Origin of the sequence: Caldivirga sp. MU80, assembly GCF_001663375.1 — an archaeon.
GTDB lineage: Archaea > Thermoproteota > Thermoprotei > Thermoproteales > Thermocladiaceae > Caldivirga.
The window spans coordinates 1-56,922 of the sequence record NZ_LCTF01000008.1; the positions used below are offsets into that span (position 1 = coordinate 1).

General features: G+C 48.6%; 62 protein-coding genes, 1 tRNA gene and 2 pseudogenes (1 of these 65 only partly in view). 33 read left to right on the top strand and 32 right to left on the bottom strand.

Going from position 1 to position 56,922, the window contains the following annotated elements:
- Window positions 1-182 precede the first annotated feature (182 nt).
- The 6 genes from AAX04_RS03430 to AAX04_RS03455 all read right to left on the bottom strand — a co-directional run bounded on the left by AAX04_RS03430 (window position 183) and on the right by AAX04_RS03455 (window position 2,940).
- A complete protein-coding gene (locus AAX04_RS03430) occupies window positions 183-461 on the bottom strand; it encodes a hypothetical protein (protein WP_066794052.1) in 279 nt (92 codons plus the stop codon).
- A gap of 13 nt (window positions 462-474) precedes the next feature.
- Window positions 475-732 carry an AAA family ATPase gene (locus tag AAX04_RS03435; protein ID WP_066794055.1) on the bottom strand — a complete coding sequence of 86 codons (258 nt, stop codon included), beginning with the start codon at window positions 730-732 and terminating at the stop codon, window positions 475-477.
- 134 nt (window positions 733-866) lie between these two features.
- The gene (locus tag AAX04_RS03440) at window positions 867-1,145 is read right to left on the bottom strand and encodes a winged helix-turn-helix domain-containing protein (protein WP_084761174.1); all 279 of its coding nucleotides are present in this window, start codon (window positions 1,143-1,145) and stop codon (window positions 867-869) included.
- On the bottom strand, window positions 1,120-1,791 hold the full coding sequence (locus AAX04_RS03445; protein WP_066794058.1) for a hypothetical protein: 672 nt from the start codon (window positions 1,789-1,791) through the stop codon (window positions 1,120-1,122). Before AAX04_RS03445 ends, AAX04_RS03440 begins: the two co-directional genes overlap by 26 nt.
- Entirely contained in the window at window positions 1,788-2,468 is a 681-nt protein-coding gene (locus tag AAX04_RS03450) for a hypothetical protein (RefSeq protein WP_066794061.1), read from the bottom strand. Before AAX04_RS03450 ends, AAX04_RS03445 begins: the two co-directional genes overlap by 4 nt.
- A 31-nt stretch (window positions 2,469-2,499) precedes the next feature.
- Window positions 2,500-2,940 (bottom strand): HIT family protein, encoded by a 441-nt coding sequence (locus AAX04_RS03455; protein ID WP_066794064.1) that lies wholly within the window; start codon window positions 2,938-2,940, stop codon window positions 2,500-2,502.
- Window positions 2,941-3,022: 82 nt separating this feature from the next.
- On the opposite strand from AAX04_RS03455, the gene pcn reads away from it, so the two are divergent.
- From pcn to agl3, 3 genes are read left to right on the top strand one after another with little or no spacing between them, the layout of a single operon-like run.
- Window positions 3,023-3,790 (top strand): proliferating cell nuclear antigen (pcna), encoded by a 768-nt coding sequence (gene pcn / locus AAX04_RS03460; RefSeq protein WP_066794067.1) that lies wholly within the window; start codon window positions 3,023-3,025, stop codon window positions 3,788-3,790.
- Window positions 3,790-4,839: a DNA primase small subunit domain-containing protein gene (locus AAX04_RS03465; protein WP_066794070.1), complete on the top strand. Its 1,050-nt coding sequence runs from the start codon at window positions 3,790-3,792 to the stop codon at window positions 4,837-4,839. The genes pcn and AAX04_RS03465 overlap by 1 nt, the downstream gene beginning before the upstream one ends.
- Window positions 4,840-4,888: 49 nt before the next feature.
- A complete protein-coding gene (gene agl3, locus AAX04_RS03470; protein WP_066794072.1) occupies window positions 4,889-6,055 on the top strand; it encodes a UDP-sulfoquinovose synthase in 1,167 nt (388 codons plus the stop codon).
- On the opposite strand, the gene AAX04_RS03475 is transcribed toward agl3, so the two are convergent.
- A complete protein-coding gene (locus AAX04_RS03475) occupies window positions 6,052-6,783 on the bottom strand; it encodes an MqnA/MqnD/SBP family protein (RefSeq protein WP_066794074.1) in 732 nt (243 codons plus the stop codon). The two genes, agl3 and AAX04_RS03475, sit on opposite strands and share 4 nt — an antisense overlap.
- Window positions 6,780-7,877, bottom strand: coding sequence for a CofH family radical SAM protein (locus AAX04_RS03480; RefSeq protein ID WP_066794077.1), 1,098 nt, complete (start codon window positions 7,875-7,877; stop codon window positions 6,780-6,782). Before AAX04_RS03480 ends, AAX04_RS03475 begins: the two co-directional genes overlap by 4 nt.
- A 102-nt stretch (window positions 7,878-7,979) precedes the next feature.
- On the opposite strand from AAX04_RS03480, the gene mqnC reads away from it, so the two are divergent.
- The 5 genes from mqnC (at window position 7,980) to AAX04_RS03505 (ending at window position 14,084) form a co-directional block, all read left to right on the top strand.
- Window positions 7,980-9,056 (top strand): cyclic dehypoxanthinyl futalosine synthase, encoded by a 1,077-nt coding sequence (gene mqnC, locus AAX04_RS03485; RefSeq protein WP_066794081.1) that lies wholly within the window; start codon window positions 7,980-7,982, stop codon window positions 9,054-9,056.
- Between the two features lie 41 nt (window positions 9,057-9,097).
- Window positions 9,098-9,937, top strand: a complete 840-nt coding sequence (dph5, locus tag AAX04_RS03490) for a diphthine synthase (RefSeq protein ID WP_066794085.1) — start codon at window positions 9,098-9,100, stop codon at window positions 9,935-9,937.
- Window positions 9,938-10,102: 165 nt separating this feature from the next.
- Window positions 10,103-10,450 (top strand): RNA polymerase Rpb4 family protein, encoded by a 348-nt coding sequence (locus AAX04_RS03495; RefSeq protein ID WP_066794088.1) that lies wholly within the window; start codon window positions 10,103-10,105, stop codon window positions 10,448-10,450.
- Window positions 10,451-10,457: 7 nt separating this feature from the next.
- Entirely contained in the window at window positions 10,458-11,033 is a 576-nt protein-coding gene (locus AAX04_RS03500; RefSeq protein WP_066794090.1) for a DUF655 domain-containing protein, read from the top strand.
- 57 nt (window positions 11,034-11,090) lie between these two features.
- A complete protein-coding gene (locus AAX04_RS03505) occupies window positions 11,091-14,084 on the top strand; it encodes a glycosyl hydrolase (protein WP_066794093.1) in 2,994 nt (997 codons plus the stop codon).
- Here the strand turns inward: AAX04_RS03505 and AAX04_RS03510 are convergent.
- Window positions 14,065-15,024, bottom strand: a complete 960-nt coding sequence (locus tag AAX04_RS03510; RefSeq protein ID WP_084761175.1) for a GNAT family N-acetyltransferase — start codon at window positions 15,022-15,024, stop codon at window positions 14,065-14,067. The two genes, AAX04_RS03505 and AAX04_RS03510, sit on opposite strands and share 20 nt — an antisense overlap.
- Window positions 15,025-15,111: 87 nt before the next feature.
- Window positions 15,112-15,642: a PaREP1 family protein gene (locus tag AAX04_RS03515; RefSeq protein WP_066794099.1), complete on the bottom strand. Its 531-nt coding sequence runs from the start codon at window positions 15,640-15,642 to the stop codon at window positions 15,112-15,114.
- Between the two features lie 169 nt (window positions 15,643-15,811).
- On the opposite strand from AAX04_RS03515, the gene AAX04_RS03520 reads away from it, so the two are divergent.
- From AAX04_RS03520 to AAX04_RS03530, 3 genes are all read left to right on the top strand, one after another.
- The gene (locus AAX04_RS03520; protein ID WP_066794102.1) at window positions 15,812-16,084 is read left to right on the top strand and encodes an AbrB/MazE/SpoVT family DNA-binding domain-containing protein; all 273 of its coding nucleotides are present in this window, start codon (window positions 15,812-15,814) and stop codon (window positions 16,082-16,084) included.
- On the top strand, window positions 16,062-16,457 hold the full coding sequence (locus AAX04_RS03525) for a PIN domain-containing protein (protein WP_066794105.1): 396 nt from the start codon (window positions 16,062-16,064) through the stop codon (window positions 16,455-16,457). The genes AAX04_RS03520 and AAX04_RS03525 overlap by 23 nt, the downstream gene beginning before the upstream one ends.
- A 128-nt stretch (window positions 16,458-16,585) precedes the next feature.
- The gene (locus AAX04_RS03530) at window positions 16,586-16,888 is read left to right on the top strand and encodes a hypothetical protein (protein ID WP_066794109.1); all 303 of its coding nucleotides are present in this window, start codon (window positions 16,586-16,588) and stop codon (window positions 16,886-16,888) included.
- A gap of 15 nt (window positions 16,889-16,903) precedes the next feature.
- On the opposite strand, the gene AAX04_RS03535 is transcribed toward AAX04_RS03530, so the two are convergent.
- The 11 genes and pseudogenes from AAX04_RS03535 to AAX04_RS03580 form a co-directional block, all read right to left on the bottom strand.
- Window positions 16,904-18,067, bottom strand: a complete 1,164-nt coding sequence (locus tag AAX04_RS03535; protein ID WP_066794112.1) for an FAD-binding oxidoreductase — start codon at window positions 18,065-18,067, stop codon at window positions 16,904-16,906.
- Window positions 18,064-19,791, bottom strand: coding sequence for an FAD-dependent oxidoreductase (locus AAX04_RS03540; protein ID WP_066794115.1), 1,728 nt, complete (start codon window positions 19,789-19,791; stop codon window positions 18,064-18,066). The genes AAX04_RS03535 and AAX04_RS03540 overlap by 4 nt, the downstream gene beginning before the upstream one ends.
- 163 nt (window positions 19,792-19,954) lie before the next feature.
- On the bottom strand, window positions 19,955-22,354 hold the full coding sequence (locus AAX04_RS03545) for an ABC transporter substrate-binding protein (protein ID WP_066794117.1): 2,400 nt from the start codon (window positions 22,352-22,354) through the stop codon (window positions 19,955-19,957).
- Window positions 22,355-22,545: 191 nt separating this feature from the next.
- Window positions 22,546-23,571, bottom strand: a complete 1,026-nt coding sequence (locus AAX04_RS03550) for a TrmB family transcriptional regulator sugar-binding domain-containing protein (RefSeq protein WP_066794119.1) — start codon at window positions 23,569-23,571, stop codon at window positions 22,546-22,548.
- A 141-nt stretch (window positions 23,572-23,712) separates the two neighbouring features.
- A pseudogene (locus tag AAX04_RS11610) lies at window positions 23,713-24,033 on the bottom strand (aldehyde dehydrogenase family protein).
- 105 nt (window positions 24,034-24,138) lie between these two features.
- On the bottom strand, window positions 24,139-25,551 hold the full coding sequence (locus AAX04_RS03555; protein ID WP_084761176.1) for a sulfatase: 1,413 nt from the start codon (window positions 25,549-25,551) through the stop codon (window positions 24,139-24,141).
- A gap of 49 nt (window positions 25,552-25,600) precedes the next feature.
- Window positions 25,601-26,107 (bottom strand): hypothetical protein, encoded by a 507-nt coding sequence (locus tag AAX04_RS03560; protein ID WP_156519676.1) that lies wholly within the window; start codon window positions 26,105-26,107, stop codon window positions 25,601-25,603.
- Window positions 26,108-26,392, bottom strand: coding sequence for a 50S ribosomal protein L44e (locus AAX04_RS03565; RefSeq protein ID WP_066794123.1), 285 nt, complete (start codon window positions 26,390-26,392; stop codon window positions 26,108-26,110).
- Window positions 26,393-26,418: 26 nt separating this feature from the next.
- On the bottom strand, window positions 26,419-26,649 hold the full coding sequence (locus tag AAX04_RS03570; protein WP_066794251.1) for an RNA-protein complex protein Nop10: 231 nt from the start codon (window positions 26,647-26,649) through the stop codon (window positions 26,419-26,421).
- Between the two features lie 9 nt (window positions 26,650-26,658).
- Window positions 26,659-27,501: a translation initiation factor IF-2 subunit alpha gene (locus AAX04_RS03575; RefSeq protein WP_066794124.1), complete on the bottom strand. Its 843-nt coding sequence runs from the start codon at window positions 27,499-27,501 to the stop codon at window positions 26,659-26,661.
- A 230-nt stretch (window positions 27,502-27,731) separates the two neighbouring features.
- On the bottom strand, window positions 27,732-28,220 hold the full coding sequence (locus AAX04_RS03580; RefSeq protein ID WP_066794126.1) for a hypothetical protein: 489 nt from the start codon (window positions 28,218-28,220) through the stop codon (window positions 27,732-27,734).
- A 430-nt stretch (window positions 28,221-28,650) separates the two neighbouring features.
- On the opposite strand from AAX04_RS03580, the gene AAX04_RS03585 reads away from it, so the two are divergent.
- From AAX04_RS03585 to AAX04_RS03590, 3 genes and pseudogenes are all read left to right on the top strand, one after another.
- A complete protein-coding gene (locus AAX04_RS03585; RefSeq protein WP_066794127.1) occupies window positions 28,651-29,094 on the top strand; it encodes a zinc ribbon domain-containing protein in 444 nt (147 codons plus the stop codon).
- A gap of 94 nt (window positions 29,095-29,188) precedes the next feature.
- A pseudogene (locus AAX04_RS12570) lies at window positions 29,189-29,502 on the top strand (RNA-guided endonuclease TnpB family protein); the annotation flags it as partial.
- 5 nt (window positions 29,503-29,507) lie between these two features.
- The gene (locus AAX04_RS03590; RefSeq protein WP_066794130.1) at window positions 29,508-29,828 is read left to right on the top strand and encodes a PaREP1 family protein; all 321 of its coding nucleotides are present in this window, start codon (window positions 29,508-29,510) and stop codon (window positions 29,826-29,828) included.
- Between the two features lie 72 nt (window positions 29,829-29,900).
- Here the strand turns inward: AAX04_RS03590 and thrC are convergent, their stop codons facing one another.
- Window positions 29,901-31,001, bottom strand: a complete 1,101-nt coding sequence (gene thrC, locus AAX04_RS03595; protein WP_238377785.1) for a threonine synthase — start codon at window positions 30,999-31,001, stop codon at window positions 29,901-29,903.
- 315 nt (window positions 31,002-31,316) lie between these two features.
- Between thrC and AAX04_RS03600 the strand changes: the two genes are divergently transcribed.
- The 3 genes from AAX04_RS03600 to AAX04_RS03610 all read left to right on the top strand — a co-directional run bounded on the left by AAX04_RS03600 (window position 31,317) and on the right by AAX04_RS03610 (window position 32,851).
- The gene (locus tag AAX04_RS03600) at window positions 31,317-32,051 is read left to right on the top strand and encodes a DEAD/DEAH box helicase (protein WP_238377786.1); all 735 of its coding nucleotides are present in this window, start codon (window positions 31,317-31,319) and stop codon (window positions 32,049-32,051) included.
- Window positions 32,052-32,315: 264 nt separating this feature from the next.
- Window positions 32,316-32,699 carry a C-terminal helicase domain-containing protein gene (locus tag AAX04_RS03605; protein WP_084761178.1) on the top strand — a complete coding sequence of 128 codons (384 nt, stop codon included), beginning with the start codon at window positions 32,316-32,318 and terminating at the stop codon, window positions 32,697-32,699.
- A gap of 73 nt (window positions 32,700-32,772) precedes the next feature.
- Window positions 32,773-32,851: transfer RNA gene (locus tag AAX04_RS03610), tRNA-Arg, on the top strand.
- A gap of 218 nt (window positions 32,852-33,069) precedes the next feature.
- Here the strand turns inward: AAX04_RS03610 and AAX04_RS03615 are convergent.
- Window positions 33,070-34,089 carry a hypothetical protein gene (locus AAX04_RS03615; protein ID WP_066794133.1) on the bottom strand — a complete coding sequence of 340 codons (1,020 nt, stop codon included), beginning with the start codon at window positions 34,087-34,089 and terminating at the stop codon, window positions 33,070-33,072.
- A gap of 244 nt (window positions 34,090-34,333) precedes the next feature.
- On the opposite strand from AAX04_RS03615, the gene AAX04_RS03620 reads away from it, so the two are divergent.
- The 3 genes from AAX04_RS03620 (at window position 34,334) to AAX04_RS03630 (ending at window position 36,623) form a co-directional block, all read left to right on the top strand.
- Complete coding sequence (locus tag AAX04_RS03620) at window positions 34,334-35,188, top strand: SDR family NAD(P)-dependent oxidoreductase (protein ID WP_066794137.1); 855 nt, start codon at window positions 34,334-34,336, stop codon at window positions 35,186-35,188.
- 278 nt (window positions 35,189-35,466) lie between these two features.
- Window positions 35,467-35,703 carry a hypothetical protein gene (locus AAX04_RS03625; RefSeq protein ID WP_066794141.1) on the top strand — a complete coding sequence of 79 codons (237 nt, stop codon included), beginning with the start codon at window positions 35,467-35,469 and terminating at the stop codon, window positions 35,701-35,703.
- A 128-nt stretch (window positions 35,704-35,831) separates the two neighbouring features.
- Window positions 35,832-36,623 carry a nucleotidyltransferase family protein gene (locus AAX04_RS03630; RefSeq protein ID WP_066794144.1) on the top strand — a complete coding sequence of 264 codons (792 nt, stop codon included), beginning with the start codon at window positions 35,832-35,834 and terminating at the stop codon, window positions 36,621-36,623.
- Here AAX04_RS03630 and AAX04_RS03635 read toward each other — a convergent pair.
- Window positions 36,616-37,605, bottom strand: coding sequence for a hypothetical protein (locus AAX04_RS03635; protein WP_066794147.1), 990 nt, complete (start codon window positions 37,603-37,605; stop codon window positions 36,616-36,618). The two genes, AAX04_RS03630 and AAX04_RS03635, sit on opposite strands and share 8 nt — an antisense overlap.
- A 136-nt stretch (window positions 37,606-37,741) precedes the next feature.
- On the opposite strand from AAX04_RS03635, the gene AAX04_RS03640 reads away from it, so the two are divergent.
- The 3 genes from AAX04_RS03640 (at window position 37,742) to AAX04_RS03650 (ending at window position 39,347) form a co-directional block, all read left to right on the top strand.
- Window positions 37,742-38,167, top strand: a complete 426-nt coding sequence (locus AAX04_RS03640) for a Fur family transcriptional regulator (RefSeq protein WP_066794150.1) — start codon at window positions 37,742-37,744, stop codon at window positions 38,165-38,167.
- A gap of 85 nt (window positions 38,168-38,252) precedes the next feature.
- The gene (locus tag AAX04_RS03645) at window positions 38,253-38,729 is read left to right on the top strand and encodes a rubrerythrin family protein (RefSeq protein ID WP_066794153.1); all 477 of its coding nucleotides are present in this window, start codon (window positions 38,253-38,255) and stop codon (window positions 38,727-38,729) included.
- A 15-nt stretch (window positions 38,730-38,744) separates the two neighbouring features.
- Complete coding sequence (locus AAX04_RS03650; RefSeq protein ID WP_066794156.1) at window positions 38,745-39,347, top strand: DUF3501 family protein; 603 nt, start codon at window positions 38,745-38,747, stop codon at window positions 39,345-39,347.
- A gap of 53 nt (window positions 39,348-39,400) precedes the next feature.
- Here the strand turns inward: AAX04_RS03650 and AAX04_RS03655 are convergent, their stop codons facing one another.
- The 7 genes from AAX04_RS03655 to AAX04_RS03685 form a co-directional block, all read right to left on the bottom strand.
- A complete protein-coding gene (locus tag AAX04_RS03655; protein WP_066794257.1) occupies window positions 39,401-40,009 on the bottom strand; it encodes a mechanosensitive ion channel domain-containing protein in 609 nt (202 codons plus the stop codon).
- 116 nt (window positions 40,010-40,125) lie between these two features.
- Window positions 40,126-40,743, bottom strand: coding sequence for a thiamine phosphate synthase (gene thiE / locus AAX04_RS03660; RefSeq protein WP_066794158.1), 618 nt, complete (start codon window positions 40,741-40,743; stop codon window positions 40,126-40,128).
- Window positions 40,740-41,540, bottom strand: coding sequence for a hydroxyethylthiazole kinase (gene thiM / locus AAX04_RS03665; RefSeq protein WP_066794160.1), 801 nt, complete (start codon window positions 41,538-41,540; stop codon window positions 40,740-40,742). Before thiM ends, thiE begins: the two co-directional genes overlap by 4 nt.
- A gap of 77 nt (window positions 41,541-41,617) precedes the next feature.
- Window positions 41,618-43,009, bottom strand: a complete 1,392-nt coding sequence (locus AAX04_RS03670; RefSeq protein WP_066794168.1) for a glutamate synthase-related protein — start codon at window positions 43,007-43,009, stop codon at window positions 41,618-41,620.
- Between the two features lie 9 nt (window positions 43,010-43,018).
- The gene (locus AAX04_RS03675) at window positions 43,019-44,065 is read right to left on the bottom strand and encodes an asparagine synthetase A (protein ID WP_156519677.1); all 1,047 of its coding nucleotides are present in this window, start codon (window positions 44,063-44,065) and stop codon (window positions 43,019-43,021) included.
- Window positions 44,066-44,222: 157 nt separating this feature from the next.
- Entirely contained in the window at window positions 44,223-45,434 is a 1,212-nt protein-coding gene (locus tag AAX04_RS03680; protein ID WP_066794171.1) for a redox-regulated ATPase YchF, read from the bottom strand.
- 295 nt (window positions 45,435-45,729) lie between these two features.
- On the bottom strand, window positions 45,730-46,065 hold the full coding sequence (locus AAX04_RS03685; RefSeq protein WP_066794173.1) for a hypothetical protein: 336 nt from the start codon (window positions 46,063-46,065) through the stop codon (window positions 45,730-45,732).
- 82 nt (window positions 46,066-46,147) lie between these two features.
- Here AAX04_RS03685 and AAX04_RS03690 point away from each other — a divergent pair, with 82 nt between their 5' ends.
- From AAX04_RS03690 to AAX04_RS03735, 10 genes are all read left to right on the top strand, one after another.
- On the top strand, window positions 46,148-46,957 hold the full coding sequence (locus AAX04_RS03690; RefSeq protein WP_066794175.1) for an SPFH domain-containing protein: 810 nt from the start codon (window positions 46,148-46,150) through the stop codon (window positions 46,955-46,957).
- Window positions 46,958-47,016: 59 nt separating this feature from the next.
- Entirely contained in the window at window positions 47,017-48,357 is a 1,341-nt protein-coding gene (locus AAX04_RS03695) for a nodulation protein NfeD (RefSeq protein ID WP_066794182.1), read from the top strand.
- 66 nt (window positions 48,358-48,423) lie between these two features.
- Entirely contained in the window at window positions 48,424-49,506 is a 1,083-nt protein-coding gene (locus AAX04_RS03700) for an AAA family ATPase (protein ID WP_066794184.1), read from the top strand.
- A gap of 60 nt (window positions 49,507-49,566) precedes the next feature.
- On the top strand, window positions 49,567-50,466 hold the full coding sequence (locus AAX04_RS03705; protein WP_066794186.1) for a thioredoxin domain-containing protein: 900 nt from the start codon (window positions 49,567-49,569) through the stop codon (window positions 50,464-50,466).
- Window positions 50,467-50,590: 124 nt separating this feature from the next.
- Window positions 50,591-52,009 carry a VWA domain-containing protein gene (locus tag AAX04_RS03710; RefSeq protein ID WP_084761181.1) on the top strand — a complete coding sequence of 473 codons (1,419 nt, stop codon included), beginning with the start codon at window positions 50,591-50,593 and terminating at the stop codon, window positions 52,007-52,009.
- A gap of 98 nt (window positions 52,010-52,107) precedes the next feature.
- A complete protein-coding gene (locus AAX04_RS03715; RefSeq protein WP_066794197.1) occupies window positions 52,108-53,562 on the top strand; it encodes an ATP-binding protein in 1,455 nt (484 codons plus the stop codon).
- A 1-nt stretch (window position 53,563) separates the two neighbouring features.
- Window positions 53,564-54,751, top strand: a complete 1,188-nt coding sequence (locus AAX04_RS03720; protein ID WP_066794201.1) for a DNA double-strand break repair nuclease NurA — start codon at window positions 53,564-53,566, stop codon at window positions 54,749-54,751.
- Window positions 54,752-54,811: 60 nt separating this feature from the next.
- Window positions 54,812-55,246, top strand: a complete 435-nt coding sequence (locus tag AAX04_RS03725) for a hypothetical protein (protein WP_066794204.1) — start codon at window positions 54,812-54,814, stop codon at window positions 55,244-55,246.
- 69 nt (window positions 55,247-55,315) lie between these two features.
- A complete protein-coding gene (trxA, locus tag AAX04_RS03730; RefSeq protein WP_066794207.1) occupies window positions 55,316-55,723 on the top strand; it encodes a thioredoxin in 408 nt (135 codons plus the stop codon).
- Window positions 55,724-55,733: 10 nt separating this feature from the next.
- Complete coding sequence (locus tag AAX04_RS03735; RefSeq protein ID WP_066794210.1) at window positions 55,734-56,387, top strand: hypothetical protein; 654 nt, start codon at window positions 55,734-55,736, stop codon at window positions 56,385-56,387.
- 11 nt (window positions 56,388-56,398) lie between these two features.
- Here the strand turns inward: AAX04_RS03735 and AAX04_RS03740 are convergent, their stop codons facing one another.
- On the bottom strand, window positions 56,399-56,922 hold the 3' portion of the coding sequence (locus AAX04_RS03740; protein ID WP_066794264.1) for a DNA polymerase sliding clamp. It continues 391 nt past the right edge of the window; the window shows 524 of its 915 coding nt (coding positions 392-915); its start codon lies off the right edge, out of view — the gene reads right to left on this strand; it ends in the stop codon at window positions 56,399-56,401.

Below are 56,922 nucleotides of genomic sequence, written 5' to 3' on the forward strand. Positions count from 1 at the left end.
AGGTGAAGAGAAAACCAAGAGGTGTTGCCCACTGCCCAATGGGGCATAAGCTACACAGCGACCTAAACGGGGCATTAAACATAATGAGAAGAGCCATTGGAAAGATACCCCTAGTCATCAAAAAGCCCCTATCATTCATCGTAGGGCACAACCAAGTAGCACCCGCAAAAGGGGTGTAACCCTCAAGACCTCGGGGAACCCTCGCCCTTAAGGGCGGGGAAGAGGTCAGATGAAGTCGCTGAGTACATCATTGGAAACTTTTGATGACTGCCTCCAGTCCTTAGGAGGTCCCTAATGGCATTTGGGAATTCACCAGTCACCTCATACCTCTCCAGAAGATCATTTAGGATTGGGATGAATTGGTTGTATGCTTGGTAGTTCGACAGGGTGAAGCTTAAGTCACCCCTAGGTAAGTGAACGTTGAAGAGCTCCACATACCTAGGGAAGGGTAGGGGTAACATTAGCAGTGTTTTATCACCACCATCTCTCTGGAGGCGGTAGGTGTTTGTCGCATGAATAGTAGAATATTGCCTTTGGGTTAACTTCCTCATCCAGTAGTCTCTTAATGGCTAGGAGCAATGCCGTGGACTTACCCACCTGCCTAGGTCCGAAGAGGAAGTTTAGGGAGAAGGGTGTGAAACTGATCTTATCAATGGCGTCGGGGATCCACTTAACCTCAGCCTCCTCAAACCTCCTGTAAACCTCCAGTTCACTTATCCTATCCCTCGACATGGATTGTAATCCTCAATCACTGTGCACTGGCACTCCACAGGAACTTATAAAACTTGATTTACTCAGACTCCACAGAGGCTTATAAGCATGGTTAAGTTCAAGACTTAATGCATAGCTTAGGTTGGGCATAGGTGTTAGTACCTGCTTAACCTCAGGCTGCCGACGTACCTTATTATCCACTGGACCAACTCATCATAAGCCTTAGCCCCCTCCTCAGTTAGCCTAACGTAGCCGTCACCATCCATTGTGATTAAGCCCCTTTCACTCATCCAGTTTAGGTACCTCTGGAGCTTATCGTACGATAACCCCGATGCCTGGGCTAGGTTAGTCCTCCTCATGACTCCATTATCCATTAGAGTCTTGATTATCCTCGCCAGTACGTAGAGGTTAGGTTTGAAGCTTCCTGTACTCATGGTAAAGCCACCTAACCTCCCAGAGCAGTGAATCAAGACTCCACAGGGTCTTGAAGGTTTTAACCACCTCATTCCAGGTTACGGCCAGGGTTAGGGCTACTGCCAAAACCACTGAACTAGCCAGTGTAAAAACGTACAATGGGCCACTTGTTATGTTGAATAGGAGGTAATTCAGAAATGCGTAGGCAAACCCAACTATGAAGTAGAATAGCGCCGCCCACACGGCCTCATCTATGATGAGTAGGATTGGGTAGAGTGACCTAGCCCTATTCACCCTATACTCCACGTAATCCCAATCCAAACCCTCCAGTACAGCCAACACGCCCAGTGCCCCCTCCTTAAGCTTATCACCCCAATCCTGGTAAGGCCCCTTAACCTCACTGGCCTTGTCCAACCTGTGCGCCATGTAGTAAAGTGAGAAGAGGATTAACCCAAGGATGACTAGCATCCACAGGAAGCTTAATGAGGCGTAAACGGTCCCTAACATGAACCACAGGGTATCGTAGACCCCCAGTGTCGCCACGGTCACGGTTAATATGACTATGAATAACTTGGGTAATTCATTAAGCTTATTGTTAATGCCCTCCACGGTCTCTAACGCATCCCTAAGCCTAAGCACCTTGTCAACCACGTCACTCATACTCATACCTCAACCACCCTGTAGCCCCACGATAGGCCGACTATGGTTCCATTGGATAGGCCAACCACTATTAGAGCTGGGGTTAGGCTAATTGCATTGTCGCAGCTTACAACGTTAAGCACATTCACTATATATGTGGCATTACTTAGCGTTAAAGTTGAAAGTGGGCCTAGGTTGACTAGGGTTGCATTAATGGGCCTGCTTAGGAATACCGTAAAGGGTACCGCGATGACCTTAGGCGTGGCATTGCCCAGTATGAAGGAGCCTGGGTTAACTAAACTTCCATTAAGGTTAAACCATGCATAGTACCCACTGCACTGCGGGAAGGAGCCAATGTACCTTAAACCCCTAGTTAAGGTTAACCTAATCATAGGAGGTGGAGGCGTAGTACTCGCCGTGATCACGACTCTACTGCCGTTATCTAAAATAACCAGCGCTGAACCTCTAATAACCTGGAGCGTTACATCCACCCTATACTTAACGTTAGGCAGCGACTCAATGATCAATGCGTATGCATCACTCTTATTAAGCTGTACGTAGGCGGATCCAGGTAGGCTTAGGTTATTTGATACTTGGATGTTAATATACATGAAGATGGCCTCAAGTAGTAGTGCAAACACTAGCACTACTATGGTAGCCCTGATTAATACACCCCTCCACTTGGCGGTGTTGATCCTAACCATGGTTCATTAACTTGGCTGGTGTAAAAAATGCTTAACTCTCTCTGGGGGAGTGTGCATTGGGCCTAAGTTCCCTAAGTGCCTTAGTCACCTTGTTAACAACCTCAACAGCCTCCTCATGGCTAAGCTCCAGCCTGGGTAACCTAAACCCACCACCGTAGTAGGGTATTACGTGAACGTGGAAGTGGAAGACCACCTGCCCTGCTGATGAGCCGTTGTTCTGTATTAACCTAACTCCATCGGCATTGAGCCCCTTAACCACGGCTGCGGCTATGGTTTTAACAGTCTCCATTACCCTGCATAGGGTGTTGGGTGGTATCTCGAATATGTCCCTGTAGTGCCTCTTGGGCATGACTAGTATGTGGCCCTTGTTTATCGGGTACTTGTCAAGTATAGCAATAGTCTCCTCATCCTCGTAAACCACGTAACCAGGTTCCCTACCGTCTATTATCCTGCAGAAGACGCAATCATCCATTGGGAGCAGCTCAGGTTGCGGCTCCTTTATAAAACTATGGCTAATACCTGGGTTATGGGTCGTAAGCCTTATAAAATCTGAAATGGCTGTAGTGGGCGTGGGTAGCATTAAGTTGACTTACCCGGATGGCAAGGAGTGGTACCTAATAATGGACGCCGTAGCGGTGCTTGTTGAGGAGTCCACGCTAACCCTGACTAAGGATGGCGTTAAGTTGAGGGCCCTTGACCCATCCAGGACGGCCATGGTTGACTTGTACATGCCTAGGACCGCCTTCGACGAGTACCCTGACGTCGACCAGGACGTGAACATTGGCATAAACTTCGGCGAAATAAAGAAGATATTGAGGAGGGCTGGTAAGGGTAGTAGCGTTAGTTTTGAGGTTGAGGAGAACAGCCTCAAAATAAGGATGACGGGTAAGGTGACCAGGACCGTTAAGCTACCGCTGATAGATGTTCCCGTTGAACAGTTGCCAACACCCAAGGTTGTCTTCACCGTGACCGCTAAGTTAGCCAGCGATGCTCTTAGGCAGGCCGTGAAGGATGTTGAGGTTATTGCCGATGCCGCCAAGTTTGAGGGTAAGGAGGATGGCTTGTACATAAGGGCGTCCAGTGATAGGGGTGAGACTGAGATTAAGTTTGAGAGGGGTGGGGAGGTGCTCTTTGAGTACGATAACAAGGAGACGGCAACGGCAACCTACAGCGTGGATTACCTCTCAGACATAGTCAACAGCGCCTTTCAAATAAGCGACATAGTGACCGTGGAGTTCGCCACCCAGAAGCCACTGGCCCTAACCTTCGAAATCTCGGGTGGTGGAACATTAGCCTACTTCGTGGCCCCAAGGATAGAGTAGTGGATGAGTCAACGAGGTACGTTGAGGTCCTCTTCAGGAATTACTACAGGAATTCCTTCAACCCACCGGGCATACCGAGGATTGAGAGTAGGGAGGTTGCCTACCAGCCATTCCACTCCCAATCAATGGTGAGGCACCTGGGTTTTAGGGACTGGGGTGGGTTGAGGGGTTTCATAGCTGATAAAGTGCCCAGGAACCTATACCTGTCAAGCGCATACTTCAGGAACCCAGCAGCCAGTGAAATGGATGCTAAGGGTTGGCTTGGGGCTGACCTAGTCTTCGACATAGATGGTGATCACTTGCCTACGGAGAACTGTAGGGGGGTTGAGTTGGTGACAATCGAGTGCCTTAACGATGCCTTAACTGAGGTTAGGAGGCTCATAGATGTCTTGATGTATGAATTCGGTATTGATGAAAAGTACCTCAGGGTGACCTTCTCGGGGCATAGGGGCTTCCACGTGCATGTTGAGGGGCCTGAGGAGGTGACTAGCCTGACCCAGGATGAGAGGAGGATGATTACGGATTACCTAACGGGCAAGGTTGACCCAACCAGGCAGATACTAGTCAATAGGGGTGATAGGTCACTGCTGATTACAGTGCCGCAGGGTGTTGATGCTAATCAGCTTCATAGGCTGTACGGCAGTGTGGGTAGGTTAATCAACGCTGCGTCTAGGTATGGTAAGGTTACGGCAGGCCTAATTAAGAGTAAGGCTGGTGAATTGGCGTCGGACCTGGCCATACACATAGATGAGGTAGTTACCATAGATACAAATAGGCTCATGAGAATGCCCAACAGCCTACATGGGAAGACAGGGCTATCCGCTGTTGAGTTAAGCCTAAGGGACCTTGACGGCGGCATTGAGGGTGTGTTGGGTAAGGCAATTGCCTTCAGGAGGGGTAACCCAAGGATTAGGTTAACCCAGAAATTACCCATCAGTAAGGTTCTTGGGGAGACTGTCCATATTAAGGAACCTGGTGATGTGGAGAGTGTCCCAATTCACGTGGCCGTTTACCTAATACTGATGGGCATTGCCCAGTTAGCCGAGTAGCACGTTAAGTGAGTTAGGTATAAATGTGTAGTTGGAGGGTGCTTGCCGTATGAAGATCCTCATACTGGGCATTGACGGTTACCTGGGGTGGGCTTTAGCGCTGAGGATGGTTAAGAGGGGTCATGAGGTGATCGGTGTTGACAACTTCTACACCAGGAGGGCTGTGGAGGAGGTTGGTTCATGGTCAGCGTTACCCATACTGAGCATGGATGATAGGGTTAAGGCTGTGGAGGAGATCTATGGTTCGAGGATAATATTCCACGAGGCCGATGTCACGGATTACGACTCGGTTAGGCACATAATAGAGGAGCATAGGCCAGATGCCATAGTCCACTTCGCCGAGCAACGCTCAGCCCCATACTCAATGATAGACATTAACCACGCCTCATACACAATAACCAACAACCTTAAGTCAACGCTAAACGTAATATACTCCATTAGGGATGTTGACAGGAGGATTCACCTACTTAAGATGGGCACCCTTGGCGAGTTTGGATACCCAGCCTTTAAGCTACCGGAGGATGCCTTCGTTGATGCGGTGATTAATGGGGTTAAGGATAGGATACTGGTGCCGAGGTGGGCTGGTTCGTGGTATCATTGGAGTAAGGTCTTTGACTCATTCATGCTGGTCTACGCTAATAAGCTGTGGGGTTTAACCATAACCGACTTCCACCAGGGCCCCGTGTACGGCACTAGGACGAGTGAGATTGTTTCAGATGAATTATTCACAAGGTTCGACTTCGATGACGTTTGGGGGACCGTATTCAACAGGTTCTGCGCCGAGGCTGTGATAGGCCATGAGTTAACCGTCTACGGTAGTGGGCTTCAGAAGAAGGGCTTCACCTCCCTTGAGGACACCATAGACGCCCTAATGCTACTCCTAGAGAACCCACCAAGCGATGGTGAGTATAGGACAGTTTACCACTACAGGGAGATACTGACGCTTAACACCATTGCTGAGTTGGTTAGGGATGCCAGTAGGGAGGTCCTTGGCTACGAGCCTAGGGTAGCCCACATACCAAACCCAAGGGTTGAGCCGGAGGATGACTTGTACTACGAACCGGAGAGGAGGGTCTTACCCAGGTTGGGTATGTATGGGTTGAGGAGGAACATGAGAGATGAGGCCAGGGGGATACTTAGGGATTTAAGTAGGTTTAGGGATAGGATTGAGGCCAAGGCCCATGTGCTTAAGCCTAGGGTTAGGTGGAGGGGTTAACGTGGCATCACCCTTAGACACTTCGGTAATTTAAGAACCTCAAGCTCAGTCCTAATACCATCAATAACTTCATCATCAACCACGTACCTAATACTCCTGGTTAAGTAATCCCTGACGACAACCTCAGGTACGTTGAGCCTGGCTGCAACCTCCCTTATGAGCGGCTCGGGGTTGCTCATGAAGATGCCTAGTGACTCCCCAATCCTCTTAACAACACCCATCAACTCACCGTAATCAACCCCAAGCCTAGCTACCATCACGGCGTATACGAGGGGTTTCCCAACCCTCCTCTCCCATAACTCACCAACATCAACAATGTATGGCAGCCCCCGGGAGCTCATTTTAAGTGCCTCATCGCCGATCACTAAAACACCCTCATACCTATTAAGTGCCTCGTAGGGATCCTTAACTCTGTCGAAGGTTATACCCATTAATGCCGTTAAGGCACCTGCATTAACGCTGGTATCCTCAACCGCAGCATAACCCTTACCCAAGCCCTTGAATAACCTGGCCGATAAAACAGGGCCTCTGCTGTATATTGCGTAGTGGGGGATCATGCCTAATACGTCGCAGTACTGGGCTGCGTAGGTCAAGGGTACGAAGGCTACGTCAACCTCACCCTCAAGCACAAGCTTAATTGACTCATTGTTGCTTGCAGATACTGGGTTTAAGCCAGAGTACCTGAAAAGGGGCTCGCTGTGCGTGTATTTGAGCCTAGCTACCTTCATTGATTCACCTCAGTGAGCTTAACGTGGAATGTATCCCTCAGGAAGGGCCTCTTCCCAATCTCCCTTACAATGTGCGCCAGCTCAGCCACCGTGGTTGGCTTAATGGGCTCCACTGAACCCGCCTGCCTGAGGACCTGCTCATTTATCATCGTGCCCACCAGGTCGTTTGCACCTGCCATTAGTAACGTTGATGCCATCCTCTTACCCACGGAGGTCCAGTAGGCCCCAATCCTCTTAACACTATCCCCCAGTATCAGCCTTGAGATAGCTGCAACCTTCACGTCGAGTTCAGCCGGTGCAGGCCCCTTAACCAACCCATCCCTGTACAGCTTCGTATTCCATGGGATGAACTTAATTGGTATGAAGAGGAGGATCCCATGAGTCTTCTCCTGAAGCTCCCTTATTGAGAAGATGTGGTTCACTATGTGCTGTGGTGCCTCTATGTGGCCATACAGCATGGTTGAGTTTGTCTTCAACCCAAGTTCATGCGCCTCCATGGATATTTTAAGCCAAGCCTCAGCATTAAACTTATACGGCGTTATCACCCTCCTAACATCCTCGCTGAGGATCTCAGCCCCACCACCAGATAAGGCGTCTAGGCCAGCATTCCTGAACCTCTCTAGCACCTCCCTGGTGCTCATTCTCCAAATCCTGGCGTAGAAGTCAACCTCAGCGGCCGTCGGCCCCTTAATGGTAACGTCAGGTGCAGCCTTCTTGACGCTACTGAACAGCTCCTCAAAGTACTCCACGGTTAAGTCGGGGTGGAAGCCACCATTGATGTGAAGCTCAGTGATGCTGTACCTAGCCTTAGCCTCCAGGACACCCTTAACCACCTCCTGGGGGCTCCTCAAGTATGCCTCAGGGTGTCCCTTAGGCCTGTAGAAGGCGCATATTGGGCATTGGGCGACGCACACGTTGGTGTAGTTAATGACGACGTTGTTGACGAATGTAACCGTGTCGCCGGTTAACTGGGTGGTTAATTCGTCAGCAACCTTGGCTAGGGCCTTGAAGTCGCACTGGTTGAATAGGCTTAACGCATCACCCCTACTCAACCCATTAGACACGGCATTCCTAATATCGTTAATTGTGCACATTGCTAAGTCACAGCCTCATATGCTTAAAAAACTAACCCAATACCCATAACAGGGTGAAGTGCAGGTTAACGTTAAAGAACCCTTAAGGGGGTTGATTAACCGATGGATCAGGCCCTTGAGAAGGCACTGAGCGGTGAGGAGTTAAAGCCACCTGACATAGAGAGACTACTTGAGTTAAACCTATGGGACCTAGGTATGGCTGCCGATGGCCTAACCAGGAGGTTGTTCGGCAATGTGGTAACCTTCATACCCAACCTGATATTAAACTACACCAACGTCTGCATAGTGGCCTGCAAATTCTGCGCCTTCTACAGGCCGTTAAGGCACCCTGAGGCCTACACCATGAGTATTGACCAGGCGGTTAAACTTGCAGCCGAGGTTGATTCTAGGTTTGGGATTAGGCAGATCCTGGTTCAGGGCGGTATAAACCCTGAACTGGACATTGAGTACTACGAGGGTTTATTCAAGGCATTGAAGGATAGGTTACCCCATGTTGCCATACATGGCTTAAGCCCTATAGAGGTGGATTACCTGGCTAGGAGACTTAGGATGAGTTACAGGGAGATTCTTGAGAGACTTAGGGCTGCTGGCATGGATACGCTGGCCGGTGGAGGTGGGGAGATTTTGGTTGATGATGTTAGGAGGGTGATAGCGCCCCACAAGATCACCGCTGAAACGTGGCTTAGAATAATGGAGGAGGCCCATGGGTTAGGTATAATGAGCAACGCAACAATGATGTACGGTCACGTTGAGTCTAAGGCGGATTGGGCTGAGCACCTGTATAGGATTATTCAACTGCAGAGGAGGACGAGGGGTTTCCTATCCTTCACGGCCTGGAACTTTGAACCAGGTAACAGCGAATTGACGAGTAAAGTGCCCTACCCATTGACATCGGCAACGCTGCTGAGAGTGGTTGCGGTGGCTAGGCTAGTATTCAAGGGTGAGTTACCTAACATACAGTCGAGTTGGTTAACCAACGGCCTGGAGGCAGCTCAATTAACCCTTAAATTCGGCGCCAACGACTTCGGCGGCACGCTATACGAGGAGAGGGTGATACCAGCAACGGGCCTTGGCAAGCCAACCCTCACCAAGGATGATGTGGTTGGTTTAATAAAAGCCATTGGCCTTAGGCCAGCGGAGAGGGATAACTGGTACAGGGTTGTTAAAATCTATAGTTAACGGGCTTAGGGTTTTTAAATTAATGAGCGCAATGAAGGTTAATGGCTGGTACACTGTACATAGTGGGTGTTGGGCTTGGACCTGGGCAAATAACCCAGGAGGCCATTAATGTGCTTAGGAGTGTTGGTGAGGTTTTCATAGAGGAGTACACGTCGATGTTTGAAACTAGCCTAGGCGACCATATAGCTAAGGTCGTGGGGAGGATGGTGGTTAAGTTGAATAGGAGGGATCTCGAGGAGGAGAGCGGTAGAGTCATAATCAACGCCATTAGGGAGAGGGGGTCGGCAGCCTTAGCCGTGATAGGGGACCCAATGCTAGCCACCACCCACTCAGCATTGGTAACACAAGCAACTCAACTGGGTATAAGGGTCAGGGTTATTAACGGCATTAGCATTGTGTGCGCAGCCGTTAGTCAAGCTGGCCTATCGCTATACAAACTGGGGCCGGTGGCCACCGTGACGTACGAGAGGGGTGGGGTGCTTAGTAAAAGGGCCTACGAGGTCCTAGCTGGCAACATTAGCAGGGGTCTCCACACACCCCTACTCCTCGACATTAAGGATGAGGGTGGGTTCATGAGCATTAGGGAGGCTGTTGACGTACTCATTAGGCTTGAGGATGAAGTTAAGCAGGGCATTGTAAGTGACGACCTAGCTGCAGTGTTTGAATCTAGGATTGGTTGGAGTGACCAAGCCGTAGTAGTCGCCAGTTTAACAAACCCACCTGACCTTAAGCCACCCAGCGTAATACTAATCCCCGGCCTCCTAAACCCAGTTGAGGAGGAGTACCTGAGGGTTGTCCATGGAGCTGGTGAGGAGTTACTAAGGAGGCACATTAACCATGTTAAGGCACTCATGAGAACTATGCAACACTCAAGTGGGTAATTAACCAAGTCTTCCGCCAGCGGGGTTTGAGGCTATGATGATGTTTAGCCCCCATAAACACTAAGGGCGCTTTGCCGGGAATGGTTTTAATTAGCCTTGAAATTCTTCAAGGAAGTGGTGGGCCTTAATAATAATCTTTATAAAGATTATTTGGGTTAACTTAATGTGGTTAGGAAGATAAAGGATTACATTGACGTAAGTAACCCGGAGGCCCTCAGGCTACTTGAGGATATTGTAACTAAGTATGGGCTAGAGTCGCAGGTGGTTAACATTACCCTTGATTACCTCAGGAGGTATAGTAAGGTTAAGCCTGAGGATGCACAAGCCCTAATCAAGGAGTTAACTGAGAAGTATGGGTTAGCCAGGATAACGGCAATACAAGTCGTCAACATAATGCCATCCACTGTTGAGGAGCTTCAGTCAATAATAAGCGTGGAAAAGAGGCCGTTTAAGGATGAGGACTTGAGGGAGATGATTAACCTACTCAACTCCTATAGGTCAAAGTCAGGGTGACTGAGTAATGGTTAGGAAGGAGGAGTACGCATACGTACTAGACATAATACCCCCTGAGGAGGCTTTGATGAAGGAGACGGATATAATCAGGAGAGGGTTCCCCAGAAGGGACACGTACCTGCAGGTAGTTGGGGAGGAGTACTTCACCCTACTCCTAGTCACACTTAAGCATGAGGCCACTGTGGAGGTTGGGGAGAGGGTTTACATTGGGGATGGGGTTAGGGATAAGATTAACAAGATTGTCAGGAGACTTAAGTACGATGAACTAACCCCCCAGGCCAGGCAGGAGCTTGAGTCAATGGTTGATAAGATAGTTAAGGCAAGGGAGAGGTTCTTCATAGACTGGTTAAATAAGGCGGGACCCCTAACACTCAAGCTACACAGCATTGAGCTGCTTAAGGGTATTGGGAAGAAGACCCTTAACCAAATACTTGAGGAGAGGGCTAAGAAGCCCTTTGAAAGCTTCGAGGACTTCAAAAACAGAATTGGCGTCAATGTGCAGAGGTTGATAGTGGAGAGGATTCTTAGGGAGATTCAGGGTAATGAACAGTACTACGTATTCGCTGCACCACCCCCACCCTAACGGTTACCTAACCTGTTAACCCGCATGCTTATAAGCCACATAGGCGTTAACCATTAAATGCTAACCGAGACTGAGTTTAAGAACCCAGGTAAGTGGTTCAGGGGCATACCCTTCTGGTCCATAAACGACAAGCTTGAGGCAGGTGAGTTGGCTAGGCAATTGAAAATTCTTGAGGAGGGTGGGTTCGGCGGCGCCTTCTTCCACGCTAGGGAGGGGTTGCTAACACCTTACCTTAGTGATGAGTGGTTCAGCAGGCTTAAGGCTGTTGTTGAGGAGGCCTCTAAACTGGGCATGTTAATTTGGCTCTATGACGAGGATAGGTGGCCATCAGGGTTCGCAGGGGGTTATGTACCAGCCCTTGGCCCTGAACATAGGGCTAAGTCCATAATCATGATACCGCACACTGCACCCTTCAACGGTGGTGATGTTATTGCGGTCTTCAAGTGCACCACAGGTGATGGGTTGATACCTAGGGAGTGTCAAAGGGTTAGTGGCATTAAGGCTGAGGATGGTTACCTCTACCTCAACTTCATTAGGCATGTGGCATCACCAGGTGACCCATGGTACGGTGGCTTCAGTTACGTTGACCTACTTAACCCAGACACCGTTGATAAGTTTATTGAAATCGCCTATAGGCCCCATGTAAATGCCCTTAAGGGTTACATAGGTGGTGTAGTACCTGGTATATTCACCGATGAACCGAACTTAACAGCGTCAAGGCCACCTAGGAGGAGTAGGGTAACACCACTGAGGGGGGCTCCATTCCCCCAGTACGCCTTACCCTGGACTGATAGGTTACCTGAGGTGTTCCTGAAGGCTAATGGGTATGATATTGTTAATAGGTTACCTGAACTCTTCTTCGACATAGGCTCCTACACTAGGACCAGGCTTGACTACTGGAGGACAATAACAATGATGTTTGTTGAGAACTTCAGCAGGAGGATACATGACTGGTGCAGCTTCAATGGACTCAGGTTCACTGGGCATTACCTAATGGAGGACACCTTACTCTCGCAGCTCGTTGTTGGCGCTGTCATGCCCCACTACGAGTACATGCACGTACCCGGCATGGACCACCTATGCAACCAAACCTGGGGTACCTTCCTAACGGCAAAACAGGTGGCCAGTGTGGCTAATCAACTGGGTAAGGAGAGGGTTCTCAGTGAGACCTATGGAGCCACGGGCCACCACCCAACCTTCGAGGATAGGAAGTGGATTGGCGACTTCCTGTACGCATTGGGGGTAAACCTACTCAACCACCACCTCGTACCCTACTCACTGAGGGGTAGGAGGAAGGCCGACTATGGCTTAACCATCCACTGGAGTCAACCGTGGTGGAGCTTCAATAGGGTTATTGAGGATTACTTCGCCAGGCTGAGCTACGCATTATCAATGGGGGTTAGGCTAGTGGACGTGTTGATACTGCACCCAATTAGTAGTGTATGGGCCACCTACAGCCCCGTTAATGAGTCTAGGGCAGCGGCCGTGAACGATATGTTCATGAATCTGATTAAGGAATTCACTAAGATTCACGTGGACTTTGAACTTGGGGATGAACTGCTGCTGGCTAAGTATGGTAGAGTTGAGGGTAGGAGACTAACCGTGGGTAAGGCTAAGTACAGCATTGTTGTTATACCACCCAGTTACAACATGCTCAGGAGCACGTTCAACCTACTTAAGAACTTCATTGAGGGCGGGGGCTTTGTGATCGCCATCAAGCCCCTACCAACGATGATTGATGGTGTTGAGGCACCTGAACTTAATGAACTGCTGGGTAGGGTTAAGGTACTTAATGGTATTGGTGAATTAGGCGGTGTTTTAAGTAGCCTAGACCTAGGCACGGTGGTTAAGACCAAGACTGATACTGACGGTGATGTCTTAATTCACGTTAGGAGTGTGGGGGACTCACTAGTAGCCTTCATGGCGAACACCAGTAGGGCCAAGGAGCATGAGGTTGAGGTTGGCTTCAGGGGCTTATTTAAGGTTGAGGATTGGGATCCATTAACTGGGGAGGTGAGTGAATACCCAGGGTCCACCAGTGGTGGTAGGACTTGGGTTAAGGTTAGGCTGACGCCCGTCGGCTCTAAACTACTTATACTTAAGCCAGGTGAACCAATGAGTGAACATCCAACTAGCTTCATTAAGGTTAGTGAAATTAAGCTAAGTGGCCCCTGGGCTATGCGTAGGCTTAACCCCAATGTGCTCGTCCTTGATTACGCAAGGGTTAAGTTAGGGGACTCGTGGAGTGAACCATTACCAATGCCGAGGGTTAAGGAACACGTGGCTAACATGGGTGTTGGGTCAAACTACCTAATCAGGGTTGAGTTTAACGTCGCCGAGAAGCCCAGTGGCAGACTCTACTTAGCCATTGAAGATGGCCTAGTTAGGAGGCTGGTAATTAACGGTAGGGAGGTTAATCTAACCAAGGCTACGGGCACATGGCTAGACTGGAACTTTAAGATGTACGACGTGACGGATGTGGTTAAGGAGGGGGTTAACGTGATTGATGTTGAGGGAATTGTTGGTTTAGAACATGAACTGGAGCCCATGTACCTACTGGGTGAGTTCACAGTGGAGGCTAGGCCAAGGGGACAGTCGGTGATACGTAAAGAGGGGGCTTCATTAATAGACCCAGTTGACTTAACAAAGGTTGGTTACCCATTTTACAGCGGTTCAGTTGAGTTAACCAAAACGCTTAACATCGACGTGAAGGATGTGGATAAGGTTACGCTTATGTTAAGGTTCAACGCAGCCTTAGCAGTGGTTAGCATTAACGGCATTGAGGCGGCTAAGGTTATTCAGAGGAACGGTGAACTAGACATTACGAGGTACGTTAAGCCTGGTACTAATGAGGTTAAGGTAACCCTGGTGGGTACATTGGGTAATGTGCTTGGGCCACTCCATAGGAGGGGTGACTTAAACTGCGTGGGGCCTGAAGCATTCTACGTGGTTGATGGTAATTGGACTGATGAATATGTGGTGAGGCCCTTTGGGCTTGAGGAGGCCAGGGTGGTTATGTTTAGGAGGGAGGCTACCACTGGTCAACCCTGAATATGTACCTGTCCCTAACATTGCTAATTTCAATCTTCTCCAGGTTCATTAACATGTACACGGATTGCACTGTGAATAACCTGGCTCCTAGGCATCTAAGCATAGCCAGTGGTGCATACACCCTAACCCCCTTAGCCCCAGTATCCTTAACCAACTGGTTAACCAGACTTAACACTGGCTCACAATTCTCGGCTACAAGTTCCTCAACGTTAAGTAGACCATCATTATCAACACCAGTCACCAATGCGTAAGCGGAGATGCCTTCACTCATCAACTTAACCACCTTAGCATTAACGCCAGGTCTCGTTAACTTAAGCCACGTGGCGTTGATTAGGTGATCCCTAACGTAGTCCCTAGTCCTAACCAGTGGGCCATCTAGGTTAGTGGTAACCTTATTGTAGAGGTTGAGTAGTGCATCCGCATCGGAGTCGCTGGCCTCGTCCACCGCTGCCGATGCATAATTGGCCTTGGGTAGGTCCATTACTGATGCAACACCGTACTCCCTAATGTAGAAGTCGTTGAAGCCAACCCTCCTGTATATTGCATACGCAGCACCACCGAAGGTTGTGAATAAGGCCAGGGCATCATAACCACCCCTCAGGGCGTCGACAGCGTACTTAAGCAACCCAGTGGCCAAGCCCCTCCCCCTAAACCTCGGGTCAGTGCACACGCCAGCAACACCACCAACCCTTACTGCATTACCGTTAAGCCTAATTATGCGGTTAAGGACGTGGAGGGTTGATGCTATGGCCCCATCCTCCTCAGCTATGAAGACTAGGTGTGGTTCATAGTGAGGGTACCTTGAGAACAAGCCACGTAAACCATCGCTACACGCATAGTTAACCAAGCCGCATGCATCGTTGAAGCATGTGCAGAGTAGCTTAACTAGCCTACATGAATCACTCACATCAGCCTCCCTAGGTGAAACCACACGAAACATACCAATGACTGAGGTGGGTGCTTAAAAGGTATACTATAAACCAGGGTTGCCATTGAAGGGTCATTAAAGACAAGACCCTACTGCGCTTTACGTTGTGGAGCGCGTCGTTAGCTTCTTAAAGTCGGATTCGGTAATTGTGTAAAATTTGTCTAAGTCCTGGTCCCACTCCTCCCTGAACCAGTCCTTCACATTACGTAGGATGGCCTCAATTACGGTAGTAATGTCGTGAAGCACCTCATCCCTGGTCCTATATTTGGAGAGGTCTGGGTCGAAGCCGTTATATTGGTAATCATGAAGTAGGAATGCCTTATCAACCAAGTTATCTATTCCTGTGTAACCCAACTTACCTAAGTCTATTGATATCCCTTTAAGTGAATGCGTGGGTGCTGTGTATCCCTTCTTCATGTACCATTCATTTGAGGATAACTTACTCAGATTCTTGGTTACTAATGCCGAAAGGAGGGCTTTCACTGCGTTAAAGACCTTGCCTGCGGCATTTTTGCTTCCACCGGCTAACCACATGTTAATCCCCACATCTAAGTCACCCAGCACCTCCAGGACCCTAGCCCTAATGTAAGCCCTCCTATCAATCTTTGGTGATGTTAATCTTTCCTCCACGTAGTTGCTTACGTGTCTTAATTTAAAAACTATCCCGCATGGTATAGGTTAATTATTTTACTTCTAATTAAGCCTTAATTCTTAAAACCCTTTAATAGCCTTAAGGTTATGTATTTATAGTTATATTCTACTAGAAAAGTTTAAATATTAGTTAACAATAGCTGTAACTATGCGTGTTAAGGTGACTAGGAACTTTCAGATAACTATACCCGCTGAAATAAGGAGTAAGCTGGATATTAGGGAGGGTGATTATGTTGATATCACACTTAATGAAAAGGAGGGGGTAATCATTATTAGGCCTTACCGTAGAAGATGGACTACACTTAAGCTTGGCAGGAACCTAACCCCTGATGAGATTGAGGAATTAATAAGGGAGACTGGTAATGAAGTTATCAATGAGATGATTGGTGATGTTAATAATGAAGCAGCGGGTGGTTGTTGATACTAACGTCTTAGTTTATGCAACATTTGAAGATATGGAGCATCATGAGGAAGCCTATGACATATTACTAAAATATAATGTTGTAATACCTTATATTATTCTTTATGAGTTTCTAGGGGTTTTAGCACGACTAACTAAGAATATAAGTGTAATTATGATTAAGTTAAGTGAATTGATGGAATTCGAAATAATACACGAGGACCTAGATGTAGTACGCAGTGGTATAGTCATGATGAGGGATGATAATGCACCAATAGACATGATGAATGATTATGTAATACTCTCCGTGGCCATGCTGGAAGGGTCCTTAGCTACATATGATAGGAGACTTAGAAACCTTGCGAGTAAAAGGGGAGTAGTGGTAATGCCATGATGACTTTTCATAACTACAATACCTCACATTGAAATGGCTTATTGTGCGTTCAGGACTAACCCTTATATGGTTTAATGTACTTGTTTGATTGATGAAAACTTATTAAAGCCTCCGTGGTGGGCTTGGTCATGGCTAACCCCTGTAGGCAGTGGGAGGGGAAGCTTGAGCAGGCTGTTAAGGCTAATAATGCGGCTAACCAACTTAAGTTTAAGGAGAAGCTTGTGGAGTGCATAGTGTATACGGCTAGGTTAATGATTAGGGAGGATGAGGATGCCTATAGGGATATTGTTAACTATGGGATGGAGGTTGCGAAGAAGTATAATATTCCTGAAGTGGAGTACCACCTCAAGGTCATTGAGGCTGAAGCAAAGCCTAAGGCAACTGAGGCAAAGGAGTCAAAGCCCAGTGAAGCTAAGGCAACTGGCCAATAGTTGCTCCTTAAATTTTTAACCAATAACCAGGTGCTCCCTTATCAACTTACCCTTAACCAGCCTGTCAGGTAGGAAGGGCTCCATGAGTGGGTCTATTTTTCCATCCAGTATGTAACTAGCCATGAGCCTCCCGGTCAAGGGCCCAAACATGAAACCATGCCCACTGAAGCCAGCGGCTACGTAAAGCCCCCTTGGCCATGAGTCAAGCCTCCCCATTATGTGGCTGTTATCTGGCGTTAATTCGTAGTACCCGGACCAAACCCTAATCACAGGTAGCCTCCTGGAAATGGGCATGACCTCACCCATTGCCTTAACCCAGGCCTTAAGCCACCTAAGCGTGTTGTTGAAGGGCTTTAAGCCCGCTTCCTCATCAATATCAATTGACCCAATTACCTCCCCCCTGAGGGTTTGCCCAAAGTAGGCGTTGACGCGGGTATCTATGATTAACGATGGTTCAATCATGAACCTGATGGGTGCCGTTATGCCGATCTCCTTCCTAACAGCATTAATGGGTAACTCAACACCAGCGGTCTTAGCCAACTCCCCACTCCAGGCTCCAGCGGTTATCACAACCACCCTGGCGTTGATCACCGCACCCACACCCTCAACCCCCCTAACCTCATTGTTAACCACGGTTATCTTAGACACAGGCGTCTCATCGAGGAGTATGGCATTCATCTCCTTTAGCTTGGTTAGGTAGCCGTATATCACGTAGTCGTGGTGGAGTTCACCATCCTGGGGGCCGAGGGCTGCACCTACGTAGAGTTTACTGTTCAGGTATGGGTACTTGTCCTCCAACTTTCCACTATCCATGAACCTAACCAGTACCCCTAGGGGCCTCCAGACACTTTCATTAACCTCCTCGAAGGCCCTCAGCGACTCCTTATCCCTAAATAGCCACAGGTACCCACCCCTCCTTATCATTGGGTTCCAGTCTAACTCACCCTTAAGCCTATCCAACTCCCTAACGGCCTCAATAGCGTACCTAGTGTTCTCCACATTGCCAAAGTGGACCCTGAACCTTGACGCATTCCTAGTTGAACTACCACCCCCAATTATGCCCCTATCAACCACAGCCACCTTAACACCCCTCTTAGCCAGGTTGTAGGCTGTGGCCAGCCCAACCACCCCACCCCCAACGACCACCACATCGACTGTGTGGACTGCCCTCCTTATCACTCCGCATCACCCAGGGTGCCCATTGGCATTGGGTTAAGTGGAAACCTCTGCCTAAATAGGCCGAATTCACCTGGCTTCCTCTGGGTTAACCTAGCCAGCATTAGGTTCGCAGTCACCATGCATAACTTACCCTGGCAGGCTCCAGTGCCTAACCCGGTGGCCCTCTTAATGTACTCCATCCTCGGCATCTTCAATTCACGGTACTTGGGGACCTCATCATGAAGCACAGTCACCTTGACCCCCCTAAGCCCCGTGAACTCCCTCGTAACCCTGAGTAGGTCACCTAGGGTTACGTCCTCGCAGAAGCAGATCAATTGTTCATCGGCCTTATCCAGGAAGTACAGGTCACTGACCCACTGTGGAACCTCTGGGACGTTTGGCTCCTGGAAGTAGCCTACGTCGTGTAGGCCCCTCTCAAGCCTATTGAAGGCGTCCAGCGCAGCTGGGTTGGATGTGACAAGTGCCTCCCTCAGCTTTGCCACGGCCTGGTCAGCCTCCTCAGGCTTAACTAGGCCGTATGTGGCTGCTATTGAGTATGCCACGGCCCTCGCCTGAATTGGAATTGTTGAAATGGGTATCAGGCCGCTGGCCTCACCCACCACGTACACATTACTCAACCCAGTAACTCCCCCACCCCAGTTGTGCCTTGGCACTATACCGCCCAGCACTATGTCGTAGACCAGTTCAGCACCCAATTGAGCCAGAAGTTCAATTGCAGGGACCCTCACGGTGGTCACTAAGGCATCGCCAGTGGCTTCACCCTCACTGAACCTCTTGGGCCCCTCGGGCACCTGGTACCTTAACCTAAACCTACCCCCCTCCACCTCCGTCTCGCTTATGTAGGCACCCATTATTGCCCTAAGTCCGCTTAGGTCGCTTGGCCTACCTGTCCTAGGCTGTATTGCATGGTCCATGATTAGTGGTGTTAACCCAGCCTTAACCAGTGACTTAGCCACTGCAATACCCCACTCATCTGTGCCGTAGACTATGGGCTCACCCTTAACCAAGCCATCCTTGGCCAGTTTAAGGTATGTTAAACCAGTGTACATGGGTACCTTGTAGTTTCCTGGGAAGACCAGTGGAACCTCCCTAACCCCAGTGGCCACTACAATCACCCTATAGTTGAATTGAAACAGCCTGGACCCATCCAACGAATGGCCCACTGCCGCATCTTCCAGGAAGCCGTCGAAGACGACGCCGCTTAATGCTTGGTCACCTAACTCATCCTTAACCTTACTGGTGTAGTCTGAAACCTTAACGCCCAGTTCACCCTCCACGTGAATCAACCTGCCGCCAAGTTCACCGTTACCGTCCACTAAGGCTATCTTCAACCCAAGCTTACTCAATTCCATAGCTGTGGCTAAACCAGCCAACCCACCTCCAACCACAAGCACATCACTGTTCACCTTAACCAGCTTAGCCCTTGGGGGCTCGGGGAGTTGAGATGGGTCAACGTGCCTCATCCCCTTAGCAAACCTAACGACAATGGGCCAGGCAAGCTTAACAAGCCTACTCCTAGGTAGGACAGATGGCCTAGCAAAGCTGCTGAACAAACCCAAGTCACGTCCCTGAGGGCTGGAGCCGACACACTGATTCAGTGACCCATTACTAAGCCAATAACCCATACACCACCACTCACAGCAAATAAATCCCCTGGGTTCACCAGTCCTCGGGCTACTCAACATAACCGGCTTACCTAACCTACCACTATCATCGTTAGTCATTGGTTAAGCCAACTCAGAGGGATTTATAAGCCTGGAAACCTACTTACAATCTCGGCATAAGTTTTTTTCACCCATCTATGGGAGATTAACTGAGTAAAGCGGATTCAAAGAAGGATTAATTATTTTTAATCTATATTTAAAGTTTAGATGATCACATTATCATTTACCTTCTTCTTAATGCTATCAATGCAGCCACGGCTGCAACAACTACTACAATGACCACTATTCCAGCGATTAGTGCTGTTGATATTATTGGCTTGGTTACTGTTACTGTGGTTACTGCTGTTGTGGTTGACACTGAGGTGCTTGTTACAGTGCTCGTTACTGTTGCCGTTGAAGTCACCGTTGAAACAGCAGTAGTTGTAGTCGTGGTTGTAGTCGTAGACGTGGTAGTGGTAGTAACCGGGGTAGTGGTCGTTGTGGTTGTGGTTGTTGTTACTGGTGTGTACGTTGTGTGGAAGTATGAAGCCGCACAAGCCTGCAACTCAGGGTCAGGACTAGGCAAACCAATGAAAGCAGCATACTGAGGATACCTAGTCCAAAGACTACCATTAATAATAGCCTCAGCCAAAGGAGGAACAACACCCTGAGGCGCAAAGCCACCTAGGAATACTAGGTCTATGGTGTCGAATGATGCACCTGACATGCCATGCGGGTACTCTAGCGTGTAAGCTGCCTCGGTGTACTTGCTTACATTAAATGGTATGCATTTCATCAACCACCCCATGTCGACGTACTTGGGGACTGCACCCTGGGCAATGGCCTCAATCCCGATTTGTATCGCGGGTACCCAGTACTCGAACCATGAGTAGAACACCTTAACTAACTCACCGTATTCAGCTGAACCAGGCTCAACAGCAGCTATGGCATTCTCCCAGTTTGTTAGATTTATGTAGCCGAATGTTGAGTTCACGCACCAAACAATCGTATTGTTAGGTATGGGTAGATTAGTCGTAACCGGTTTACAATACCAACCAGTAATCTGGTTATTCTGAACAATCGGGAATGCGAAGGGAGTGACAGTACCTGGTGCACACCAACCACCTGGGAAGAGTGTGTAGGCATTCCACTGCGCTGCTGTTAAGTATACCCAGAATGTATCATAACCACCCTTATTGAGCCCAGCATACACGAAGTCCACGGAGTCCGGTAGCTGGCATGATGACTCCTCAGTGTAATAGGTAGCAGCCTCAACTGATATGAGCTTAGTTGGTATACCGAATTTACCCAACTGAGCAGCAATCTCAGAGCTTATAGTTAACCAGTCAGTACGCCCATCTGTGTATAGCGTTAACGTTAGTGGTGTTCCGTTTGGTAGGTACCATTGACCATTCTTGTAGTATAGGCCAGCAGACTCGAGGAGCTGGGAGGCGTAAGTCCAATTAACAGTGTAGTTGACTATTACGCTCCTAATGCTCTCAGGTATTGTTAAGTATAGGCCTGGAACCACATTAGGGGCAGGTATCGGTGCAAGTACCCAAACCGGGTAGTATGCGTATGGAGGTGGTCCCCATGCTAGTGTTGCCTCAGTCCTATTTATGACATATGCGATAGCTTGCCTAACCTGAGGAATATTCCAAGGATAGTAGAGTGGGAGCGAGAAGCCCATGGTGGAGATGTCTGGCATTGGGTTAAACACGTAACCATCCTTAATAGCAACCTGGTATGTTGCAGGCGGAGCCGTCCAACCAAGTACGAAAAAGTTACTGTGTGTAGCCATTAACTCAAGTAGCTGCGTTGTACCGCTAGAGAGGGCTGTATATGCATTCAACTCTGGGTAATATTGCCAAGTGTGGAATGGGAATATTTCATCCCACTTAGCCAATAGCCAAGGTGGATCCAACTTAACGGTAATGGTTTGTGGACTGACACTCACGGCGTAATATGGTCCAAGGCTCCAGTAGGGAACGACCATTTCAGTGATATTCTTCTGACCGAAGGTGTATGCTTGCGAGGCATTCATGGTTTTGAGTTCATTAACAACCTTCTCCCAAACTGGCCATGGAGTTTCAGGCCTGGTTATTAAAATCCATATCCACTCAGTCGGCGACCACACATCAAAGTGAAACTCAATAGTGTAGTTATTAAGAACTATAATGTCCTTGTCAGCATTTTGAGGACTTATGAACGGCGCGTATGAATCAAAGGCCTTAGCCTCAATGTAGAAGTACGCGTAAACATCCCAAGCGGTGAACGGTATAGTGGCTGAACCATTAAACCAATACAAGCCAGGCCTAAGGTAAATTATGAAGGTTTTATTCTGCGGGAAAACCTCCCAAGACTTGGCCAAAACAGGCCAAAACTCATTAGTAGTAGGATTCCATAGGGCCAATGGGGCATAGTCACTTGCCCACCAAATTGGCCAAAGGCTTAGTGATGAGAATGTGTTATACCAGGGCGCGGGCCAAGGCGGAACAACAACATAATACCAAGGAGCTGCGTAATAAAGCGTGTACGTTGGGTAAGATTGTTGGGCATATGCGTAATTTACAGATAACACGATGGCTGCAACCACCATGGCACTTAATAGTAGCCAGACCCACCTCTCATTTACACCGTACATAGGATAACTATGGTTGCCAGTGCTTTAAAAGTTTTATTCGAATATACTATATTTTTATAGTTTAAAACCTGCATAGTTATGCACGTCAGTAAACATGGCTAAAGGTATGTTAGCAATCAATATTAACCAATATCCACCATTTAAATTTTTGTAATTATTATTGACTTAGTTCTACATTAGTAATCACAATTCTAATTAAGGCTTTCTATTACAATCTCCCTGGCTTCAATGTCCTCAAGTTCAGCATCATAACCACCAATGCTGTATTGCGCATTACCAGTATTTAAAACAATGTTTGAGACCCTATTATACATATTTATATTTGAGACCCTCCCCCTCAACTCAACCGGCTCCCCATTCTTAAGGTATGTACCTTTAACAATCACCACTGGATTATGGCCTCTGCTTAGTAACGCTTGTATGGTCAATATTGCAAAGAACATGCTTAAAAATCTACGTGGATATTTACCCTCCTCGGGATTAATGTAAAGTGCATCCTCAGACTCACGCCATGTTGAGGTGAATATGGTCATGAGCCTTGCCAGCATATCGGTGTCATATAATACGTAGCCGTAAGCATCACTTCTCCTCATCGTACTCCTTCTACTTGCATAAATGCCGATGCTTAGGTCGGCAGCTAGTAGAAGGAAGTCACCAAGCCTATTCACCTTAATCCAAACCTGATCCCCATGGTCCTTCAATGCGCTTAAGTCAACCCCCTCTAGGCTTGGGTATACTATTAGATATAGCCTAACATCCCTTCTCAAGGTCTCTATGAAGGACCTTAGATTCCTTTTAAGTAACCATACTGGAATCTCGCCGTAAACCTCCACCTCTGCATTATTAAGTACCTCAACTATACCATTATTTATACCATCAATGCCGTAAGTCATGTATATCCGCTGACTCTCATGGTGCCTCCGTTTAGCACCCTTAATTAACTCCTTCACTGATGTTAACGTTGAAATGTAGGTATCTATTATTGTGGGGAGGCTGTAGGCACTATACAACTTGGGCCTACCACTGGACACCTTAATAAAACCCCTCCTCAATAGGCTTGTTAAGATGTTATACAACTGAGGCTGATGTATATCAACAGACTCAAGTATATCCTTAACACTGGCCTCACCCCTCTCAAGTATGGTAAGGAAGACCTCGGCCTCCCTATTAGTTAACCCCATCATGGATAACGCATTAAGTAATTGATCCCTATCCATGTCAGTGCCATTATTGTATACTATGCTTTATAAGCATTCACCATTAGCACTCGCATTGTTTTAAGTGTGGCTAGGTATGAGGTATACTCACCGTATGCTGCCTCAGTATCCTACATATATAGCCTTTACCCTGGTGAAGAATTAAATAGCCTCCTCCATCTCCTTATACACATCGTTGCCTGAACCCTTAACGCCACCGTAAGGTACCCAGGGCTCTAGGCCTATGGATGGTTTATTCACCTTAACCACACCCACCTTAACTCCTTTAGCGAATCTCACGGCCTCACTAATATCCTTATACCCTTAGTTACTATGCCGGCTATTAGGCCATACTCAGTGGAGTTAACTATAATCTATGGCTTCGTCAAGGGTCCTATAGGTCATTACAGCCAGTACTGGGCCAAAGATCTCCTCTCCGGCTATCCTCATGTCTGGGATCACGTTATCGAATATCGTGGGCATTAGGAAATAACCGTAATCATACTCCTCACAGTTGATGAGTATCGCCGTATGAGGAATGCGATGGGGAAGATCGTAGGGTAATATGTGGATTTATGGTGATTATGCTTAAGCCTTTCCTGTTCCCCCTAGCTCATACCTTGCCTGTATCTGCCTTATTGGTGTCCTCCTGTTCATGAACCATAACGCCAGTGCGTTAAGCAACTCCTCGGCCTTGTCTGAATGTTCATTGATTAGGTTGATCCTCTCCTTTGGATCCTTTCTAATGTTATATAGTTCATGCCTCCCATCGGGCCTATATACTAGACTCCACTCACCATCCCTAATACACCTATCAACAGCCTCATGGTAACCCATTATGGCGTACCTCCTATGTGAGTTACTTGAACCATTAAGCACGCTGGTGAAGCTTCTACCGGCTAGTGGGTATGTGTATGTTTCAGGTAGTCCAAGTAGCTCAAGTATTGTTGGTAGTAGGTCTGGGAATTGGACAATTGCATCGGTGACCATGTGCCTACCGTTAGGCAGCCTAACCATGAATGGTACCTTGAGTAGCTCGTTGTAAAGCCTGTCACCACCCTTAAGGAACTTACCGTGATCAGCCAGTGGGTGTCCGTGGTCTGCAAGCAGTATTATGATGGATTGTTCGAGTAGTCCAAGGTCCCTTAGCGTATTGTAGAACTCACCGAAGTAGTGGTCGACGTAGGCAACCTCACCGGCGTAAAGACCCCTAATGTAGTTTACCTGCTCCTCGGTAAACCACCTCCTAGCCTCACTACCCATGGGCATTATTAACTTTGGACCCTTGTAACCTGGGTCGGTGTACTTATCAAACCTCGGTGGTGGTATCCATGGTTCATGTGGGTCGAAGCTGTCAACCCAAAGCATGAACCTACCACCACTCTTGTAAGCCCTCCTAACCCACTCTGAGGCTGCCCTAAAGACCCTTGCAGCAAACCAATCCTCCTCACCCCTCCAATCATCAATGTTAGCAAGGAATTGGGCAACTAACTCAGCGTAACTCCTTGAACCAACATAATTCGTGTAGTAATCCTTAGTCACGTAATCCTCAAGCCTCCTATTAACTGGTGGTGGTATGCCGTATGCATCATACTCCTGCCCCCTTATGAATAGCCAGGTATCGAAACCCTTAGTGTAGTTCATGCCTGGCTTAAACAGGTGGTATGTGTCTGAGATTAACCCAGTTAAGTAGCCGAGGCCCTTAAGCAGCTCAGGCATTGTGTATGAGTCTGGGTGCATCGGTGACCACGGGTGGTAGGGCAGGGTGAACTGGCCAGTAAGCAACTCCTCCCTAACAGGTATGGTTGGTAAGCCGGATGGGTAAGCATTAGTGAATACCACGCTCTCAGAAGCCAACCTGTCAAGGTTAGGGGTCTCAGGCGGCTTAACACCATCAAAGATGCTTGAAAAGCCTTGAATAGACCTATAGAAGCCAACGTGATCCTGCCTGAGGCTATCAAGAACCACGATTATAATATTCAAGTCAGGCTTGGCAACCATGCTCACTTTTTGCTTCAGCTTGGTTAAATAGGTTTACGCCTGGGCGCAGTTAAAGTGAGATTAATATTATGAATAATATTAGTGAGATTCCTATGGAGACTGCGTACTGGGTTAACGCGGTCCTGAGGAACCCACTGGGTAGCTGAACCTTATTAACCCTGCTAACCGCTACTACTGTTGTTATCAGCGTCCCGTCTACTATCGGGAAGGCTGTGAGTATTACTAGGTAGAATAGTTGGACTATGGACTGTAGTGGGCTTATGAGCCCTATTTCACCTACATTAATTAGGTTGTAGGACATCCAGCCAATGCCCACGTAGGGTATGTAGGCTATGACTAAACCCACCAGGCCGCTTATCAACCTATCCAGGAAGGGCATTGATGCGGCCTCCTCTGCTTCACTGCTGAGCATGGTTAGGTAACTCCTTGGTAGTATTAGTGAGTAGCCGAGCATGTATGAACCAACCTGGATTAGTATTACGGATAGCAGGAAGTAGAGCCTCAGTGAGCTGTACCACCTCAGTACTGCAAGTCTCTGCTGTGACATAGTGGGCACTTAACGGGTTTCCACTAGTTCAACCTTCCTAAGCCTGCCAATGGTCCTGTGGGTTACGTAGCCGCATTGCCTGCAGGTTAACTTAAGCGTCACCTTCTTGGTGACCTTGTAGAACGTCTTCTGCCTAGGCTTCCTGGTTGATCCGTAGCCGAGGAGCTTCCTATCATACCTCCTCTGCCCCTCCGACAGCGTCCTCCTCTTACCTGACGTGTACTGGGTCACTGTGTGCTCCGTGTACGTCCTGCACCTTGGGCAATAGGTCTTAATTACCCTGGGTATCTTCATGCTAACCGGTTCTTTAACCGCCTATTTTAAGCTTTTCCAGAACCAAGCGACTCAAGAACCCTCCTCCTGGTCTCCTCATTAATCTCCAATTGACCTGAGGCAACCTTAAGCATGAGCCTATACCTCCACATCTTATCGTCCGGGGAGTACCTGGGTGGGTGTGGGCTTGTTAATGGGCCCCCGCAGTAAGGGCACTTATCCTTCCTCAGGGTGTACCTGCCGCACCTGAGGCACTTCATCATCACGGACCTAACCATGGTTAACACTCACTGGCTCCTTGAAACAGAGGCTTCGCCTCCGTTTGCCTTAGCCTCATTGATTATGAGACTGCTTAGCCTCCCGAAGGCATCCTCAACCCGCTTAGGGTCGTCACCTGTTACCTCAATCCTGTATCTTGGTGGACCTATTGTGTATATCCTGGCAGTGACGCCTAACTTCCCGGCCTCGTTTACCGCCTCCTCAAGTATTTTCCTAATGTACTCTACCCCATTTGGCTTGAGGTTTATTATCCTCACCACCCCCACTATGGTTACCTTGGGTAATTCAATCCTCTCCTTGGCGATCTTAGCGATTTCATCTATTAACTCCCTCCTAACCCCGAGCTTAACCAGTGGGTCAACGTTACCCTTAGCCGCCTCCTCGAACACTGAGTATAGGTCCCCGTAGTACTCCATTATACCCCAGCCGACCTCCTCCATTAGCCTATTCACATCAGTACCCATCCTCTGGGCAACCATCTCAAGGAGCTTAATGGCCCTCAGGTTCCTCTTCCACTCATTAAACTTCCTCTCCTTCTCCTCGTCCCTAACCCTCCTCAGTGATAGGTCTATTAACCCTCTCCTTGGGTCAACCCTCATAACCTTGAACACGGCCTTAGAACCCACCTTCAAGTAGTCCTTAATGTTCCTGAACCAGGACTGGAGAATCTCATTAATGGGTACGTATGCCTCCACCCCACCGTACTCGTCCAGGGTTATGTAGGCTCCATGCTCCTCAATCCTCTTAACCGTCCCAACCACAAGTTCACCAACCTCGGGGTACTGCCTCCTGTAGAACCTAACAGCCGTGGCCTGCTGACCCTGCGCACTCTTCTTGCTCACGCTGCTCATAGCCAACTCTTCCCTTGCGATGCCCCTCTATGTTTATAAACTTTTATCAACACTCAGCACTGTGGCCCCGCCTAGGCTGGGTATGCTATTATCCGTCATTCAATTAAAGCTTCATGAACCCTAGGTGGAATTCAAATGACCCCCTCCCCACCTTGAGGGGCGGTTTTCACCCTGGGGGGTCTCGACAGTTACCCCGCCTATTGCGGGGTCAATCGACGTATCATGCCTAGTCATGGGTAGTGTACTAGATATACCTGGTCAGCTTCGACAATTGGTAGGCCATAAACCACGTTAAACCCCCTCCTAAGCTTAGGTGGCGTTAGGTGTATGAACAATTCCCTGAGCCTAGGTGGTTCATTGAAGTCGGCAGTCACGTTGGCGTATATTGACGCTGAGTCCAGTTCACTGATCCTGTTGATCAACCTGGAGTCATCTATGTGCGGGATTATGATTAACCTACGCCTCAACGCATCATCAACATCGTTAATCTCGTCGATGGGTACAATTAACCTCACACCACTTCTACGCAGGAATGAAACCAAGTCAATGTAATTACGTAGCCACCTAGCCTGCCCCCTAGGCAGTATAATCGCCCTAACGCACCTACCCCCACTCATCAAGTCACCTATGAACTGGGGTATTAGGAACACCGCGTAATCAACCCCCTCTCTGCAATCCACGTTAAACGGTGCGGTGAGCACTAGGTTAACTACACCCACACGTTGGGTTAACGGGTATTAGCCTATAAATCAATAACTCACGGCAAGTTAATGATGACCCCACCCTGGGTGGGTGGGGTTGGCTTAAGGGGCGGGTTTACCGGGCGGGGGCATGTTGCTAATGGCCAGGATCTTAATAAGCTTTTCACAATGCAATACGAAGTCAAATATTGAAGGGTAGGAAAGAGGTATGGAATCATAATAACTATGCAGACAGATATGCTTTTAAAATAAGGCAGTGGTTAATTTTTGCCCCGTTCCCCGCATCTCTGTGTCCCTAATCACTGCTCATCTCTTGTCGGGTCTGTGCCCCCATTCTTGGGGCATCATTGGTCAGCGCCCGTGGGGCTGGGTCTGACCCCGCTCCTTCCTCGGTGCCTTACCTCTGGGAGTGGGTCAGTATAGCCCCAAAGTACCCGCTTATAAATCCTTGCCTCTTTTTAAGTTAAAGAATGCTAAGAGGGCTGGGAGGTTGGTTAGGAGGCTTAGGAGTCGTGCGTATAGGCTCATTAGGGCTGAGGCGGTTTTCCTAGCCAGGAAGCTCACTAAGAAAGCCCTTAGGTATAGGGCAATGGTGGTTATTGATGATGTTGATTGGGAGAGCTTAAAGGAACTCCTCATGAGGAGGTATGGGAAGAAAATCAGTAAGTTACTTCTCTCTGGACTAAAAAGATTCGTGAAATTACTGGTTACCCAATTACAGTGGTATGGTGTACCTTACGAATTCAAGAGACTCTACAGCAGGAAATGCCCAAACTGCAAGCATAAGCTGACGCAGCAAAAGGGAAGGGTAATGATTTGTACTAATTGTGGCTTCAAGGCTCCTAGGGACATGGTGCCCATGTACTGGGTTCTGACCCCCTCCCCGCCTTAAAGGGCGGGTTTCCCTGGGGTCTTGGGGGTTACCCACGCTTGTTGCGGGCTACTAGATACCTTGACAGGGCTGGGTTTTTATAAATCTCTAACCTCACGAGGGCGGGCGTGTTGAACGTGGCCTCTATAAGTGTCCCCGCATGGGGAAGGTCATTAATGCGGACTTGAACGGTGCAAGGAACATCCTACATATCCCCGAGTCCCTGGGATCCGTGAGTTGGGGTGTCTCACGGTGGGGGATGGGGGTAATGGGTTGAAGACCCAGCCCGTGGTCTACCGCTGGACGAGCAGAGCGGAGTGGGTGCGAACCACACCCACCAGCAATGAAGCAATAAGGATGAAGACAGTAAACCACAAACCAATAAACAACCCAAAGACAACCCCCACCCTTAAGGACGGGGAGGAGGTCAGCTTGTGCAGGCATCAGAGAAGGCGTATAAGGTGGCTGAGGAGGTGGTTAAGGCATTGGTTGAGGTGCATGGTCTCGAGGAGTATAAGAAGGCTCTGAGGGAGGGCAGATGGTACACCTATGAACTATCCTCAGCATCAATAAAGTTGTCAAAGACGTTGGGTGAATGGGTGCTTAGGGGTTGGGAGGCTGGCTACGAGTTGCATGTATGGGGGTTTCATGAGGCTAGGTATGGGAGGGAGGAGGTGGAGGTCTTGGTGGGGATAGTGAGGGAGATGCTTGAAAAGGCTAAGGGTACGTTGGCGGGTAAGGCATATCAAACCTAATTACTTACTCAGTATAAAGCCTGAATACCGCAGTAGTTTAACCTGTTTTTACAAGCCCTCAACAATTAATGCTTAACCTTTAACTGAGTCTGGGTCCTTTAGGCCGTGCCCGGTTAACACCAGTATGGTTAATTCACCACTATCCACCACACCCTCCCTGAGTAGCTTTAGGTATGCGGCGTATGTTGATGCGCTGGCTGGTTCAACAAAGACGCCACGCCTGGCTAACCTATCCCTGGCCCTCATTATATCGCCATCACTGACGGTCACTATTAGGCCGTGGGTGGTTTTAACAGCCTTAATGGCCTTAAGCCAGTTAACGGGTTTACCAATCCTTATAGCTGAGGCTATGGTCCTTGGTGCATTAACCTCTATTAACGAATCAACCCCCCTCCGCCACGTCTCGTAGAGTGGCGCAGCCCCCTCCGCCTGAACCCCTATCATCCTAGGTAGCTTGTCTATTAAGCCAGCCTGCATTAACTCCCAGAAACCCTTCCATATAGCGTATATGTTGCCGGCATTACCCACCGGCACTATTACGTTGTCGGGTACCTTAACCTCCTCATAGATCTCGTAGGCTATGCTCTTCTGCCCCTCAAGCCTCCAAACGTTGATGGAGTTAAGGGAGTATGCCTTACCAGACTTGAACATTTCAAGGGCCTCAGTTAATGCATCGTCGAAGTAACCCTCAACACCCATTATACTTGCGCCATGCACAATGGACTGTATTAACTTACCCCTAGCCACCTTACCATTGGGCAGCAGTACTATTGGCCTTAAGCCAGCCCTAGCCCCATAAGCCGAGGCTGAGGCCGCGGTGTTACCAGTGGAGGCCACCACGACGCTGCGCACACCCATTGACTTGGCTAAACTAACCCCCACAGCCATCCCCCTATCCTTAAAGGAGCCCGTTGGGTTGAGCCCCTCAAACTTACCGTAAAGGCCCTTACCAACCTTAATCAACGGTGTCCCACCCTCATTGAGCGTTACCCTTACCCTTGGCCTAGGGAGGAGTTGCACGTAGGACCAAACCCCCAGTCTCCTCCTGTACCTGAACCTAACATCTCTCGGCAACTCAGCTAGCACGGCCTCCATTAGTGAGCCGCATCTTGGGCAGGTGAAGTTGATTGGGCTTGGCTCGGTCTCGTAACCACACCTTGGGCATTTAAACACGTACCCTCCTATGCCTAGTCTGTTTCCGCCACAATCCCACCTATCCCGGTGGTTATGCCTTACCTGGTTTATAAGTATTACCGGCAATATATATGTGAGGGGAAGGGAAAAACCCATGTTTTTACACATTAACCGGGATTTAACCCTCTGCTATTATACACCAGTAGCTTATTTTTAAGCATTACGCTATGGTAGTGGTATGATTATTTTACTAATATTAGTAAATGATCTCAGTAATATTTATATTAAATTTATTTATATTAGTAAACAATTATCATCTCTTGCCCTTGAGCATCTAAAGGCACCGTTTTATTAGTGTCTAGGTTAAGGGGCCTGGAGATCATGGTTTTCAACCTACTTAGGGATGAATTAAGGCAGGCAATCAAGGACTGCGGCTACAGCGAACCCACTGACGTGCAGAGGAGTGCCATACCTAAGATTCTTGATGGCTTTAACGTAGCAATGCAGGCTAGGACCGGAAGCGGTAAGACCGCAGCATACCTACTCCCAACCATGAACATGATGAGGGGTGGATTAACGGAGACGCTAATAGTCTCCCCCACCCGTGAACTTGCACTTCAGATAACTTCGCAATTCAAGTCCTTCAACAAGTACATCGGCTTCACAGGTGCCGTGGTGTACGGTGGTGTTGGCTACGCTGAGCAGGTTAAGGCGCTCAGGGATGCATCATTGGTGGTGGCTACCCCAGGTAGGCTACTTGACTTGGCCAATAGGTCGGTGGTGGATCTTGGTAACGTCAAGTACCTTATAATTGATGAGGTTGATAGAATGCTTGACATGGGGTTCATCAATGATATAAACACCATATCCAGCCTAGCCGGTGATAGGAGGCAGACCCATGCAGCAACTGCTACATTACCCATGAGTGTTAGGGATGCCATTAATAAAATCCTAGTGAACCCATTCATAATACGCATGGGTGCCCACCAGTATGAATTGCCCATGGTTGAGCAACTAGTCTACATAACAGATGGCTCATGGAGAAGTAAGTATGCGTTAGCCAGAGGAATGGTAATGGGCAGTAAATGACCCCCTCCCCACCCTGAGGGGTGGGGTTTCATTGTGGGGGTCTCGTCCGTTGCCCCCTCTTTGGGGGTTAATGTTTTCGTTCTTGGGGTGGTGATAAGGGTGGGGTATCGCCCCACCGGCTCATCTGACGGAGGGAAATAACCCCCTTCTCGGGGGCACCACCCCAAGCACTAACTACACTAACAAAGCTGGGATTAATAAACCTATCGCCGGATCCCCACGTAGTGGGGTGACCCCGCCCTAAAGGGCGAAGCTTGTCGTGCGTTGTCAATATTATTCGCAAACACTAGGGAGAGGGCGTATAGGCTGTATACTCAACTGCGCAACGATGGGTTAAGGGTAATGTTACTTCACGGTGGTTTAAGGCAGGAGGTAAGGGAGAGGACGCTGGCTAGGTTTAGGGGGATGAGGGATGCCGCCCTAGTCTCCACTGATCTAGCCTCAAGGGGCCTTGATATCATTGACGTTAACCTGATTGTGAACTTCGATGCCCCAAGGGACCCTGAAACGTACATACATAGGATTGGTAGGACGGCTAGGTTAAATAATAGGGGTAAGGCCATTACCTTAGCAACAAGGAGTGAGTTAAGGATCCTGGATGAGGCCGCTAGGCTAACAGGCGTAGACTACACCATAGCTAATGATTAAAAGAAAAGCATAGGGTATTAATTAATTAAGGTACGGGAACGCTAAAATACACTAATAGGTGGGTTAAGGTAATGGGCCCGTAGCTCAGCCTGGATTAGAGCGGCGGCCTCCGGAGCCGTAGGACCCGGGTTCAAATCCCGGCGGGCCCGCCAGTTACCAGTCATCGGTAGTGTTGTTAAGTCACTTACCAGATGTTAGAATGAATTTGAGTTATTGATGATCCCTGCCCTGTAAAGGCGGTTTTTCTCACTTTGGGGTCTCTTGGTTGTTATCCTGTCTATCATGGGGGTTACTAAATACCTTAAAGGCTGATTTATAAATCCACCGCCATGAATGGTGAGACTTGACTGTTATCGTTAAGGGAGTCTGCTTAGCTCCAGGCTAGTATTGACGTTGTGTAGAAGGTTACTGGGATTGTTAAGGTTTTCTCCTCGCCGTTTATTGAGTAGTTTACTTGAAGTTCATAGTGTATTGATGGCTTCGAGAATAGTATGAACGACCCTAGGCATGTTGACGTAACGTTATAGGTAAAGGTATCCCAGTAGCTACCCAGCCAGTAATGTATTGTAGTTACTGCAGATGCATTATACAGTGGTAGGTAGACTTGGCCTACGGGTGTTGGTATGTAGCTAACAATGGTGCCGTTGGGGTAGGTGGATGCTGATGTGGATGTGCAGGAGAGCATCACTGTGCCGTTGGGTGCGATGAGCCTGTAGCCAGTTATCGTGAATGGCCTTGGTGATAGGTAGGAGAGTAGCACCTCAGAGGGCCAGGAGTCGCTGGTGACGGCGCTGGCGTATATTGTGTTGTTAAGGACTGTGAAGTTCATTATGACGTATGGATACGTGATTGTTGAACCATTAATCAGCGAGTAGCTTAGGGTCATGGTTGAGCCTGGTAGGGTGCTTAGCGAGTAGTAGACTGGCCCAATGGCGGTTATCCTAGTGGACTCTGATCCACCGGCCACCTGGTTAAAGTTGTATATGGTGCTTACGGTTAAGGCTGAACTATTAACGTAGACGAAGATGGGGTATGTGATCCTACTTAGGGGTGGAATCGCCACGTTGCCTACGTAGTAAGTGCGTAGTGAATAGGGGAGTGAGGTTACGTCAACATAGTAGAGGTATTGGGTGTAGTTCTCAGGGTTACTAATCGTGAGGACAATGGCATAACCATCCATGGTGGCGTAGACGGCGGAGACGTTAATGACAGGCAATGAACCATGTACATTCCTAATCAGTTGAAGTTCAGTTACGGAGTTGAGGAGGCTAATGTACCTATCATTCACGTAGTTTAAACTAACCCTAGTGGTGACGTACATGTAGGTTAAGACCGCTATCACAACCAGTAATGCCACAGCAACCACTATTGTTAATGTGTAGGGTTTCATCAACCTGAATCAACCTAACGGCGTATTTAAGCATTATTCATACATGAGGCTTCACACATTGACTCAACCAAGATCGATCAGTATTCGGTGGATTAATGTAATGGAATTAACCATAAGTGGGTTTAACTCTCCATAGTGGTGATTACTTGAGTCTGAAAAGCCCCCACAGAGTATACTCAGCCCTTGGGCTGTGTGATACTAGGTCCTATGTAATGCTTATTTAACCAGTTAATGGGGTGGACCTATGGGTAGCCCAAGCCAGTATAAGGCTGCCTTCCCAGATTTAAAGGGTAAGGTGGTGATAGTAACCGGGTCAACCAGGGGTATTGGGTATGAGATAGCTAGGGTGTTTAAGGAGATGGGTTCAAGGGTGGTTATCAACGCCAGGAACGCCAATGAGGTTCAGGACACTGTTAAGAGACTTAACGAGGAGGTCAGTGAGGGGGAGGTCACTGGGGTTGTTGGGGATGTTAGTAGGTATGAGGACTGCGAAAACATTGTGAAGACGACTGTTGATAGGTTTAGTAGGGTTGATGTTCTTGTCAACAACGCTGGGATAAACATGATTAGGGATAGCCTGAACCTAAGTGTTGATGACTGGGAGAGGACTCTTAGAATAGACCTATTCAGTGCCTTCTACATGTCCCAACTGGTGGCGAGGGTCATGGTTGATAAGAGGATTAAGGGGTCGATAATAAACATAGCCTCCATGGTTGGGCCAATAGTGGCGCTACCCAAGCGGGCAGCCTACGCAGCGGCTAAGGCTGGGTTAGTGGGCTTAACCAGGGTGCTTGCGGTTGAGTGGGCTCCGTTGGGCATTAGGGTTAATGCAATAGCCCCAGGTTACATATGGTCCTCGGCCCAGGAGGTTAACATAGCTAGGGGTGAGTACACCAGGCAGGATATTGAGGGTAGGGTACCGATGGGTAGGTACGGTGATGCCAGGGAGGTGGCCTACGTTGCAGCTTTCCTCGCCTCTGAACTGTCATCATACGTGACTGGTGCTTTAATAACAGTTGATGGTGGCTGGACCATTTACGGCGGCTGGGAGAGACTGCTTAGGCAGATTCAAGAATCCGCAAGGCAACTATACCAATGACCCTATCCTACCCCTAAAGGGTGGGATTCAGTTGCAATTTGAGTTTCAAATGATACCCCTCTTTAAGGGTTATCAATTTCCCTATCCCTTATCACTTATATAGTGGCTTAGTTAAGTTCATTGAAGCCACTACCATTAATAAGGAGTGAATGTAGATATTTAATAAAGCGGTCTGCAGCCATGTTTTAAACCCTAGCTTGCCTTAATTCTCGGCAAAAGTAAATGCAGCCAATGTGGCACCGGTAATGTTTAAAAGACCGAGGGTTATGAATTTGAGTATGGATTACCTTAAGGTTCTCATTACCGTGACGAAGTACTTTAATGTAGCTTACGCCGGCGCAATGGTAGGCTTCCTAGCCTGGTTCATATGGCTAATAGCCAATGGGTACCACTACGGTGCAGGCATGAACCCCATACTGGCGGCGGCCACAGTGATATCGGTATTAACCGTGGTTTTTGCCGCATTAAACATTTACGTTGACGAGTTGGTTAAAGGGGCTAGGCATTCGAGATGAGTGAAGCTATTCAATGACGTCGCTTAGGTAGGTATTCAACCCAATATGTGGTTAATCAATACAGGTAGATGCCAGGTAACTCACCTCAGGTGAGTGCGGCTTATATTAACGGTTAAGTTAAGGTTTCAATGAACATTGGCGCCGTGGTTACGGCAGCTGGTTTAGGCTCTAGGAATGGGCCGTGGACCTTGGTCTTCCCGAAGGCGCTTCTCCCAGTAGTGGTTAAGGTTAATAGGGAACCTCACATAAGGCCCATGCTGGACTTAATAATAACAGCCTTAACCAGGGTTGGCTGCAGCAGGATATGCATAACCAGGAGGGTTGATGATGAGGGCATTGTGAGGTACACTAAGGCCCTTTGGGGAACCTTCAACATTGACTTCACAACCCAACCTGAACCCAGGGGCTTTGGCGACGCTGTGTACAGGGGGCTGGGGTGCCTTAACGGTGTTGAGTGGGTCATAGTGCACGCGGATGATGGCCTCCTCGTCAATGAAAGCTCAATCCTAACGAATGCCATTAAACTCGTAAACGAGCATGACGCCGATGGAATAGTCTTCGTCAGGAGGGTTAGTAATCCAAGTAGATACGGCGTACTGCAAGGCTTCACGAAGGTTGGTGACGGCGTTTACAGGGTTATTGATATTGCCGAGAAGCCCAGGGAACCTAAATCTGACCTGGCGTTAACGGCGGTTTACATGTTTAGGTACAGTGTATTGTATGATGCATTGAGGAAAATGGAGGATGATGGTAGGTTTATTGTCGAATTCACCGACGCCATTAAACTAGCCGTGAATGACAACGCCAAGGTGCTTGCGGTGGAGGTTAACCCGAGGTCGTGGCTTAGTACAGGTACCCCTGGTGATTACAGTGCGACTTACAGTGCAATACAGGGAGCCGATGTACTCGAGGTCACCTAACGGCAATGCGGCTTAACCCCAACCTCCTATTACCATAACGCGCAGCCAGGGGTAGTATTATTAAGGACGCTGAAAGGGCTATGACCAAGTACCTGTTGTAGTGGAATAGCGTCGGCATTATGGACTCCCCAGTTGATGTACCTGCGAAGGCGGCGTTGATACTCGTCATGGGGTCTCTACTGCCCTTACCGGCAGACATGGTGACCAGTGGGTAGACTAGTGAGTAAGGTACTATGAACAGTAATGCGGTTACCACGCCTGGGTAAAATGAGTAAAGTATGAACATGACCCCAGTTAAGGCAACACTAATCCAAAGTACCTCATCAACAAACCTGTCTGAAATCCACCTCAACACGCCCATTAAACCCGCCGATAGAGCCAGGATAACCTTCTCGTACCCATCAAAGTTGGGCATGGTGGATAGGTATACTGTGTATAACCCACCAACTATGAATGTTGAAACCGTGTATGGGATTACCCACAGGAAGTCTAGGTTAACCATGAATGAATACATGTACCCTATTGATTCCCTAACGCTACGCCTAATTGCCGGTAGGAGTATTAGCAGTAGGGTTGCTAATAATGGTACAGGCTCCTTAGTGAAGTAGATGGCTAACCCGGAGAGTAGGTAGGCTATTGATGAGGCCGTGTATGACTTTGCGACACCACTGTTACCGAACATTACGTAGGCGTTGGGTACTATGATTGAGTGTAGCATGCCGAGGAAACCCAATAGTGGTATCAGCAGCGGCTTGTAGAGTAATACCAGCACCGCCAATACGATGGTTGGTATGGAGAACCACCTTCTGAAGCCGAGTAGGTACCCCATTAAACCGCCTACGGCTAATGCGGCGTAGCCCAATGACACCCATAGGTAAGTATCAGCCTTAAAGGCCAGGGGTATGTATAATGTTGCGTAGAGTAGGCTAAACCTCTGGACACCAACTAACAAGGCGTAGGTGCTATCATTCATCACATCCATACCTAAGGATACCGGATTCCCCTGAGGCTTTAAGAACATAACTCACTTAACGTCAACGTGCGCATGAGTCATGCATAGGATGCATCAGTAATGCGGCGTTAGAAAAATTTATTACTATTTCGAAGTAGCTATACCCATGAGTAAGGAGGAGGCCACTAGCCTACTTAGGAGTAGGGGATTGAAGGTCACGCCACAGAGGGTGGCTATACTGAGGGTGTTGCTTAACGGTGGACACTTCAACATAACCCAGCTGCTTAATGAGGTTAGGAGGGTGGAGCCTAGCATAAGTATATCAACCGTGTACAACACGTTAATGGCGTTTGTTAATTCTGGTATTTTAAGATCCTTTGAGGCTAATGGTAAGACTTGGTACGAGGTTAGGAAGCAACCCCACATAAACATTATGTGCGAGGATACCGGTGAGATAACGGATGTGTACGTGGATACTGGCTTCATTGAGAATGAGTTAAGTAAGAGGGGTATTAAGGTTAAGGACCTAAACATAATAGTTTACGGTGACTGCGCAGGCGCTTCTAAACCAGAGGCATCTAACCAACGCTAAGTACCATGAATAGTTTTAATAGTCTTTGTTTTCGTATTTGGTTCTAGGGCGAAATATTTATAATTAGGTTAATGCTGGGTTAACTATGAGTACTAAGAGTAGGATCCCAAAGGGTACTAAAACCTATGAAAACCTTAAGGTCGCCTTCCAGGGTGAATCCATGGCGAACAGGAGGTACCTGTACTACGCCAGGTTGGCTAGGCAACAGGGGTTGAACGATATAGCTGAGGTTTTCGAGAAAACCGCCAACGCCGAGACTGGACATGCCTTCGGGCACTTAATGTTCCTTGGAGTCGACCCCGTGGCCGAGATTGAGATAAACACTGTTGAGGATGCGCTTAAGGCATCCATATACGGTGAAACCTATGAGTGGACCCAGATGTACCCAGGCTTCGCCAAGGTGGCCAGGGAGGAGGGGTTCCTTGAGGTTGCTGAGTGGCTTGAGGCTGTTGCTAAGGTTGAGAGGTTCCACGCCAATAGGTTCAATGAAGCCCTTGAGAAGTACTATAAGGCTAGGGGTGTGAAAACCGAGGTTGAGGATGAGACCCTCGGTAGGCTTTAATGGGTGTAGTTTAAAATGGCCAGTAAACTATCTGAATACGTCTTAAAAATATACCCACCATCGCAGTATTCAAGTATTAGAAGTGAGGTTTACAGGCTGATTTCCGACTACAAGAGGAATAGGTACGTTAACGTCAATGATAGGGTAACGGTACTCTTTGAGGATGCCGCCACCGTTTGGTTTCAGATAGAGGAGACTGTATTCCTGGAGGGCACGGATGACGTTGAGGTGATTAGGGAGGCCATTAGGACGTACAACCCAATGGTTCCCAAGGCCGATGAACTAACAATGACAGTCTTCATACACATCAATAACTACGATGAGTTAAGGAACCTACTACCCAGGTACAGGGGGATAGAGGGGGCCGTTGATTTAATCATAGATGGCAAGCCAATTACCGCTAAGCCAATATACCCAGAGGATTACGCCCCAGGGGCATTACCAAGGAGCATACACTACCTTAAGGCATCCGCCACCGGCCTTGGCAGGATGCTGAGTGAGGGTAGGGATGTTGAGGTGAGGGTTAGGCACCCCATGGTTAATAGGGGTGTTAAGCTGACCGCTGAGCAGTTGGATGCTATTAGACATTCCATAATTGGGGTATTGTGGGTCATTTAAGGTAAAAATGAGTTAATGAGGCTTATTTTTACTCACAGAATTTTATGCTTCGATTATTTCTGTTCCTGTGGCTGCTGCTTAGGTAGCAGGTAAATCTTGTTACCTATGATGGAGTTGTTTGGTATTAAAACCTTAGTGCCATCACTCTTGATAACCTCTGTAAATAATATGGCCACGTCGTTCACAATGCCGTCTTCACCAAGCAGGTTAACGTGATCACTTATCTTGAACGGCCTTGCCAACAGCAGGAATAATCCAGCCACGGCTTGGCCAAGTACCTGCTGAACGGAAAACCCAATAACTATGCCGAGGAAGCCGCCAACCGCCACACCAGCTACACCTCCTCCAATAGCCCCGGCTATGCTGGCTATTAATGCGCCAATACCTATCAGGAGGAACACATTCCTCATAGCCCTGGCTGTTGGGTGGTCATACCTGAACCTCATTGCCCAGTAAATCACATCAGCGAAGGCTGATACTATCAGGTAGCCGAAGGCTAGCGCCAGAAGTACATTTATGTAGACTTGGTATGATTTAACACTAGGTATAAACCTTGTTATTAAAAGTTGTACTACCGCCGCGACAACTACGTAAACCACTATGTACATGACTAACTTGACTATGGCGTTAGCTTGATGCCTAGCTATCTCGCTTTTGCTCATTTCCTGTGTAGTAGCTGCCATGGATGTGTATCTATATGTATTAGTTTTAAGATTCACGCTTATACTTATGTATAATACTTAGATATTGATAATTCTACGTATTGGTTTAAGGGAAATTAGGCATTCCCCCAAGTCTCCACAAAGGCTTTAGCCATTTTCACCGGATCATCTGCTGCAAGTATCCCTGAGATAACCGCAACCCCCCATGCGCCAGTAGCTTTAATTGTAGGTATTGATTCCAGCGTTATGCCACCTATGGCGTAGACTGGTATGCTTACCGCCTTCACAACCCTCCTCAAGCCCTCCACCCCAAGTATCCTGTAGTCTGGTTTGGTTGAGCTTGGGAATATGGAACCTGCCCCAAGGTAGTCGGCACCAGCCCTTTCACCGGCAATGGCCTCCTCAACGGTGCTCGCGCTTGCGCCTATTATCAACCCACCAAACCTCCTTCTAACCTCGTCAACTGGGGCATCCTCAAGGCCTACGTGAACCCCATCGGCATCAGCCAGCACCGCTACGTCGACTCTGTCGTCGACGATCATCAATGCGCCGTATTGGTTGCACAGCTTCCTAATCTCTCTGGCCTCCTGAAGCATTAACCTAATGCTACCCTCCTTGCGCCTGTACTGAATTATCCTAATCCCGCCCTCCAGGAAAACCTTGGCCGCCTCAACATGGCTCTTGACCCTGTAGCTGTCGTCCGTTATGCCGTATATCCCCCTCGGCAGTTTCACTGAACCACCTCAACCTTAGCCATCTTAACGTAGTCATCCCCAGTTAAGTTGTATAGTTCATCAATCAGGTACTGCTTGAAGGTGCCCGGTGCCTTACTCCTGACCTCAGCCTTCTCGGCGGCTATCTCGAAGGCAACTAACCCCTCCACCGATGCCTTAACGAAATCCCTGTTAATGGCCATGAAGCTGGCTATTACAGAACCAACCATGCACCCTGACCCTGTCACGTATTGAAGCAGTGGTGTACCGTTCTTAACAACAACCCCCCTCTTACCGTTGGAGACGTAGTCCCATGGGCCAGTAACCACGGCTGTAACTCCATACTCCTCAGCAACCTTAACTGCGGTATCCAGGTTAGCTGAGGCCACTGAATCAACCCCCTTAACACCACCTGTGATGCCCGCTAGGGAGAGCATCTCACCCCCATTACCCTTAACCACAGAGACCTCCACCTCGCTCAGTATCCTCTTAACGGTCTCCGTCCTATACCTAGTTGCCCCAGCGCCCACAGGATCGAGGAGAACGGGCACGTTATTCCTGTTAGCGGCCTTACCGGCGATTATCATGGACTCCACCCAGTACTCATCCAAGGTGCCTATGTTTATGTATAATGCATTGGCCTTACTGGCCAACTCCTCAACCTCCTCCCTGGCGTGGGCCATAATTGGCGATGCCCCTATGGCCAGTGTCACGTTGGCTGCATCATTCATGACTACGAAGTTCATGAAGTGGTGTACCAATGGCCTCCTCTCCCTGAGGATCCTTAGGTCCCTTGGGAACTCGTCACTAAGCCACATAGTGCAGCCGACGCGGTTGAATTTTTAAATCATTCCTCGGTTATTAATATCCAATAACCATGTTATTAAATGGGCAGTTAAAACTCCCTAGAGTAGACGTAGGGTATGCCCAGTGCGGTGGCCAGGTCCTTGTTGAGTGAAGCCACGTCCTCCTGGGAGACATCCCTAATGTTGTATTTGCCCAGTGCAGACACTATCATCTGGGTCTCAACCCTAGTGGCCCTAATGAGGTTCCTGACACCGGCCTCACCCTTAACCATAGCTGCCACCACGAATGGCCTACCTGCGTAGACCGCTGAGGCACCCAATGCCCTCGACTTGGCTATGTGGGCGCCGTTGAATAGCCTCCCAGCTATCATAAGGCTCATCCTATCATCAATGCCCATTAGCCTCGCCTCCCTAATCTTAATCAACCCGACTATTGTTGGGTAGCCCAACTCCTTCATGGCAATTGATGGCGCCATCCCTGTGCCGCCCTCCTTCCCATCAATAATGACTGCGTTGGCCCCCTCCTCATAGGCCACCTTTATGACGTCCAGTACGTCCCTGAATGGACCCACCTTAACCCATATCTTGACCCTAGGATAGCTTGTCCTCATAAGCCTAATCATACCCCTCAGAATGTCTGCCGTATACGTGCCCGGTGCGGAATACCTCTCCACGGTTTTCCTATCCGTTTTCAAGGGGTCCTCTAGGAAGTGGTACTTCTCCCTAACCTTGACTGCATCCTCCCTCCTCATCTTAATCACCCCGCCTAAGCCTGGCTTAGCCCCCTGCCCAATCTTTATTTCAAATGCCACCCTACCCTCGTCTATGTAGGGTTCAAGGTCCTTATCACTGTACACCTTATTCCAATGCTCATCGTAGGCGTCCTCGACGTTTTGCTGGATGAATACACCACCGTACTTGTCCATGTTCGTTAGGTACGCCATTACCCTCTCCTTGAAGCTTGGGTGACCCCTCGTCAATCTCCTATCATAACCCCTCACCGTGTGTACGTTCTCACCTATGCCGAATGGTATCCCCTCCTTGGCGGCCGCCTTGGCTATTGCTATGCTGTACCTGCTAGCTATGTCTGTTGAACCCATTGAAGCAACCACAAGGGGCATTGATGACTTTAAGCCGCCCACATCATCCTCCAGGTTGACGTCGGTGAACACGGGCTCCCTAAGCAACTCAGCCATCTTCTCAAGCCTCCTTGGCGTGAAGGCCGGTGGAACCAGGATTAAATCATCGATGGTTAGGAACCTTGGGTACCCCCTTCGGTTAATTGGCGCACCCAGCATTGCGGCCCCGTAGGAGGCTAGTTCGCCGAATGGGTAAACACCCTCCTCGCCCTTAATGGCCTTCAGCAGTATCTCATCTATGGGGTAATCATCTATGAAGTCCCTAATCCCCCTCAGGGTGATTAGGCTTGCCTTAAGTCTAAGCGCCAGTTCACCTATCTTTAACGCCACCCACTCTAACATTAAAACCACCTATGGTGCTGGGCCTATGCCGGCCACCTTCGGGTATGGCCTGGCCTCCCAGACAGCTCTAAGGCCGCATATGAACCTTGTGAACCTCTCAACGCCAATACCGAAGCCTGCCGTTTTAAGTGGGTAGAAGTCCTTTAGCATCTCCAGTAGCCACCTGTACTTGTTCGGGTCCTCACCTGACTCCCTTATCCTTGCAATCACTTTAACAGGCTCGTACTCACGCTCACCGCCTGATATGGCCTCACCGAAGCCCTCGGGGTAGAGCATGTCGAAGTCCCTTAGGTAGCCTGGCTTACCTGGGTCCTCCCTATTATAGAACCCCCTTGAGCCCTTGGGGTACTGGTATATGAAGATTGGGGTGTCGTGGTAAGCTGAAAGTACCTTCTCACACTCCCAAAGTATCTCAGTGTTTTGCGGGTTCCTGCACCCAAGCATGTTAACCAGTTCAACGGCCTCGGCGTGGGTGTATCGTAGGAACGGTGGCTTATAGTCAGGTAGGCTCCTACCCATCTTCTCCAGATCCTTACCATGAACATCCTTAATGTACTTGGCGACGTATGTGAATAAACCCTCCGCAACCTTCATAGCGTCATCAAGTGTGCCGTTGAGGATCTCAAGGTCAACTTGGAAGAACTCGACAAGGTGCCTACCGGTGAATACACTGTCATTGGGCTCAAGCCTAATGTTGGGGGATACGAAGTAGACCTTACCGAGCACGGCCGCCATATACTGCTTGTAAAGTATGGCGCTTGACATGACCTTGTACTCGTGGCCGTAGAAATCTATTGTTGCCTGTTTAGCACCCCTAATACCAGGGTCAGTGACTGGGCCTATTATGGGTGGTAGTGCCTCGACGAATCCCTGGGAGTCTAGGTATTCCCTAATTGCACGCAATATCGACGCCTGGATCTTGAACACGGTGGTGTACTTGTTCTCCTTAGCCCACCTCCAGGAGTGCTTAACCCACTCCTCAATGAACTTAACGTACGATTCCTTATCCTTAACCATGGTCTCGAACTCAAGCACCGCCGGGTTAACCTTACCCATATTCCCATGCCCCATTGAACTTAACTTTTATACACCTTATCATCAATTTACCTAGGGTTGACGTTGGTTAGCCGGCAGTATTCACCAATGCCTCATTAAGGATAGGTCTACTTATTCATTGATTCCCGGTAATACTAGTCACACTGACCGCAGTATTTCACTTGGAGGTGACAATCCTAATCACTGACCTGTGTTGAAGCCTATCACTAAGCCCAATCCTCCTACCGCTTAACGCATCCACGGCGAACATGGCTCTCTTAGCTATGTCACTGTGTATCGCTGAGGCCAGATCCAGGACCGTGGCGTTTCTGGGCAGTAGGTAGACGTCTGGTAGCACCCTACCCTCAGTGTCCGTGAGCCTCTTCTCATCGGCCACGGGGTAGACTGCAATCATACCTAGGACGTCGAAGACAGCTGTGTTTAAGGCCTTAACAACCCCCGTCCCTCCCCACTTCCTCATAATATCCCTTATCCTCTCAAGGGCCTTAGACTGCTCGGGGGTTAGGTTACTGGTTACGGTGAAGTCTTGGCTACCTGGAATGTACCTTATTAAGCCCTTGTTGGCGGCCCTCCTGAGGGCTAGTTCAGCGTCGGCGCTTGTGGGTATTACCCTATAATTCTTTAGTTCCCTCATCATCCTCTTGATGTTGTCCTCGGCCTCAGGTATATCAGCCTTGTTGGCGGCTATAACCATGGGCTTCCCAACCGCCCTAACATACCTGACGAAGTCCATTAACGCATCATCACCCCACAGGTGGGGTGGCTTGTTGAGTAGGGATAGTTGATTTAAGGCATCCTCAATGATGGCCCTGGTTATACCTAGGCCACTCAGCATACTGTACAGAACGTCGTCAATCTTCTGCTTGGAGTACTCAACCTGCCTAACCACCTTATCCCACTCCTTCTTAATGATTTGGAGCATCCACATGTTAACCTCATTCTCCAGGAACTTGACGTCAAGCATGGGATCATGTGTACCCGGCTTAACAATCTTCCCCTCCTCATCAGTACCCCCAGAGGCGTCCACCACGTGTATTAGGACTGGGGCCCTCCTAAGGTGGTCCAGGAACTGGTTCCCAAGACCCCTACCCTGCCAAGCCCCTGGTACCAAACCAGCCACATCAATGAGCTCCACCGGTATTAACCTCGTCCCATCCATGCATATTGAGTTCCTCGGGTTATCCTTAACTCCAAGATCCCTGCAGACACAGGGTATGGTAACGTAGCCGATGCCCACGTTGGGCTCTATGGTGGTGAAGGGATATGGGGCTATCTTGACGTCTATTAGAGTTGAGGCTGCGAAGAAGGTTGACTTACCAACATTAGGCTTCCCAACAATGCCTACCTGAACATGAGCCTGGGTAAGCACAGTCAAAGAGGCGTTGAGGCTTAATTAAAGCTTTGCTGGTGAGGCTACCTCCCATCGCCAGTATTCCCCTGGTAATTCCAGGAACGTGTAGTAGTTACGAGGAAGTTTAATTCAGCCATTAAACTTATGTGCATTCGCCGTCACTCATGAAGCCTCAGTGAGGTGAATGGATGGGGCTGATTAGGAAACTCTTAAGTGTATGCAGTGGGTTAAGGTTATTGGTGCGGAGGAGGCTGGGGCTGAGGTGTGATGAAATGTTCAGCCGGCTTAGTTAGAGCCATGGATTTTCCCGTAGTTACTGCTCATTGGTCATCTCCTTAAGCCTACTGATAATTAAGGCTAGGTCTCTTCTGCTGACTGCGTAAATGCCCCTAGACTCATTAACCCTCCTAGCGTTGACCTCACTTAAGGTGTTACTCAGTAGATTCCTCATAAGCACCCTATCACTGCTACTCAGTCTCCTAACCCTCTGCACTTTATTAACCACACCCCTGCTGCTTATGTAAACAACGTTACCCCTCGTTGATGAGTAGACCTCCTCAAGTACTCTCACTAATTCACGGCTAATGACACCCCTACTCCTCTTAATGCCTGCAATGCTTCTAAGCAAATCCGCAATGTCCTTAGGCATTAGGCTGATGCTGTTGTTTAATAAATATACTTTATGAGAGGCCACTAAAAGTTTAAAAGCACCGGTGAGGAAAGTAGGTCATATGAGCGCCGTTTCCCTAATAGTGGACATAGTAATAACAATAATAGTGTTAATCATAGTCCTACCCATACTTGCCTCAGCCATAAGGGTTGTCCCAGAGTACCAGAGGCTTGTTAAGCTTAGGCTCGGTAAGTTTAAGGGTGTCTATGGACCTGGCATCGTGTTTGTGGTACCGTTAATAGACAGGGTGATAACGGTGGACTTAAGGACTATAATGATTGACATGCCGTCTCAAAGGGCCTTAACTAGGGATAACGTTGAGGTTTCCATTGACGCATCAGTCTACCTGAGGGTCCTGGACGCCAAGAACACCGTACTCTCCGTGCAGGAGTATAGGACGGCTGCGGCCACGATAGCGGCCGCCACATTGAGGGACGTGGTGGGCATGGTTGACTTGGATACTTTACTAACCCAGAGGGAGGAGGTGGCTAAGAAGATAGCCGCAATTGTTGATGAGCACGTGGAGCCGTGGGGGCTTAAGATAACGAGCGTCGCCATAAAGGACGTTAAACTGCCCGACACCCTGGTCAGGGCTATGGCTGCCCAAGCTGAGGCTGAGAGGATGAGGAGGGCTAAGGTCATACTGGCCCAGGCCGACTACGAGGCGTCTCAAATGTACTTAAAGGCTGCTGAAACATACACAAAGAACCCAACGGCCTTAACCCTAAGGCAACTTGACACATTGCTTGAGGTGGCTAAGGAACATAACCTAATACTCGTGGTTCCAAGCAGCCTAGAGCCCATTACGGCCGCAGCACTGGCATTGAGGGGTAGGTTGCAGGAGGGGCAGGGTTCGAGTCAAGGTGGATAAGCGACTCTGAATAAAGTTAAAAACACGAATAAAAATAGTTATACGCCAGGTGAATTTGCATGAAGAGGATGACACCTTTACTGGTGTTGGTAATAGCTCTGTTAATTATGGTCATGTTGATGCCTAGGGTAGCTAATGCTCAAGGTGTCATAAAGGTTACCCAGGTCTATACCTTTCAGTTGAACGGTGAGATAACTGATAACACCTACGACGAGTTGAGGAGTGTCATTAACCAGCTGCCCCCCAACAGCGTACTGGTCATATACATGAAGACCCCGGGTGGTTTACTGGATGCGGCACTGAATATAGTTAGCCTATTTGAAACAACCAATGTCGTGACGGTTGGTTACGTTTACCCAACGGGTTCTTACGCATGGTCAGGCGGTACATTAGTCCTTTTGTCAACCACGGTGGCAGCCATGGCGCCGGGCACCGTGATTGGTTCATGCCAACCGGTGGAGATTAATGAGTTAACTGGGCAGGAGATCTTCATAACCGAGCCCAAGATACTTAACGCCGTGGCCAAGTACTTCGTTGAGGCCGCTGAGTTTAGGGGTAGGAACACAACCTTCGCAGCGTCATGCGTGTATAATGACACTAACCTTGGTCCTCAGGAGGCCTTAAGGTACCACGTGATTAACTACGTGGCTGATAACATATACCAACTGTTGGCGATGATGAACGGCACCACGGTTAACGTTAATGGGGTTAACTACACGTTGACTATTGAAAGCCCAACCATAACCCAACTAACCCCATCCATCAACTACCAGGTTTATGAAACCCTCCAAAACCCAGTCATTGAAAACGTATTGTCAATACTAGGCGTCCTGCTGATACTGGCTGGTTTACTGACAGCCCACATTTACCTAGCTGGCATAGGTGCCGTGCTGCTTGTAATGCTGGCCCTGCTTGGCTTACCGATAAGCTACGCAGGCCTAGGCTTAATGATCACGGGCGCCTTATTCATGGCCTTTGAGTGGCATAGTGGCGGTAAGCTGCACGGTGTCTTAATAACCATTGGAGCCGCCTTAATAGCACTGGGCCTAATACTACTCATCCCAGCCCCAACGCCAACCCAGTATGCGCTTAAGTATAGCCCAACCACACTCAGTATCATACTGTACATTGAGATAATTGGCCTTGGTGCCTTATCGGCATGGATAGTGATGCTCATAGCCAGGGCTATTAGGGCTAGGCCAATTTCAACCATACTATACTACCCAACAGCCGGGTTAACCGGTGTGGCGGCTGAGGATATTAAGGCTGGGCAGGTGGGTATAGTTAAGGTGAGGGGTGAGTACTGGAAGGCGTTGGCCCTTGAGGACATTAAGGAGGGTGATAGGGTCGTTATAACCTCCTACGAGGGTAACATTATCAAGGTTAAGAGAGCCGCCTAATGCACCCATGGTTAAGGTGGCCTTGCTTGCGTTAATGCTTTAAACTAAGCCCAATCAAGGTCATTGATGATAACTAAGGCTTGCGTCAGCAACTTTAAGGCTATTAGGGATGTCTGCGTGGAGTTCGGCGATGGATTGAACGTGCTTGTTGGCCCACCCTCCAGTGGCAAGTCATCAATCCTCGAGGCCGTTTCGCTCATAATGCAGTCCAGGGGTGAGGATGCACTCATAATTGAGGGTAGGTTACTCATGATTCACGACATAGTTGACGTAATTAGGAACATGGACACAAGCAACAGGGTTGCCGTGAGCCTGAGGTTCAGTGTAGATAAGCATATAGTTGAATTCCTAAGGGATACGGGGGTTAACGTCGATTCAGGCAGCATAACGTATAGCTACAGCTTCACCCACAGCACAGGTGACGTTGAGCAGGGGGTTTGGTTAAACGACAAACTGCTGGTCTCCTTCGGTAGGTTAGGCGGCAGGAACCTGATCCTTAAGCCTGAGCCAGGGGACCTATGCATAACACCCTACCACGTGATGCATGAGGACGCCCTGGAGACTTGCGGTGAGGCCCCTGATGAGGTTAAGGTTGCTAGGGCCGTCCTCTTCTCGCTGAGGCAGGGGTTGAGGGATAGGTTCTTCTTCATCGGTGAGAATAGGCTGGCCTGGTGGAAGAGGACCTTTGAAACCACCGTTGACCTACTGCCTGACTACTCAGTTGGTGGTGATGCCCAGTACACCGTGCACCAGTTATCAAGGATGCTGACAGTGCCTAGCTACAGGGAGCAGGTTAAGGAGTTGCTAAGCGAAATGGGCGCACTGGGTGTCGAGGACTTGACGGCAGGCTTCATAGCGCCCAATAGGCTTATGGGCTTCATTAAGGCTAGGGGGTCGTGGGGGGTGTTGTACAATGCCGGGTTAGGTGTCAGATCAACACTACCACTAATTGTTCAACTAGTCCTAGCCCCAGAGGACTCAACCATAATTATTGATGGGGTCGACATTGGACTTGATGAGCAGTCGTTGGGCAGTGTATTATCCGCCGTGGGTAGGTACGCTAGGGGTAAGGGGCTTCAGGTCATTGCATCAAGCAGGTTGAGACCAAGGGTAAGTGATGCTAGGGTCATTGAACTAGCTGTTAATTAATTGCAGGTTAGGATTCCTGCAGGAATAAAATTTATTAGTCTAATAACCACGGCTACGCCAATGAACCAAAGAATAGTAATTATAGTAGCCGTGGTGGTAATAGCCGCAGCAGCCGTGGTTGTCTTATCATCACTAAGTATTATCCCGATTAGCATCCCAGGCATACCACAGCTAATGGGTGGTAGGTCATTGCCAAGTAATGGTTATGTTTACGTCATTGGAGCCTACCCTAATGTCCCCACTATCATTAGTGATGTTGTTCGTGGTTCACCCATCAGTGGCTTAAAGAGTAATGAAGGTATTGGTTCATTAAGTAGCGGTACCGTTAACGTGATTCTTAGCATGATTAAGGGTAATGATAGCTTCGTGATAACCCATGGCAACCCCAATGCACCCATCTGGTTGATTGAGTTCCTTGACCCAGTCTGCCCATACTGCTCCATCTTCGATGTCTACAACTTCAGCCAGATTATGCCATTCATAAGCAGTGGTAAGGTTTACTACATAGCCATCTACTTCCCAACCCACGCGCTAGGCTATTACCAAAGTTACCTACAGGCTAATGCCACCAACCCAGCGGCCGCTGCTGTACTGCTTGCAGCCTTTAATGATAGTGTCGCCCTCTGGCTCCAGTGGAAGTGCATTGGTGCAGCTAAGCCTGGTGATGTGATTAATGCCATAAACTACACCTACATAAACAACTTCATTTACCTAGTCAACTACGTGGAGAGCAATAACCAAGCATACCTAGTGTATTACCCAATAGCCTCATATAGCCTAATCAATAAGACTTACCCAGGGTGCCAGATTAAGTTAACGCCACAGCAGGCATTAAACATAACGGGCTCAGCCCTAAATAATGTGAATGAAGTAATACCACTGCTGATACCTAAGCAACTGCAGAATAATGTAGGAACACCAATGTTCATAATAATGAAAAACCCAATGAAGGTAGGTTAAGGTTTCGCAGCAGATACTAATACCCATTTAAATCCTAATAGTACTATTGCCTAGTAGCTCACATTTGGCCCTTCATTTATTACCCCTAGCAATGGTTTATAAGCTACCCAGGGTGTTAGTTAATGTGGAGGATTACAGTATTGAGGGTTTCGTGTCCATGGTGCTTAGTAGGGTTTACCAATACCTAAGCAACCATAAGGATGTCCTAAGCCCGGGTTCCGTTAGGAGTTACGAGTATGCGCTTAGGGATATTATAGCGAACATAATGCTTAGTGGGGGTGATGTGGAGGAGAGGATAATTAGGGTTGGGGTGGAGAACCTCTACACGTCAGTTAACGTTAACGGTGGGGTGGATAAGCGTAGGATACTTGAGGAGGCCTTTAGGTACGCCCTATACCTACTCGAGGACATGCCCAGGCAGAGGGGTAGTGATGTGGATTCGAACAGTGAGGGGTTTGTTAAGGGCAACGTGGGCAGTAGGGCTCAGGCTAACCCAAGTGGTGATAGGGGTAATGTTGGTAACCTGGTGGATCAGGAGATGGGTACAGGTAGTGAGTCAAGTGACGAGATGGCTAACGTGATTTACGATGTCTTTTACGGCAGTGTGGGCACCATGAACTTCATTAATCTGGCGCAATTAATAAACATGTTCATTAACCCAATGGCCAACATCAGGGAGAAGGTTAAGGTACTTAGGAAGCTGGGCAAGTACCTAGTGAGCTACGGACTCCTGCCTATTCAAGGTAAGGGTGGTTCAAGGGTCTTTAAGGCACTTGATAACGTTGCCCGTGAGGCATCAATGGGCAGTGCCTTTAGGGTCTCAAGGTTCACTGAGCACTCGAATTACCCAACGTACATAACGGGGGTTAGGGAGTATAGGATTGGTGACCCGGCAAGTAGCATAGACTTGGATAAAACCTCCATGAACGTGGCTAAGAAGACTCTCATGAATAAGCCACTAAGCACAAGGGATATCGTGGTTAGGGAGTACGCAGACGTTAAGTTAATGGACCTTGTACTTTGCCTAGACACCTCAGGTAGCATGAAGGAGTTCAGCGGAGTCTACACGAAGATGGAGATAGCCAAGGAGGCCATAGTGAGGTACCTGAAGTACCTGTCTAAGACTAGCGACAGGTTGTCAATGATACTCTTCAACTTCAGGGCCGACATACTATGGGGGCCTCACCCGGTTAAAGTGTATGTGAGTGAGATGGAGGAGATGACCAGGTTCATCTACCCTGGGGGTGGTACTAACATAGCTAGTGCACTTGAGAAGGCTAGGGTGATATTATCCAGGTCCAGTTACCCAAATAAGCACGTTATATGCATCACCGATGGTAGGACTGTGAATGCGAGCAGTTGCATTAGGGAGACTGTTAGGCTAAGGCGCATGGGGGTTACCCTATCCACTATCGCAGTGGGTGATAACAGTGACATTGATCTACTCATGAGGATATCCAAGATCGGCAATGGGTTATTCATAAAGATAAACGACATTTCAAACCTAGACAAGGCCCTCATAATGGATAAGCTGGGCCTTTAAGGGTTGCCTAGAGAGTAGGGTAAAAGTTTAAGCTGATGCAACTAACACGGTGTACGCATTAGGTTTATATCACCTCACGTGGAGGTTAAAGGGGGTTTATGGAGAATTTACTCCGCAGGTGCTGCATAGAGGTTGGGATAGTGACCAGTGGGTCCACGACGACCTACGCCCCAATGCAGTTCTACAAGAAGACTGAGGAGTACGCCGTGGAGGAGCAGCTGGCTGTGGTTAAGGATGAGGCTATTAATAACGCATTATTCTTTGGAGCCATAAGGAGGGTGACTAAGCTTGAACCCATCGTTAAGGACAGGGTTAGGACACCCTTCATAGATAGGCCCGAGATCATGGACCCGTCACTTCTTATGCCCTACACGTCAGCCATGGTTAGGTTTTACGGTATGCTCAACCTACATAAAGGTACCTTAGATGAGGTTACCCAGGTGGTCACGCCAGGGTCTAAGGTTTACGTCATTAAGGATGGCTCATTCCTGGGGAACTTCATTAAGCTAAGTGGTAGGATAGGCATTGGTTCACACAAGTACAGTGGCTGGGAGGTTCCACTGGACCCAGCCTACGTACAATACCACATAGGTGTCTTCGGGGCCACTGGGGTTGGTAAGTCCAGGTTAATCAGGGGGCTTATTGATGAACTACTGAGGAATGGGTTTAAGGTAATTGTGTTTGACCACAGTGGCGTGGACTACTCCACCTATTACAAGGACTATACCGTTGGGTCTAAGGCGATTTCAATAAGCCCACCAACAATCGCATCGGTACTAGCCTCCAAGGCTAGGTTGCCTTGGCAGAGTTACGGGGAGTACCTTGAGGTCGCGGTCTTAACCTACGTCATGGGTGAGGGGGATAGGAATGAGCTGGTTAATAGGAGGGTGGGGAAGTGGGGGAAGCAGGAGTTCCTTAAGCACTTGAGGCAGAGCATGAGTAGGATGAGCGCCAGAGAGGCCACTGTGCATAAGGCTGGCTTATTCATAGACTACTTCGTTAATGAGGAATTCTTCGAGGAGTTGAATAAACGCTCCGTTAAACCAGGCGACATAGTTAGGAACTCCCTTGAACGTGGGTTAACCGTAATCGACCTCAGCCAGGACACGGACCTTGTGGTTAAGCAAGCCATAGTAGCCGATGTTATAAACGAGGCCTGGGACATGGTTAAGCGCGGTGAGGTTAACACACCCGTTGGCCTAGTCTTCGTTATTGATGAGGCCCAGAATTACGTACCAGAGGACTCCTGGACCATATGCAAGGATCCAATAGAAACCACGTCAAGGGAGGGTAGGAAGTGGGGGCTCAGCCTAATACTGGCCAGCCAGAGGATGGCAAGGGACATAGCGGCCAACGTAAGAGCCAACCTGGGCACAGTCTTCTTCAGTAGGTTACCCACGCAGGGTGATTTAAGGGAGTTAAGTGGCTACATGGACCTAGCTGACGTCAACGAGTCTGTGTTAACGCAACTGGGCATTAGGGAGTTCTTCGTGGCTGGCCTACTAAACCCATTAAGGAAACCGATACTGCTGAAGATTAGGGAGGTGAGGTGACTTGTTCGACGAGGGTGACTTCACCATAGACCTATGGGTTGATCCACCACTACTTAATGCTCTCTTCGAAGGGGCCAGAGACATAGCAGGTAAGCTAAATTTGACATCTGTGATGGGTGAGGTTAATGAACTTAGGGCCAGGGTCTCGGACAGGATTAACGCAATACCAAGCGTGGGTGGGGGTAGATACTTCACCTATGCCATAGACTCAAGCTTCCCACCATCACCACTGGAGCTGGTGGGTGGCGTGTTAACCGTAGTAGCCTACGGCTACGTGGGTCAGGTGGGTGGGAGGACTGATAGGTACGTTACAGGTGACGTGTTGTACGAGGACTCAAGTGATTTGAACAAGTCCATAGAGGTGTTGTCTAAAATCAGGGAGAGGGAGATGGCGGCCAGGTTGTTGAGGGATAAGTTGAAGGGCAGGAGGAGCATGGATATGATAATACTTGACGGTGAGATATACGTGCATCCACTCCCCTACAACTTACCCGCCCATGAGGGTGTGAGGAGGAGGGTTGAGGATGTCCTGGAGGTTATGCTTAACCTGGCCGAGAGGACTAGGACAACTATAGTTGGGGTTGTTAAGCGTGTTAGGTCAAGGTACCTGTCCATTTACGTAAACCACTGCCTCTCAGTTAACGATAAGCTGATTGCCAGTCTACTGCTGAATAAGGGCGAGTACATTGACTTAGGCAACTACGGCGAAATACTGCCCAAGTGGATTCAGGTGAACTACATGGATTGCGAGGTTAAGAGGGGGATGAGTAAGGATGAGGCTGAGAGGAGGCTTAACGAGGGGCTTGAAAACCTTAAGAGGGTTTTCAACGGTGATGGGGGTAGGTTAAGGGGTATACCTAAGGTGGCAGACACGAGGCTAGTCTTCTATAAGGCCCCCGTAACCGCGGTTGCAACCAAACTTGAGATACTTGACCTAGGGGGCTTAGGCATACCCAACATCGTCGGTTACCTGTCATCACAAACAACGAACACGGGTTACCCATACCTACTCGACCTAGTGGACACCTACGTTAGGGTTGACTCAAGGCTACTGGACTACGTCAAAACACTACTAACCAAGTACGCAGGCTTAGACGTGGAGGATAATAGGGTTAAGGAGCTTGTTAATACGCTTCTCCAATTAACCAACCCGCAGAAGGCATACCTGTACAGGCAGATGGAAGGTTAATAACACCCACGTGGGTAATGAACGGTAAATTAAATTAACCTTGTAGGTAAGGAAACCGCAATGCGTGGAACCTTAATCTTAACACTAGTGTTGGTAGCAGCTGCGGCATTAATGCTGGGTGCAGTTGCCATGCTTCACACTAGGCACATAGCTAGTGATGAATGTGGCGTATTAATCAATAAGTTAAGGGGGGTAGTTGCCCAGGTTATTAGGGCCTTGAATTACAGTGAGCCGTACGGCAACTGCGCTGGTGGCTGCACCTCAAGGTTCTATGATGCGTACCAACTGCTTAAAAATAACGTCACCTCACTGATTAACTTAATTAATGAAACAGGTTGCGTTGAGTTGAACTTAAGCCAATTAAGGATCTACGTGAATTATGCATTGAATAACCTCACCACGTATAATCCGGCGAACCCACTGATAGGTGTTAATGAGTCGTTGAGGAGCATGGTTAACGCCTACCATCTACTAAGCCATCAAACCGGCGGCTAGGCTCATTAAGCCCGCTGTTTGGTGAATTTGGCAACAAAAGGCTTATTAGTCCTTGAGGGCAAGGCGCTTATGGCCAGTAATGGGGCTGATAGAGATCCTGAGATTGATAGGCTCCTTGAGGCTAAGGCTAGGGAGCTGACTAAGAAGATGAAGTATAGTGGTGTCGTGGAGTTGAGCAAGGAGAATTTCGATGACTTCCTTAAAACCTTCAGGGTGGCTGTGGTTGATTTCTGGGCGACCTGGTGCGCCCCATGCTTCATGCTTGAGCCGATAATAAAGAGGCTAGCCCTGGAGATGCCTGATGTCGGCTTCGGGAGGTTAAACACCGAGGAGGAGCCTGAGATAGCCGCCAAGTACTACGTCATGAGCCTACCAACAGTCATAATATTCAAGGATGGTGAACCCGTGGACCAGGTTGTTGGTGTTGTACCTAAGAAGATATTGCAGGACAGGATTAAGGCATACCTGGAGGACTAGGCGACCTTAAATGTACCCTGTGCTACTTGGCATAAACGGCATGGGGTATGGTGACTTCACGGAATGCTACTTGGAGGTATTACCCAGGTTAATGAACATGGTTGAGAGGGGGGTTCTGGAGAATAGGAGGCCCCAGTACCCCGATAAGTCATGGTGGTCCATACTCAACATGGAGCCTGACCCCACCCCCACAGGTGACCCATCGTCAACACTCCTGGTTAAGTTAACGAAGGCGACTCTGGTTAACATACCTGTGGTTAACCCGACCTACGGAGCCTACAGCATTAGGCTTGATGCAACGACGCCCTATGATGATGAGGTTAACGGAGTCGTCAACACCATAATTAAGTCGGCGGGTAAGTCACCTGTAATAGCCTCCATAACCGCACCAGACAGGTTCCTCCACAGCAATGGGTCGATTAAGTGCAGTGTCTACAGGGCTATTGACAATGCCATTGGACAGCTGCTTAACAGTGGCCTATCATCCTTCATAATATTTTCACCATACGGCGAGCCAATTAGCCCAGGTGAGGGTGAGCATGAGGACTACGGCATATACATAGCAACCATAAGTAGGCCGAGGCATTATGATACAGTCAAGTTGTATGAGGTTGGTATATTGTTTAGGGACCTCACGGAATCCGTACAGTCAAGCGGCCCTTAAGCACCAGCCTGTTAAAGTGCCCTCGGTGCCACGTAGTATGTTAATGAACCTGAGGCGAACTCGTACGTTAACTTAATGGGCTTATTGGTGGCGAACTCGATGGTCACGTACTCGCATATGGGCGCCATCTGACTGTTCATATTTATGATGTAGTCCAGGGAGTAGGATGCCTCATGCCTCTCGCTCACTGAGAATTCCTGGAAGGACTCGTCGGTACTTTGGTACTGGACCTCATAGTACCTCCCACCCTCCCCAGACGCCTTAATAACGAAGGATTCTGGGTCGGCTGCGAATGTTACAGCGTCACTTATGTCCTCAGCCATGGTTAAGGCGTCCCTGAAGGCATCCATACTCATCCTAATCCTGACCGGGTAGTCTATCTTAGGTTCAGGTATGTCCTCCTGGGCGACATCAACGATGGGTAGGTAGAACCTCCTATACATGCCGCTCTCCTTCCCCTTAGAACCGTAGTATATGGTCATTAGGAACCTGTTCCTACCCCTATCAACACCGATGTCAACCTTATCCTTAGCCC

Excerpts from the sequence above, each read along its gene's own strand:
- AAX04_RS03640 (WP_066794150.1), top strand. The coding sequence starts at position 37,742 with ATGAGTAAGGAGGAGGCCACTAGCCTACTTAGGAGTAGGGGATTGAAG.
- AAX04_RS03505 (WP_066794093.1), top strand. The coding sequence starts at position 11,091 with ATGCTAACCGAGACTGAGTTTAAGAACCCAGGTAAGTGGTTCAGGGGC.
- AAX04_RS03455 (WP_066794064.1), bottom strand. The coding sequence starts at position 2,940 with ATGGATGATTGCGTCTTCTGCAGGATAATAGACGGTAGGGAACCTGGT.
- AAX04_RS03675 (WP_156519677.1), bottom strand. The coding sequence starts at position 44,065 with ATGGGTAAGGTTAACCCGGCGGTGCTTGAGTTCGAGACCATGGTTAAG.
- AAX04_RS03500 (WP_066794090.1), top strand. The coding sequence starts at position 10,458 with ATGGTTAGGAAGGAGGAGTACGCATACGTACTAGACATAATACCCCCT.
- AAX04_RS03685 (WP_066794173.1), bottom strand. The coding sequence starts at position 46,065 with ATGCCTAAGGACATTGCGGATTTGCTTAGAAGCATTGCAGGCATTAAG.
- AAX04_RS03635 (WP_066794147.1), bottom strand. The coding sequence starts at position 37,605 with ATGGATGTGATGAATGATAGCACCTACGCCTTGTTAGTTGGTGTCCAG.
- pcn (WP_066794067.1), top strand. The coding sequence starts at position 3,023 with ATGGCTGTAGTGGGCGTGGGTAGCATTAAGTTGACTTACCCGGATGGC.
- AAX04_RS03520 (WP_066794102.1), top strand. The coding sequence starts at position 15,812 with ATGCGTGTTAAGGTGACTAGGAACTTTCAGATAACTATACCCGCTGAA.
- AAX04_RS03725 (WP_066794204.1), top strand. The coding sequence starts at position 54,812 with ATGCGTGGAACCTTAATCTTAACACTAGTGTTGGTAGCAGCTGCGGCA.
- AAX04_RS03620 (WP_066794137.1), top strand. The coding sequence starts at position 34,334 with ATGGGTAGCCCAAGCCAGTATAAGGCTGCCTTCCCAGATTTAAAGGGT.
- AAX04_RS03645 (WP_066794153.1), top strand. The coding sequence starts at position 38,253 with ATGAGTACTAAGAGTAGGATCCCAAAGGGTACTAAAACCTATGAAAAC.
- AAX04_RS03700 (WP_066794184.1), top strand. The coding sequence starts at position 48,424 with ATGATAACTAAGGCTTGCGTCAGCAACTTTAAGGCTATTAGGGATGTC.
- AAX04_RS03630 (WP_066794144.1), top strand. The coding sequence starts at position 35,832 with ATGAACATTGGCGCCGTGGTTACGGCAGCTGGTTTAGGCTCTAGGAAT.
- AAX04_RS03575 (WP_066794124.1), bottom strand. The coding sequence starts at position 27,501 with ATGAGCAGCGTGAGCAAGAAGAGTGCGCAGGGTCAGCAGGCCACGGCT.
- AAX04_RS03625 (WP_066794141.1), top strand. The coding sequence starts at position 35,467 with ATGGATTACCTTAAGGTTCTCATTACCGTGACGAAGTACTTTAATGTA.
- AAX04_RS03705 (WP_066794186.1), top strand. The coding sequence starts at position 49,567 with ATGAACCAAAGAATAGTAATTATAGTAGCCGTGGTGGTAATAGCCGCA.
- AAX04_RS03510 (WP_084761175.1), bottom strand. The coding sequence starts at position 15,024 with ATGTTTCGTGTGGTTTCACCTAGGGAGGCTGATGTGAGTGATTCATGT.
- AAX04_RS03440 (WP_084761174.1), bottom strand. The coding sequence starts at position 1,145 with ATGAGTACAGGAAGCTTCAAACCTAACCTCTACGTACTGGCGAGGATA.
- AAX04_RS03475 (WP_066794074.1), bottom strand. The coding sequence starts at position 6,783 with ATGAAGGTAGCTAGGCTCAAATACACGCACAGCGAGCCCCTTTTCAGG.
- AAX04_RS03550 (WP_066794119.1), bottom strand. The coding sequence starts at position 23,571 with ATGGATAGGGATCAATTACTTAATGCGTTATCCATGATGGGGTTAACT.
- agl3 (WP_066794072.1), top strand. The coding sequence starts at position 4,889 with ATGAAGATCCTCATACTGGGCATTGACGGTTACCTGGGGTGGGCTTTA.
- AAX04_RS03530 (WP_066794109.1), top strand. The coding sequence starts at position 16,586 with ATGGCTAACCCCTGTAGGCAGTGGGAGGGGAAGCTTGAGCAGGCTGTT.
- AAX04_RS03430 (WP_066794052.1), bottom strand. The coding sequence starts at position 461 with ATGTTACCCCTACCCTTCCCTAGGTATGTGGAGCTCTTCAACGTTCAC.
- AAX04_RS03435 (WP_066794055.1), bottom strand. The coding sequence starts at position 732 with ATGTCGAGGGATAGGATAAGTGAACTGGAGGTTTACAGGAGGTTTGAG.
- AAX04_RS03690 (WP_066794175.1), top strand. The coding sequence starts at position 46,148 with ATGAGCGCCGTTTCCCTAATAGTGGACATAGTAATAACAATAATAGTG.
- AAX04_RS03525 (WP_066794105.1), top strand. The coding sequence starts at position 16,062 with ATGAAGCAGCGGGTGGTTGTTGATACTAACGTCTTAGTTTATGCAACA.
- AAX04_RS03450 (WP_066794061.1), bottom strand. The coding sequence starts at position 2,468 with ATGGTTAGGATCAACACCGCCAAGTGGAGGGGTGTATTAATCAGGGCT.
- AAX04_RS03480 (WP_066794077.1), bottom strand. The coding sequence starts at position 7,877 with ATGTGCACAATTAACGATATTAGGAATGCCGTGTCTAATGGGTTGAGT.
- dph5 (WP_066794085.1), top strand. The coding sequence starts at position 9,098 with ATGGCTGGTACACTGTACATAGTGGGTGTTGGGCTTGGACCTGGGCAA.
- AAX04_RS03615 (WP_066794133.1), bottom strand. The coding sequence starts at position 34,089 with ATGAAACCCTACACATTAACAATAGTGGTTGCTGTGGCATTACTGGTT.
- AAX04_RS03570 (WP_066794251.1), bottom strand. The coding sequence starts at position 26,649 with ATGGTTAGGTCCGTGATGATGAAGTGCCTCAGGTGCGGCAGGTACACC.
- AAX04_RS03655 (WP_066794257.1), bottom strand. The coding sequence starts at position 40,009 with ATGAGCAAAAGCGAGATAGCTAGGCATCAAGCTAACGCCATAGTCAAG.
- AAX04_RS03650 (WP_066794156.1), top strand. The coding sequence starts at position 38,745 with ATGGCCAGTAAACTATCTGAATACGTCTTAAAAATATACCCACCATCG.
- AAX04_RS03670 (WP_066794168.1), bottom strand. The coding sequence starts at position 43,009 with ATGTTAGAGTGGGTGGCGTTAAAGATAGGTGAACTGGCGCTTAGACTT.
- AAX04_RS03695 (WP_066794182.1), top strand. The coding sequence starts at position 47,017 with ATGAAGAGGATGACACCTTTACTGGTGTTGGTAATAGCTCTGTTAATT.
- trxA (WP_066794207.1), top strand. The coding sequence starts at position 55,316 with ATGGCCAGTAATGGGGCTGATAGAGATCCTGAGATTGATAGGCTCCTT.
- AAX04_RS03735 (WP_066794210.1), top strand. The coding sequence starts at position 55,734 with ATGTACCCTGTGCTACTTGGCATAAACGGCATGGGGTATGGTGACTTC.
- thiM (WP_066794160.1), bottom strand. The coding sequence starts at position 41,540 with ATGTGGCTTAGTGACGAGTTCCCAAGGGACCTAAGGATCCTCAGGGAG.
- mqnC (WP_066794081.1), top strand. The coding sequence starts at position 7,980 with ATGGATCAGGCCCTTGAGAAGGCACTGAGCGGTGAGGAGTTAAAGCCA.
- AAX04_RS03540 (WP_066794115.1), bottom strand. The coding sequence starts at position 19,791 with ATGACTAACGATGATAGTGGTAGGTTAGGTAAGCCGGTTATGTTGAGT.
- AAX04_RS03545 (WP_066794117.1), bottom strand. The coding sequence starts at position 22,354 with ATGTACGGTGTAAATGAGAGGTGGGTCTGGCTACTATTAAGTGCCATG.
- AAX04_RS03565 (WP_066794123.1), bottom strand. The coding sequence starts at position 26,392 with ATGAAGATACCCAGGGTAATTAAGACCTATTGCCCAAGGTGCAGGACG.
- AAX04_RS03555 (WP_084761176.1), bottom strand. The coding sequence starts at position 25,551 with ATGGTTGCCAAGCCTGACTTGAATATTATAATCGTGGTTCTTGATAGC.
- AAX04_RS03715 (WP_066794197.1), top strand. The coding sequence starts at position 52,108 with ATGGAGAATTTACTCCGCAGGTGCTGCATAGAGGTTGGGATAGTGACC.
- AAX04_RS03445 (WP_066794058.1), bottom strand. The coding sequence starts at position 1,791 with ATGAGTATGAGTGACGTGGTTGACAAGGTGCTTAGGCTTAGGGATGCG.